This is a genomic window from Microbacterium sp. H1-D42 (genome assembly GCF_022637555.1).
In the GTDB taxonomy this organism is placed as follows: Bacteria; Actinomycetota; Actinomycetes; order Actinomycetales; family Microbacteriaceae; genus Microbacterium.
Genome location: NZ_CP093342.1, coordinates 902,499 through 959,240 on the forward strand (window position 1 = coordinate 902,499; position 56,742 = coordinate 959,240).

Genomic DNA, 56,742 nt, shown 5'->3' on the forward strand with positions numbered 1-56,742 from the left:
ACGGCCCCGCGCATCCGCGTGCCGCTGGCCGTCAACGCCGACTCGATGGCGACGTGGTTCCTCGAACCGATCGCCCGCGTCGCCCGCGAGCACGACATCGACGTCGACCTGCATCGTGACGATCAGAATTACACGGCCCGCCTGCTGGAATCAGGGCAGGTGATGGCGGCGGTGACAAGTGAGGCCGAGCCGGTCGGCGGCAGCGCGGTCACCCCGCTCGGCATATTCGAGTACCGGCCCATGGCGACGGCCGAGTACGTGCAGCGCTGGTTTCCCGACGGCGTCACGGTCGACGCTCTGCAGCTGGCGCCGTTCGTCGACTTCGACCGCCGCGACACCCTGCAGCACGACTGGCTGCGGGATCGGGGCGTCGACCCCTGGGCGGTGCCACGACACTACGTGCCGGCGTCCTACGACTTCGCGCAGGCCGTGCGGCTCGGGCTCGGCTGGGCGCTGATCCCGATCGTGCAGGGACTCGAGGGCCTCATCGACCTCGGCGGCCCGTCGACGAGGGTGCCGCTGTACTGGCAGCAGTGGAACCTGCGCTCGCCTCTGCTGGACGCGATCGCCGCTGAGGTGGCTGCGGAGGCGCGCGCGGTGCTCGCGCCCCAGTGAGTCCGACCGGCTGGGAACGCGGGATGCGCGACGGGGTGCGTCAGCGGCGCGCGGCGTCGCGGATGCGCACCCAGAGCGGGTCGGCCTCGGAGAGGCCGGCGACCAGGTGCATGACGCCGCCCAACTGGCCGACCGCCGTCGCGAGCAGCACGATGCCCATGCTGACAGCTGCCGGGATGAGGTTCAGGGCGCCTGGTGGCGTCGGAAAGCCGAGGGTGGACAGGCCGAAGATGCCGCACAGGCCGAGAATCGCCGACGTCGCGATCCGTGCGAACACTGGCGGCTCGAAGTTCACGGTGCGTGCGCCTACCCATCCGGAGAAGGTTCGCGCCGACGCGCCGGTTCGATACGGCTCGACGGTCCAGCTGGCGAGTGCCTTCAGCACCGCACGTCCGGACCGTTGCAGGCGCACCAGAATCCAGATTCCCCAGATTCCGAGTGCACCGCCGAGGACGGCGATCGCGATGTCAGAGGGCAGCAGGCGCACGCCGGAGAACGGGATGCCGATGGCTGTCAGCGCGCCGAACGCGGCCAACACCACGCCGCCGGCGCCGACCAGCAGTCGTGACCAGCGCCGGTAGTCGTCGCCGAGCTGTCGCACGGGATCGCCGGTCGGGCTCTGCGATCCCTCGGGACGCGGTGTTCCCGGCGTGCGCGGTGTTCCATCGGGGAGCGGTGTCGCGAGGAATGCCAGCGATCCCGGCTGGATGAAGTGAAACGCCATCTTGCTCCGGGGCGCTGGTCAGTCCGAGAGGGCGAGCGCGCGGAACATGTCACGCTCGCGCAGCGAATCGCGTCGGCTCGGCGGCAGCGCTGCGCGCTTCGGCGGGGCTTGTCCGGTGGTGCGTCGGTACAGCTCGTCGATCAAGCGCGTGGCGAGGCCGACGAGCTGATCGATCTCCTTGTCGTCGCGTTCGATCCAGACCGAGCGGGGCTCGTCGTGGATCGGCTGGAAGTCGTCGTGCTCCTCCCAGACGAAAAGCGTGCGCTCGGCGCCGAGCACGTGCTGCTGCCACCACACCTGGCGAAGGTAGGTGCGCGGGATCGTCCGCCAGGACTTGTTCGTGGTCTTGATCTCGGCCAGCAGCACCACGCCGCTTGGGTCTGTGCCGATGCCGTCCGGGGTGGCGAGGTGGCGCTGTTCGACCTCGGCGCGGAACAGGGCGGACGAGGGGAGGATGCCATGGGTCGCGGCGACCCATGCGGCGATCTCGGGCTCGCGGCGTCGCCCGTGATCCGTGTACGCATTGCCGCCGAAGCGGGGGCCTGCTCCGAGCTTCGCGTCCGCTGCTCGCCCGATCGAGGACTCCCCGGAGAGACCGGCGACGTCGGTCGCGGTGATCCCTCTTGCCCGCGCGCGGAGCCAGGCGACCCTGTCGCGGGAGTCCGCGACGATACGGGCTTCAAGTTCCGGGGTCACTCCACGAGGCTACCCCTGTCCCTGGCGCAGCGCCGACCTCCCACGCCGCCAGCCCCACCTGCCGGTGCGCTCCGACTTCGCTTGCGGGCACCTTGCGCGTTCCCGCCCCTGCTGGTCAGCCTCGCCCCTGCTCAATTGCGTGAATCAGCAGGGGCGGGGCAGCTCAGCAGGGGCAACGACGAAGTTGCGGCGGGGCCATAGGACGTGCTGTGACTTCTCCTGCACAATCGGGCCAGACTTCAGGGATCGCCACTTGGCTGTGGAGAACCGCGAACCGGCGCCGTCGATGCCACAGGCTCAGGTCATGCCGAAGTCCATAGACATCGCCGGAGCGCGTGCCTTGATCCTGACGCGAGCGCAGTTGCACGCGCGTGGTCACTCCGACCGTGAAATCGAGCGTCTGGTCTCTGACGGCGCATTCCGTCGTGTGCGAAACGACCGGTACGTCGCAGTCGCCGACTGGAAAGGACTGTGGAACGAGGGGCGTCATCTCGTCGAGGTCGTCGCGACGCATCTCAACTCCGCCGCGCCGGGCCCGGTCTTCTGGGGCCCGTCCGCAGCCGTGATTCATTCGCTGCCGTTGTACCGGCTCGCCCCGAAATACGTGCATGCCGCGATCCTGGGCGCACGCCACGGCAGGACGGTTGCAGGTGTCACTTGGCATCGCGTCCCCATCGACCCGGCAGACATTGTGGAGATCGACGGCATCCGGTGCACCTCCATCGACCGCACCGTTCTCGACCTCGCATGCACCTCCGTAGCGAGCGTGTCGGTGCCGGTGGCGGATGCTGCACAACGTCGCGAGACGGTGACGGGGCAGGCGCAGGACTTCGAGCGCGCGGCTGAGTGGGAAGCGCGGATGCTGGCGCGCGCTGCAAGCGCGCCACGACCTGGCGTCCGCCACGCACGCAGGGTCATCCGGTTCGCAGACGGGCGCGCGCAGTTGCCGGGGGAGAGCGTGAGCAGGCTGCATCTGAGGAACCTTGGATTCGCTCCGCCCGATCTGCAGGTGCACGTCCGCGGAGCGGCAGGTGACGACTATTGGCTGGATTTCGGTTTTCGTCGCTCCAGGTGCTTCGGCGAGTTCGATGGTCAGGGTAAGTACCTGGATCAGGGCATCCGCAAACACGGCAGCGCGGAGGACGCCGTCCTCGCCGAGAAGCGGCGCGAAGATGATGTCCGCGGCGTCACCGGATGGCGCATGGTGCGATGGGGATCCCCCGATATCGAGTCCGCAGCGATCTTCGGAGTCAAACTTGAGGCGTTCGGCATCCGCCCTCCGGGATGAGCGCACTGGCCACCATGCTCGCCGCCCCTGCTCAGCTGCGGCGCCCCCGCTCATTTACGCAACTGAGTAGGGGCAGCGACGACCAGCAGGGGCAACGACGACCAGAAGCGGCGATGGGCTTCGGGTCGTGCACGCAACGGGATATCCCGATTTGGGGCAGAACCCGAGATGCCGTAGCATTGAACTCAACCGAAGACCGCCGGTCGTCGTCGTGTGCGAAAGCACGTGAGGATCGAAGCACTGCATTGCAGGGGCCCGCGCAGGTGTGCGAATTCTTTCTGAAGCTCCGTGCGCTTGCGCCGGAGCTTTTCCTATGTCGTGGGGCAGTCGAGGTCGACGTCCCGCATCCGCGTGACGTCCGTACACGTAAGGAGTGACCATGGCGCAGAAGGATGCAACGGTTGCCGAGCTCACGAAGTCTTTCGAGAGCTCGAACGCCGTCCTGCTGACCGAGTACCGCGGTCTGACGGTTGCCCAGCTCAAGGAGCTGCGCAACAACATCCGTCAGGACGCGGAATACGCCGTGGTGAAGAACACGCTGACCAAGATCGCCGCGAACAACGCGGGGATCACGACGCTGGACGACGGCCTCAAGGGCCCGTCGGCTGTCGCGTTCGTGCACGGTGACTTCGTCGCCACCGCTAAGGCCATGCGTGACTTCGCCAAGGCCAACCCGCTTCTCGTGATCAAGGGCGGCGTCTTCGAGGGCAAGACCCTCGACGCCGACGAGGTCAACAAGTACGCCTCGCTGGAGAGCCGTGAGGTTCTGCTGGCAAAGGCAGCGGGCATGATGAAGGCGACGATGGGCAAGGCTGCTGCCACCATCGACGCGCTTCGCGAAAAGCTGGAGACCGCAGAGGCCGCGTAAGCGACCAGCGTTTTCCTCACCCAAACCCCATTTATTAGGAGATACATCATGGCGAAGCTCACCACTGAGGAGCTGCTGGAGCAGTTTGCTGGCCTTACCCTTGTCGAGCTCAGCGAGTTCGTGAAGGCGTTCGAGGAGAAGTTCGACGTCACCGCTGCCGCCCCCGTCGCCGTTGCCGGCGCTGCTGGTGGCGCAGGCGCTGCTGAGGCCGAAGAGGAGAAGGACTCGTTCGACGTCATCCTCGAGGCTGCTGGCGACAAGAAGATCCAGGTCATCAAGACCGTCCGCGAGCTCACCTCGCTGGGTCTCGGCGAGGCTAAGGCTGTCGTCGACGGTGCCCCGAAGGCTGTCCTCGAGGGCGCCAACAAGGAAGCCGCCGAGAAGGCGAAGGAGGCCCTCGAGGCCGCCGGCGCCACGGTCACCCTCAAGTAATCGTCTCGCACGATCACTTTCGAAAGGCCTCGGGGATCTCCCCGGGGCCTTTCCCTTTGCCCTAATGCGGAACCGTGGTCGATGAGCGCACGATCAGCTCGGAGGGCAGCACGCGCTGCACGGTTTCAGCGTGCGGGGCATCCATCCGTCCGCGCAGCAGCCGCACGGCAGCACGGCCCTGTTCCCGCGGCAGCTGGCGCACCGTGGTCAGGGAGAACATGTCGGCGTGAGCATGGTCGTCGATGCCGACGACGCTGAGCTCGGTCGGCAGCGAGAGTCCCATGCGGCGCGCAGCGATGATCCCGCCGATCGCGGCCTCGTCGCACACCGCCACGACCGCGGTCGGCCGGTAGCGACGATCCGCGAGCATCCGCACGCCGGCCTCGTAGCCGCCTGGCATCGTCGGCTCGCCGTCGGCATGTCGGATGCTGGATTCCAGGCCGGCCGCGACCATCGCGGTTCGGTAGCCCTCGAGGCGCAGCTCATCTCCGAAGGCGTGCGTGGCAGCATCCGATCGTCCGCCGAGGAAGGCGATGTCGCGGTGGCCGAGATCGATCAGATGCTCCGTCGCCATCCGTCCCGCGGCCTCGTCGTCGATGGAGACGGCGCTGGTGCCCTCGCTGTACGCGCCGACGCTGACCAGCGGCGAGTCGACGAGCATGAGTCGCTCCAGCTCACGTGCGCTGGGTTGGATGCCGACGGCGATGATCCCGTCGAGGCGGCGCCGCGGAAGCACCTCCTGGAAAAGGTGCGCGCGCTCTGCCGACCCCTCCTGAATGCCGTAGAGCAGAAGATCATGGCCGGAGGTGAGCAGTTCGTCCTGGATGCCGCTGAGCAGCTCGGCGAAGAACCACCGGTCCAGGGCGGGCATGATCACGCCGACCGACAAGGAGCGTCCGGTGGCCAGGCTCATAGCCGAGGAATGCGCCACGTAGGCCAGTTCCTCGGCGGCGGCGCGCACCCGTTCGCGCGTCTCGGCAGCCACGTAGCCGCCACCGCTGAGGGCGCGACTGGCCGTCGCTTTGGACACTCCGGCGCGCGCGGCGACGTCGGCGATCGTGCTCATCGCTCCTCCGGGATGTTGTGCGGCTCGGGCTGATCGAAGAATGTTCTTCTTGCGGAACCGTTTCCACACGCTATGCTGTGGGAGCGCTCCCACGCAATGCATCACGTCTGGACAACGGTTGATCGATTGTCCAGGCGGGGCATTGTGCCGGGGCGCCCGGGGCAAGTAGGTTGTTCTGGAATCGGTTCCTCAATGTACGCGGAATTCGCCGCTTTGGGGACCAGTGATCCACCCGAAGAGGAGAAAACACATGGCTCTGTCACAGCGATACCGCCTGCTTGCTCCCCTCGCTCTGGTCGGCGCGGCGGCAATCGCCCTGTCCGGCTGTGCGGAGGCAGCACCCGAAGGCGGAGGGGGAACCGAAGGCCAGACCGTCCGCATCTCCGGAGGCATCACCGGCAGCGAGGCCACGGACCTGAACAAGTCGTTCGACCAGTTCACCAAGGACACCGGCATCAAGGTCGAGTACACCGGAGACAAGGGCTTCGAGGGCAACATCGTCACGAAGGTGACCGGTGGTGACGCTCCCGACATCGCGGTCGTCCCGCAGCCGGGTCTGCTGAAGACCCTCGTCGAGACGGGTGAGGTCCAGGCGGCACCCGAGGGCGTCGAGAAGGCCGTCGATGAGAACTGGTCCGCGGACTGGAAGAACTACGGCACCTTCGACGACACCTTCTACGCCGCACCGATGCTGGCGAACCTGAAGGGCTACATCTGGTACCGGCCGGCCGACTTCAAGGAGTGGGGCGTCGAGGTTCCCAAGACGTGGGACGACATGATCGCCCTCACCGACACGATCCGCGAGAAGACCGGCGAGACCCCGTGGTGCGCCGGATTCGCGTCCGGTGACGCATCCGGATGGCCGGGCACGGACTGGATCGAGGACCTCGTTCTTCGTCAGTCGGGCCCAGAGGTCTACGACAAGTGGGTGTCCGGTGACGTGAAGTTCACCGACCCCGAGATCAAGGGCGCGTTCGACTCGGTCGGCTCGATCCTGCTGAACCCGGAGTACGTCAACGCCGGCTTCGGCGACGTGAAGAGCATCAACTCGACCGCGTTCGGCGACGTCGCCGCGAAGGTCGCCGATGGCACCTGCGCGCTGACGCACCAGGCATCGTTCCTGTCGGCGAACTTCCTCGATGTCAAGGATGAGAACGGCAAGACGCCCGAGGTCGCACCTGACGGCGATGTCTACGCGTTCATCATGCCCGGCATGGACGAGGGCGCGCTGCAGGTCGAGGGTGGCGGCGAGTTCGTCGCCGGCTTCAACGACAACGAGGCCACCGTCAAGGTGCTCGAGTTCATGGCATCCCCGGAGTTCGCGGATGCTCGTGTCGAGCTCGGCGGCGTGATCTCGGCCAACAAGAAGGCCGACCCGAGCCTCGCCTCGAGCGAGTTCCTTCAGGAGGCCATGGGAATCATGCAGGACGACGCGACGGTCTTCCGTTTCGACGCCTCTGACCTGATGCCTTCCACCGTCGGTTCGGGCTCGTTCTGGAAGGGAATGGTCGACTGGGTCGACGGCAAGTCCACCGATGAGGTGCTGTCGAACATCCAGGCAGGTTACGAGAACTAGCAGTCAGCGCTAGTCTGAGCGCTACCTGCTGACACATGCGGGGTCGGGCGAAAGCCCGACCCCGCATCCGCAACCCGACCCGGGCCGACTGCACTGTGGCAGCGAGCCTGGAGCTGTACTCAGAAGGGCGATCACATGTCGCAGACGACAGTTGACAATCCTGGGACCAGAGAGCAGACCGACCTGCCGGCCACAACGCACGGTGTCGATGAGAAGGGGCGCAGGACCACGCGCGTCATCGTCGTCATCGGCTTCGTGCTGGTGGCGGCGCTGTTCTTCCTGCTCATCTTCTCGGCACCGGTGGAGGACCCGGTGCGCACCACCATCGGCTTCTCGCTGAACAGCTTCTTCGTGTGGCTGGGCGGGCTGCATCCCCTGGTGCAGATCCCCATCGTGGTGGCCGTCTTCGCCGCGGTGGTCGCGGTTCTGCTCGTGCTCATCGAGTACGCGCCCCGTCCGGGGCGCGGCTACTTCATCATGCGCCTGGTGGCATGCCTGTTCATTCCGCTACTGGCCTTCATGCTGCTCAAGCCGTACCAGAACGTGCTCGTCTACGTCGTCGCCATCGCACTGCTCGTCGGCGGGCTGCTGTTCTTCGCCGACTACCGCTCGCGCCAGGGCGCCGGATACCTGTTCCAGCTGATGCTTTTCATGGCGCCCGCATCGATCATGCTGCTGATGGGGCTGATCTACCCCGCCATCGCCACCTTCGTGAAGTCGTTCTTCGACAAGACGGGCGAGGCGTTCGTCGGCCTGGAGAACTACGTCTGGGTCTTCACGAACCCGGTCGGCACGGCGTCGGTCGTCAACACGCTCATCTGGGCTCTTTTCGCACCCACCATCTCGGTCGGCATCGGCCTCGCGTACGCCGTGTTCATCGACCGCGCGCGGGGTGAGAAGGTGCTGAAGGTGCTCGTGTTCATGCCCGTCGCGATCTCGTTCGTCGGCGCCGGCATCATCTGGAAGTTCATGTACGACTACCGGCAGGGCGACCAGATCGGTCTGCTGAACGCGATCGTCACGTTCTTCGGAGGCGACCCGGTCAACTGGCTCGCCGTGCAGCCGCTGGTGAACACCTTCATGCTGCTGATCGTGTTCATCTGGACCCAGACCGGATTCGCGATGGTCATCCTGTCCGCTGCCATCAAGGGCGTCCCCATCGAGCAGATGGAGGCCGCCGAGCTCGACGGCACGAACGCGTGGCAGCGGTTCCGGAACGTCACGGTTCCCGGCATCCGATCCTCGCTCATCGTCGTCCTCACGACGATCACCATCGCTTCGCTCAAGGTCTACGACATCGTCGCGGTGATGACCGGCGGGCGCGATGAGACCACCGTGCTCGGCTTCGAGATGGTCAATCAGCAGCAGCGCTTCCAGAGCTACGGGCACTCGTCGGCGCTCGCCGTGGTGCTGTTCATCTTCGTGCTGCCGCTGATCATCTACAACGCGCAATCGCTGCGCAAGCAGAGGGAGATCCGCTGATGAGCGCCACCCAAGCCCTGGTCAACGACAACCGCACCAAGCGGCAGGTCGCGCGCGACACTCGACGCAATGAGGCGATCGCGCACAAGAAGCTCACCTCGAAGGGGGCGACGATCGCTGCGGTGATCATCGCGGTGTTCTGGACGATTCCGACCTTCGGTCTGTTCGTCACCTCGTTCCGCCCCGGCGCCGACACGCAGACCACAGGCTGGTGGACGGCGTTCGCGAACCCCGAGTTCACGCTCGAGAACTACGTCGAGGCGCTCACCTCGGGTGGCACCTCGACCACGCTGGCCGCCGCGTTCGTGAACTCGCTGGCGATCACGATCCCGGCGACGATCATCCCGATCACCCTGGCCTCGCTCGCCGCGTACGCGTTCGCGTGGATCGACTTCAAGGGGCGGAACATGCTGTTCGTGTTCGTCTTCGCCCTTCAGATCGTGCCGCTGCAGATGGCGCTCGTGCCGCTGCTGAGCCTGTTCTCGAACGGGCTGACGATCAACGACGTCGCGATCTTCCCCGGCTTCGGGCTGAACAACGTGGAGTACAGCTTCGCCAGGGTGTGGATCGCGCACGCGATCTTCGCGCTGCCGCTGGCGACGTTCATGCTGCACAACTTCATCTCGGAGCTGCCTGGCGACATCATCGAGGCGGCCCGCGTGGACGGCGCCGGGCACGGCCAGGTGTTCTTCCGCATCGTGCTGCCGCTGGCGATGCCCGCCATCGCCTCTTTCGGCATCTTCCAGTTCCTCTGGGTGTGGAACGACCTGCTGGTGGCGACCATCTTCGCCTCGCCAGGAGCGCTGCCGATCACGCAGGCGCTCAACTCGCTGTCCGGTACCTGGGGCAACAAGTGGTTCCTGCAGTCGGCGGGTACGTTCATCTCGATCATCGTGCCGCTGATCGTGTTCTTCGCACTGCAGCGGTTCTTCGTGCGCGGCCTGCTGGCCGGCGCGACGAAGGGCTGACGTCAGGACCGAAACGAGGAGGTGGATGCCGGATGCCATGCGCTCCGGCATCCGCCCCTCGCATCGGCTGAGCGAGATCAGCCCAGCAGGGTCAGCAGCACGTGTGCGGGGTCGACGGCTTCGAGTTCATGCAGGATGCCGGCCGGCACCTGTATCGCGCCACCCGCGGTGAGGTCGTATTCCGAATCGCCGACGCGGAACAGGACGCGTCCCGAGATCACCTGCACCAGGATCGGCACCGGTGCGCGGTGCTCCCGCATGACGGCGCCGGCATCCATCGTGAGGGTCCGGATCTTGAAGCCGTCGCCGTCGAGGATCTTGTGCGGACGCACGCGTCCCGCATCGATCGGATACGCGGTGGCGAACTCCGCGGCGGAGGCCGCGAGCAGCACTGACGGGTCGGCGTTCATGATCTGAGGATAGCCCGGGCCGCGCGGCGCCCTTGGGGCCAGCGGGCGATCGCGACAGAATGGGGGCCATGACACGACGATCGCTGCTGATCACCGGAACGGCCCTGCTCGCTGCGGCCATCGTCCTCGGCATCCTCATCGTGACGATCCCGGCGGGAGCCACGAACGCCTTCGACGAGGGCTGGAACGCGATGATGGCGCAGATCCGCGAACCGTGGATGCTGACGATCGCCTACTTCATGAACAGGGTCGGCGGCGGGTGGATCGCGATCCTCGTCGTGCCGCTGGCAACGGTCGGCGCGCTCCTGCTGTCGCGCCGCCCGCGCGAGGCGGTCTACGCGCTCGCGGCGTTCACCGCAAGCGCCCTGCTCACGCAGCTGATCAAGCAGATCTTCGGGCGAGCCCGCCCGGACGACATGCTCGTGGCATCCGACTTCGGTTCATTCCCGTCGGGGCATACGGCCAACGCGGCGACGATCGCCGTCGTGCTCTGGCTGATCTTCCCCCGGGTGTGGATGGCGATCATTGGTGCGCTCTGGGTGGTCCTGATGGCCCTGTCGCGCACGATTCTCTCGGTGCACTGGCTCACCGACACCGTCGGCGGCGCGCTGGTGGGCGCCTCGGCGGCGCTGCTGGTTGGCGGGATGCTGCTGGGCTTCGCCTCGCTAGGCTGGTCAGACCCGCCCGCCGCATCGCTGAGGAGTGAACGTGCCGAAGATCCGCCCCTACCGTGACGCCGACCGGGACGCCCTGTACGAGATCTGTGTGAAGACGGCGGATGCTGGAGCAGACGCGACCGGCATCTTCACCGACGACCGACTGTGGGGCGACATCTGGGCCGTGCCGTACGTGGTGCGCGACCCCGATCTGGCGTGGGTGGTCGAGTCGGATGACGGCCGCGCTATCGGGTACATCGTCGCCACCGACGACACGGACGCCTTCGAGCAGTGGTTCCGCGAGAAGTGGTGGCCGACCAAGGTGAGCGAGTACCCGGTGTCGGGTGCTGCGGAGCCCACCAGGCAGGACACCACGATCGGCTATGCCAGTCGCCGCGCGCCCGGCACCGAGAAGCACGCAGCCGAGTACCCGGCGCACCTGCACATCGACCTGCTGCCCGAGACCCAGGGGCTCGGGCTGGGGCGCCAGCTGATCGCGACGCTGTTCGCCGAGCTGCGCGCTCGTGGAGTGGCTGGTCTGCACCTCGGCATGAACCCGAGCAACACCGGGGCCGGCGCGTTCTACGAGCGCATCGGCATGCATCGCCTGGAGTCCGGACCGGACTCGACGATGTACGGCATGAAGTTCGACTGAACGACTGAAGGCCCTCACGCTGTGAGGGCCTTCAGACATTTGGCGGTGACGGAGGGATTCGAACCCTCGGTTGCTTGCACAACACACGCTTTCCAAGCGTGCTCCTTCGGCCGCTCGGACACGTCACCAGGAAACAACCTGTCCATCCTATCCGATGCCGGACGCCCAGACTGACGCTCGGGGTGCCACGTAGAATCTGCAGGTGCCCACCCCGAAGATCGTCTTGTTCTACGCGTTCGCGCCGCTGGCCGACCCCCACGCGATCCGGCTGTGGCAGCGAGACCTCGGCGAAGCGCTGAAGCTGCGCGGGCGCATCCTCATCTCGGAGCACGGCATCAACGGCACGCTCGGCGGTGACCTGCCTGCCGTGAAGAAATGGCTGCGCCGGTTCCGCGACTACCCGGCGTTCAAGAACGCCGACATCAAGTGGAGCGAGGGCACCGGCGTCGACGCCGACGGCTACAGCACCGACTTCCCCAAACTCAGCGTGAAGGTGCGCGACGAGATCGTGTCGTTCGGCGCTCCCGGTGAGCTCGAGGTCGACGAGCACGGCGTCATCGGCGGCGGAGCGAAGCTCAGCCCTGAGCAGCTGCACGAGCTGATGGCGCAGCGCGGCGACGAGGTCGTCTTCTTCGACGGCCGCAATGCGCTCGAAGCGGAGATCGGCCGGTTCAAGAACGCGATCGTTCCAGACACCGACACCACGCGCGACTTCGTCGGGCTGCTCGACGACGGCACCTTCGACCACCTCAAGGGCAAGCCCGTCGTGACCTACTGCACCGGCGGCATCCGCTGCGAGGTGCTGTCGAGCCTGATGGTCTCGCGCGGCTTCGGAGAGGTCTACCAGCTCGATGGCGGCATCGCCCGCTACGGCGAGCAGTACGGCGACGACGGGCTGTGGGAGGGATCGCTGTACGTCTTCGACAAGCGCGGCTCGATGGACTTCTCGGATCACGCCGCCGTCATCGGCGAGTGCGCCGGGTGCGGGGCCGCCACCAAGCGCACCGCGAACTGCCCCGATGCCTCATGCCGTCGACAGTTCGTGGTGTGCGAGACGTGCGACACCATCCCGTGCGAAGAGCACGCGGCGCCTGAGGCTACCGCCTCCTGAACTTCAGCCCCTGCAGCAGAGATGCCGGCAGCATCCGAGCCTTCGCTCGCTGTCGCCCGCTGACGCTGCTCTGCAGCTGCGTCAGCACGGTGTGCAGCGGGGCGGCCAGGTCGCCGGCCAGGGTCTTCGTCCTCGCGTAGCTGCGCTGCTCGACAGCATCCACGAGCACTCCCATGGCGGCAGGGTCTGCGCCGCGTGCGCTGATCAGCGCATCGGCGCGCGTACGCGCGGTGTCTGCGTCGTGCATCGGCAGTCCGAGGTCGAGCATGGTGTCGGCGAGCTCCTGCCACGCCGCCATGGCGTCACCGCCGCGGGCGCGACTCGTGCGCAGCATCCGACGCGTCAACCGCACCAGCCCCGGAAGAAGCACGATCAGCAGCACGGCAAGCGAGGTCAGCAGGATCGGGGTGGGATCGAGGGTCTGCAGCTCGGATCCGCCGATCGACTGCTCGTCGGCTCTGTCCGGTCCACCGGTGGGAGCATCTGACGGAGTCGCCCCTGGTGAGACGGTCGGAGTGGGGGCGTCGGGGCCCTCGCCGCTGCCGCCGCCGTCAGCCTCGGACGCGAAATCGGTCGGCACGCCGAGAGTCGCGGTCGGCTCGAACGGCACCCAGCCGAGCCCGGCGAAGTACACCTCGGGCCAGGAGTGCAGCTGATCGCTGCTGACCGAATAGATGATGTCATCGTCGCGCTTCTGGTCTGTCGCGGTGCCAGGAAGGTAGCCGATGACGATCCGCACCGGCATGCCGAGCGACTGCGCCATCAGCGCGAAGGCTCCGGCGAAGTGCACGCAGTATCCGGTGCGCTTCTCGAGGAAGGTCGCCACCGCGTCCGCTCCCGTGCCGTCGAAGCCCTCCTCGACCGGTGCGTCGAGCGAATAGCTGAACTCGCTGCGGAACCAGTCCTGCATCGCGATGAGCTTGTCGTAGTCGGTGTCAGCACCGGCCGTGACCTCGCGCGCGGTCTCGGCGATGATCGGCGGCAGACCCTCAGCGGGGGCAGCGGTGTCGCCCGATGCCGACGCGCGCCGGATCTGCTCGAGAGTGGGGTCGGCCGTCGCGGTGCGCACGGTGTAGTCGGCGCCTGCGGCATCCTCGGTGCGGCTGACGACAGTGCGGTTGAACGGCATCGACTGCCAGCCGCCATCCACGCCGGTGAGCTTCTCGGCGGCGTACGGCACCGGCAGGCGATCACTGGAGACGTTCAGCACCCGGATCGACACGCGGCGCTCGACGCTGTCGACCGATTCGGCCCATTCCCGCTCGCCGAAGCCCTGATCCAGCGGCTGCAGGTCGGCGCGATCGGGCCGCCAGACCTCACCGTCGAAGCGGGACAGCGTCGCAAGACGCAGGTACGGCGGCGTCGACCCAGAGGTGACGAGCGTCAGTGCCTGCACGCTCTCCGGGCGGCGCAGATCATCACCCAGCCGCAGGTCGGCGCGAACCGTGAGCATCGGGCCGGTGCCTGGAAGGGGCGATCCGAGCGGCAGAGCCGGCGTCGCAACAATCGTCAGCGCGATCACCGTGACTCCGGCGGCGCTGGCGATGAGGTACGACGACTGCCGAGGGGAGCGTCGGTCGTGGCGGGCGCCGAAGCGCAGGATCAGCAGGATCATGACAGCCTGCAGCAGGAACCAGACGATGTTGATCGCCCCGAACGACACCAGCATGGGCAGCACGCCCACCAGCGACGTGAACAGCACGGTGAGCACGATCAGTCGGTGCGAGACGAGCTGGTCGACGAGGATCGCCACGACCGCGAACAGCAGCCCCAGCGCGACCGCGAGGGGGATGGAAGCGGCGATCGGCGCGACCCCGCCTGCGATCTCGTCGATCGCCTGCTGAAGCCGCAGGCCGATCAGGCGCACCGAGGTGGTGGTGGGGAAGATGCCGAACAGGGCGGTCTCGCTGACCAGCATGGCTGTGCACGCGATCGTGGTGGCGGCGAGCTGCAGCAGCAGCGTGAGCAGATCTCGGATGCCATCGCGCAGCCGCCCGAACAGGACCCGCCCGATGATTCCGGACAGGGCAGCGACGATGATGACGGCGACCACGACGAACGTCCACATGCCTGGTGCGATCACACTGGTGTACGGCCACATCGCCACCAGGGTCGCAGCGGCGCCGAGGATGCTCGGGCCGACCGGTCCCGGGCGGCGGCTGGCGGTGGCAGCTGAGGTGACATCCGCGCGTGCGCCCGGCGCCGCTGCCGGCTTCGCCACCGAATCAAACATCTCGCACCTCACCCGACTTGCGCATCAGGCACCTGGCACCTTCGCCTGAGGCAGGGCATCCGTCCACGCGGCAACCAGATCTCCGGCGGGGTCGAGTGCCGCGGTGTTCCAGCCGTGTGCGGCAGCGGCCTCGAGCGCTCCGTCCTCGGCGCCGGCGGCGAACAGCATCGGAGCGGCCGCGCCCGCTGTGCTCAGCCGCGTGGCATCCGCCTCGTCCATCCGGCCGGTGATGACCACCAGCGGGCCAGGAGGGTTGCTGCCGACCACCGCGCGGATGTCGCGCGGTTCGCCGCGCGGCGTGACGGTGGCGAGGGCGACCATCAGGCCGTCCCTGTCGTCTTCGTGTCCCCGGAGCGCGCCGAGCAGGCCGCCCGCGCTGTCGACGACGTCGACGCTGTAGCCGTCCTGCACGAACCTCAGCGCGGCAGACGCGCACAGTGTGACAGCTGCCTCGAAGGCGGCATCGGGGGCTTCTCCGGGGCGGTCCCAGCGCGCGGCGGAGCGGTCGAGCACGACGACGGCGTCAGGGCTGGACTCCTCCTCTTCCTGGCGCACCATCAGATCTCCGCGGTGTGCCGTCGCCCTCCAGTGGATGCGACGTCGCGAGTCGCCAGAGGTGTATGGACGGGGGATCAGGTTGTCGGTGCCCTGACCGAGCCGGCTGGAGCGGGTCTGCGCCGCACCGCCTGCGGCACCCACCTTCGACGGCAGCGGAGGCAGAGTCAGCACCTGCGGCACCACCGTGATGGTGCGGGTGTCACCGAACTCCTGCTCGCGCTGGGCGAGGCCGAACGGGTCGACGGTGCGCAGCACGAGCGGACCCAGGGTCGAGATGCCGCGTCGCACGCCCTCGAGGTCGTAGCGCAGCAGCGCGGACTCGGCGGGATAGTCGCCGCTGGCGTCTCCGCGCACCGCATCGGGCAGGGTGTCGCGCCAGGTGCCGTACGGGATGCCGGGGGCGTAGAGGTCGAAACGCATGCTCACCCGTGACGTCTCGCCGACGGCGAGCAGGTCGGTGGAGATCACGCGCGACACGTCACCGCGTCGCCGCGGCAGGTAGGCGACCAGCATCGACACCAGTGGCAGCAGGATCAGCAGCACGCCGAGGTAGAGCAGCGGGCGCGCGCCGACGACGTTGGCGGCGACGGCGAGCAGGATGCCCACGAGCAGACATCCCCATCCCCGTGCGGTCAGTCGCCTGCGTCTCATGATCGGCTGCTCTTGATGATGGGCGTTCGGGTCACACGCGGGCGCCGGCGAACGGCACCGGAACGCGGGCGATGATCTGGTTGAGGGCAGCTTCCACGGGCTGTGCACCGGCGCGGTGCACGCCGCGGGCCGCGAGCATGCGGTGCGCGAACACCGGGATCACGAGCCCGGCGAGGTCGTCCGGCACGATGAAGTCGCGCCCGTCGAGGGAGGCGGCCACCTTCGCTGCGCGGACGAGCTGAAGAGTGGCCCTCGGGCTGGCACCGAGGTGCAGGCTCGGATCCATGCGGGTGGCCTGTGCGAGGCCGACGGCGTACTCCTCGAGCGACTCGGCGACGTGCACTCGGCGCGCCCAGGCGATCAGCTGCCGCACGGTGGCAGCATCGGTCACCGGGGTGATCGTGGAGAGCGGGTTCGACATCTCGCGCTGACGCAGCATGAGGGTCTCGGCAGCGGCGTCCGGGTACCCCATCGAGATGCGCATCATGAACCGGTCGCGCTGCGCCTCGGGCAGGGGATAGGTGCCCTCCATCTCGAGCGGGTTCTGCGTCGCGACGACCAGGAACGGCTCCGGCAGGCGGTGCGTGGCGCCGTCGACCGTGACCTGCTGCTCCTCCATCGCCTCCAGCAGCGAGGACTGGGTCTTCGGCGAGGCGCGGTTGATCTCATCGGCGATGACGATGTGCGCGAAGACGGCCCCGCGCTTGAACTCGAACTCGCGGGCCACCGGGTCGTACACGGCGACACCAGTGACATCGCCTGGCAGCAGATCGGGGGTGAACTGGATGCGCCGCACCGTGGCATCCACACTCGCCGCCAGCGCGCGGGCCAGCATCGTCTTGCCGACGCCTGGCACGTCCTCGATGAGCAGGTGCCCCTCGGCGAGCAGGCAGATCAGGGCGCTGCGCACGGCCTCGGGCTTGCCGTCGATCACGGACGACACCGACGAGATGATGCGTGCGGTGTGCTCGGCGAACTGCTCAGCGGTGATCGACGGGACGTTCTCGTGCATGCGGTGCCTCTCGTGCGCGACGGTGCGTGAGTCGATCGTAACCCTGTATCGGATGCTGGTGACCGCCGCGAGCCGTGCGCTCGCTCGGAGTTCCGCGCACCCTCGGACGAATGAGGCATCGGGCATCCGAGAATATGCCGATCTCCGACGTTGCGCCGGCACAGCGAACCGCTGCTCAGCCCCACAGGGTCGCGCGCGGAGCGCCGGCATCGAGCTGGCCGGGCTGGGCCCTGGCGAGGCGCAGCAGCTGCAGACCCTCTTCACCCTGCAGCTCGATCAGGGCGCCGCGCCCGACGTGCTCGTTCCACTGCGCGGCGAAGTGCTCGGCATCCGCACGCCGTCGCGCGATCAACTGCGGCACCGGCAGCAGCAGGGGAGTGCGCTTCGTGCGCCGAATCCGTCGGCCAGGCGGCACGGAAGGAGCCGCATCGATGGCGAGCAGAAAGCGCGGGGTGCGTGCCGCGCCGAACAGCTCCTCGACGGCATCCGCGATCAGACGACAGTCGTGTGACGGACCCCGCACCGTGACCCGGAAGCCCGACTTCCCCTCATCGGCTGTCTGCTGCACCTGGATCGCCTCGTCGGGCAGGGCGCGGATGCGACCGGCATCCTGCAGTGCGCGGCTGACGGCGCGGGCGGCGGCGCGGTATCCGGATGCCGGATCGCGGCGCCGCCGCAGGGCGCGGGACATGCCGCCACCCCACCGGATCAGCGTGGTGGCGGCCCCCGCGGCCAGAGCCGCGGCGGTCGTGACGCCCAGCGGGACGCCGAGTTCGAGCGCGGCGCCGACGGCGGACGCCGCCACGCCGACGCCGAGTGACACGGTCGTGAACGTGACCGCGGCGGGGGCGGCGACCCGTCGCCTCCCGGTGAGCACTGCGCTGCGGGCCGCAGCGCGCACCGACACGGTCTCGCGCTCCTGGGCGACGTAGGGCGCGCCGATGCGCCAGGCGGCGCGAGTGTCGGCGCGGTCGCGGAACTGCTGCAGCGCGGCCGCGTTGAGCATGTCGATGGCAGCTCCCTCAGCCTTGGCGAGCACACCGTCGAGGCGCTCCAGAGCCGCGCGGTCGAGAGCCGCCCCCAGGCCCGTGATCACACTCGTGCCGTCATCGGCGCTGAGCCCCCAGAGGTGACTGTGACGGCGGCGCAGGCGCGCGACCTCGGTGGTGTCGTCGAGGTCGACGGACGGCGGTATCAGGCAGGCCACCGACCAGTTGTGCGCGACCTTCTGCTCCCACGCGGGATCGAGCCGCAGAGTGCGTCCGCGCAACTGCTGAGAACCGGCGCTGGTCGCGACCGTGGTCAGATCGATCAGTGTGTTCACCGCGGGGCAGTCCCACCCCTCGCCGAGCAGACCGCGGGTGCCGACCAGCAGTCGCACCCGACCGTCAGCTATCAGGTGCGATACCGCCCCGACCAGACGCCCGCCGCCGATGCCGGCTGCGCGCAGCTCGCGGGTGGGGCCCACGCCGTCAGCGATCTCGAACGGTGCGCCCAGATGCCCTTCCAGAGCATGGGCGATCGCCGTGGCATCCGCCGCAGTGGTGCGCAGATGCGCACCGGTGAGCAGCACCGGCGACAGCGCCGCGGTGACCGGATCGTGAGCCAGCAGATCGAATACCCGCAGCGCGCCGGGTGCGGCCGAGCCGCGCAGACCCCGGTGGTTTCCCGATTCGACGGCATCGGTGACCACGACGGCTCGGACGTGCTCGGCGTCGGCGCCGCGCAGCTCGCGATGCAGGATGTCGACGGCGGCGTGATCCTTCGCGATCGACGTCGCCAGGGTCACCTCGATCGGATTGCGACCGCGACGGATGCCGCGGTCGGTCAGATGCAGGCCGAAATCAGCCAGCGCATGCTTCACGTACCGCCACTGCTCGTGCGCGGCCGGGTCGGGCAGCAGCCGGGTGAGCGAGAACCGGGCGAGCACTGTGAGCAGGTCATCGGTGGTGACGCGCCCGAACGTCTGCGGGTTCAGCAGAGCGCTGAGCGGATGCTGCGGAGCGACCGCACGCAGCACCACGCCGCACGCCCGAGCGAGGGCGAAATCGGCGCTCAGAGCTCTGTCGATCCCGAGCCGGTGCGCCTCGTCAGCATCCTCTGCGACGCCAGGATCGTCGTCCTCTGCGGGGCGAGGATCGTCGTCAGCGGGTTGCAGCTGGTCGCGCAGGTATCGCAGCCCATCGGGCGAGGCCAGCACCTGCAGCATCATGTCGTGCAGCTGGTCCTCGTGGCGGCGGATGAACTGCGCCTCCTGCAGCACCGGTTCGGTGAACCAGATGAGATCGCGGTACGGCGCGAGGTGTCCTTCTTTCACCACGGCGGGGGTGGGTACCTCATAGTCGACATCGCCGAGCAGTTGCGAGTAGTTCTCGAACTCGTCGCCGTCGTCGGGAGAGGGGAGGGTCGCGGTGAGGCCGATCAGCAGCGCGCGTCCGCCATGTTCGCGGATGCGCGCGGCGAGGTACGAGACCACGATCGCCCAGTGGTCGAGCAGGTGGTGGCATTCGTCGAGCACGATGGTGTCGACGCCGGATGCCACGAGACGATCGATCAGCGCCACGGCGTTCGGGTGCAGCACCCTGGCCAGCGCGTCCGGTCGCTCCTGCACGAAGCGGCGGCGGTAGGCCCTGCCGCGACGGAGGATGCCCTTGGCGAACTGCTTCGGATTGTCGACCGCCAGCTGCGCCAGCCAGGTGGCGGCCTCGGCCTCGCTGCGACCGGCCGCCGTCAGTTCGTCGACCCACTGGCCCCGGGCGAGCTCGTCGAAGGGAGAGCCATCGCCGGTGACGCTCAGCAGCTGATAGGTCAGCACAGTGAGATCGGCGAGATCGGTGGGATCATCCGACACGTCGGCGTCGGATGAGGCGAGGCGCCTGGCCGTCTGCACCCACTGCTGCCGGATGGTCGTCGTGGGTGCGAGCACCAGTGTCCGTCGCCCCTCGCGGGCCGCCAGCAGCAGACCGAGCAGCGTCTTGCCAGAGCCGGGTGGGGCGACGATGTGCATCGATCGGACATCCGATCCGGCCGGGATCTGCGCGAGCACCTCCTGCTGGTACCGGCGCAGGTCGCCGTCGAAGCGCCAACCGGTGAACGGGCGCGTGGCGAGCGGGTGCGTGTTGAGCAGGCGGGTGGCAGCCGGTCGGTCGGCGGGTGAGGACATCGTGTTCGAGAGTAGCCGTCGGAGGCTGTCCGTCGCCGCCGGCAGGTCCCGGCGCAGGCCGCCGGAAAGAAGCACCCGCGGGGTCAGGTAGACTGATCGACGGCTCTCCGCGTGACGACACCCAGGCCAATTCCCCCAGGACGGAAACGTAGCAAGGGTAACCGGGCTCTGTCGGGTGCGCGGAGGGTCTTTTCTTTTCGGCATCCTCCCCGAAACTCCTGACAGGATCGTGGATGTGACTGCACCCACTGCACCAGCGCGCACCTCGTCGTTCGCGCGCTTCCTCTCGCCGGTCGGGCTGCTCGCGCTGATGTGGGCGATCCAGCTGGCTGACGCCGTGCTGCCTGGTTCCTTCACCGGCTGGGGTCTGCGCTCGTGGGACCTCGGCAGTCTGCAGGGCATCGTCCTCGGACCGCTGCTGCACGCCGACTGGGCGCACCTGATCGCCAACTCCGTGCCGTTCCTCGTGCTCGGGTGTCTGGTCGCCGTCGAAGGCGCGAAGCGCTTCTGGACGGTCACGGCGGTCGTGGCGCTCGTCGGCGGCGTCGGCACATGGTTCGTGAACGCGCCGGGCACGCTGACCGTCGGGTCGTCGGTGCTGGTGTTCGGCTACTTCGGATACGTCGTCATGCGCGTCTTCGCGCCGGGGCGCCTCGCACACCGCGTCGCCTACGCCGCGATCGCCGTGATCGTGGTGGTGCTCTACGGCACGTCGATGTTCACCGGCATCTTCGGCGCCGGCACCGGCGTCTCGTGGCAGGCGCACCTGTTCGGCGCGATCGGCGGCGGACTGATGGCCTTCCGGCCCGCGAGGGCGGTCGGCACGCGTGAGTGAGCGGCGCACGCGCGCCGCGCAGATGCGCCGTCGCGCGGCGCGACGACGACAGAGACGTCGGATGCTGAGGATCGCCGCGATCACGGCATCCACCGCCGTAGTCGTGTCCGGCCTTCTCCTCGTCATCGGCCTCGCGACCGCGCCGCGGACCGACAGCTACTGCGTCGCCGAGCCGCAGACGTTCCCGGCATCCGGCGTCAGCGGATGGGAGGGGGAGCAGCTCGAGAACGCCGCCGTCATCATCCGCACCGCCGAGCAGCAGGGCTTCGCCCGCGACGGACAGATCATCGGCGTCATGGCCGCTATGGGCGAGAGCTCACTGCGCAACATCGACTACGGCGACTGGGAGACCTCCGGCATCACCAATCCTGACGGCACGCGCACCTCGAGCATCGGGCTGTTCCAGCAGCAGGCCTGGTGGGGGACTGCCGAGGAGCGGATGGACCCTGCGACCTCCGCGGGGAAGTTCTTTGCCCGTCTCGCACGCATCCACGGATGGCAGCAACTGGAGCCATCACACGCCATCAATCGGGTGCAGGTCAACGCCGACCGCGAGCACTACGCCCGCTTCGCGGACGATGCCGCGCTGGTCGTCGACGCGCTGTCGGGGGAGTGCAGGACGCCCACGCCCTGACCTGCCTTTTCCCCGACGCCTCACCCCGCTGATCGGATGCCCGATCACTAGGCTGTAGGCGTGGCTCGCAGCATCTACATCACCTCCGCCGAAGGGCACACCGGAAAGTCGACGATCGCGCTGGGCGTGCTCGACGCCCTGATGCGCGTGTCCGACCGGGTGGGGGTCTTCCGGCCCGTCGCTCGATCGACCGAGGAGCGTGATTTCGTGCTCGAACTGCTGCTCGCCCACGATGGCGTGCACCTCGACTACGACGACTGCATCGGCGTGAGCTACGACGACGTCCGCGCAGACCCCGACGCCGCGCTCGGCACCATCGTCGCGCGGTTCAAGGCCGTCGAGGCGCAGTGCGACGCCGTCGTCGTGCTCGGCAGCGACTACACCGATGTCGCGAGCCCCGCCGAACTCGGCTACAACGCGCGGATCGCCGCGAACCTCGGCGTTCCGGTGCTGTTGGTGCTCTCTGGGCGCGACCGACAGAATCAGGCAGAGCAGCTGGGCACCACCACTCCGCGCACGCCGGCGCAGATCGAGCAGATGGCGGCGCTCGCCCGCGTCGAGATCACCGCCGAGCGCGCCGAGCTGTTCGCCATCATCGTCAACCGCGCCGAGCCCGATGCCCTGGTCGACATCATCGAGCGAGTGGACGATCGGCGGACGCCGGTGTGGGCGATCCCCGAGGACCGCGCTCTGGTCGCACCGTCGATGCGCGGCATCCTCCGCGCCGTCGACGGCACGCTGCTGCGCGGCGGTGAGGAGCTGCTCGGTCGCGAGGCGTACAACATCGTCATCGCCGGAATGTCGATGGTCAACGTGCTGCCCCGGCTCACCGAGAACGCCGTCGTCGTCATCGCCGCCGACCGCACCGAGACGCTGCTGGCGACCGTGCTCGCGGCGGCCTCAGGCACGTTCCCCGCTCTCGCCGGCATCGTGCTGAACGGGCCGTTCCCGCTGCCGGATCCGGTGCTGCAGCTGATCGACGGCTTCGAGCTGAACGTGCCGATCATCGCCACCGACCTCGGCACCTACGACACCGCCGTGCGCATCATGAGCACCCGCGGCCGGATGTCGGCAGAGAACACGCAGCGCTACCAGAGTGCGATGGCACTGTTCCAGACGCACGTCGACATCTCTGAACTCACCATCGAGATGGGCCTGGCTCAGTCGACCGTCGTCACGCCGCTGATGTTCGAATACGGACTCATCGAACGGGCGCGCAGTCAGCGCAAGCGCATCGTGCTTCCCGAAGGCGGTGATGACCGCATCCTGCGCGCGGCCGCCATCCTGCTCGCCCGCGGGGTGGCCGACCTGACGATCCTCGGGGACGAGGCCGAGATCCGCGCCCGCGCGGCCTCGTTCGGTCTCGAGCTCGCCGAGGCGCAGGTGCTCAGCCCCACCGACCCCGAGCACGTCGAGCGCTTCGCCGCCGAGTACGCGCGACTGCGCGCGCACAAGGGCATCACCCTGCAGCAGGCCGCCGACACCGTCACCGACGTGTCGTACTTCGGCACCATGATGGTGCACCTGGGGCTGGCCGACGGCATGGTCTCCGGCGCTGCGCACACCACCGCGCACACCATCCGCCCGTCGTTCGAGATCATCAAGACCAAGCCAGGGGTGGAGGTCGTCTCGAGCGTGTTCCTGATGGCGCTCGCCGACCGGGTGCTCGTGTACGGCGACTGCGCCGTGATCCCCGACCCCACCAGCATCCAACTCGCCGACATCGCCATCTCATCCGCGGCCACCGCGCAGCAGTTCGGCATCGACCCTCGGGTCGCGATGCTGTCGTACTCCACCGGCGAGTCCGGCTCCGGGGCGGACGTCGACAAGGTGCGCGAGGCCACCGCGCTGGTGCGCCAGCGCGATCCGCAGCTGCCCGTCGAAGGGCCGATCCAGTACGACGCGGCGGCCGATGCCGCCGTCGCCAAGGCGAAGCTGCCCGACTCGGCCGTCGCAGGCCGGGCGACGGTGTTCATCTTCCCCGACCTGAACACCGGCAACAACACGTACAAGGCCGTGCAGCGCTCGGCCGGCGCCGTCGCCATCGGCCCGGTTCTGCAGGGACTGAACAAGCCGATCAACGACCTGAGTCGCGGTGCGCTCGTGGAAGACATCGTCAACACCGTGGCGATCACCGCCATTCAGGCGCAGGGCGCCCAGGCACAGACCATCCAGGCGCAGGGAGTCACGGCATGAGTCACGTGCTCGTCATCAACAGCGGTTCGTCGTCGTTGAAGTACAGCCTGCTCGACATGAACCGCGAGGTGGAACTCGCCAGCGGGCTCATCGAGCGCATCGGCCAGACGATGAGCGTCGTCGGACACAAGGTGCACACGGTCGCTGCGCCCGGTGAGCCGGCACCGACGATCGTCGAGGCGCGGTACGAGGATGAGCGCCCGATCGCCGACCACGATGAGGCCTTCGACGCCATGCTGGCGCAGTTCGCCCAGCACGGTCCGTCGCTGGCGGAGCATCCTCCGGTCGCAGTCGGGCACCGCGTCGTGCACGGCGGCGCGAGGTTCTTCGAACCGACGGTGATCACCCCGCTGGTCGAGATCAACATAGAAGACCTGATCGTGCTGGCGCCGCTGCACAACCCCGCCAATCTCGCCGGCATCCGGGCGGCCAAGGCGACGTTCCGCGATGTGCCGCACGTGGCCGTGTTCGACACCGCGTTCCACCAGACCCTCGAGCCCGCGGCGTACACCTATGCGCTCGACGCCGCGCTGGCACACGAGCATCGCATCCGCCGGTATGGCTTCCACGGCACCAGCCACAAGTACGTCTCCGAGGCGGCGGCCGCGTTCCTCGGGCGCGAACTCGGCGACCTGCGCCAGATCGTCCTCCACCTCGGCAACGGCGCCTCGATGACCGCTGTCGACGGCGGACGCTCGGTGGAGACCTCGATGGGGTTCACCCCGCTGGAGGGGCTGGTGATGGGCACCCGCACCGGTGACATCGATCCCGCAGCCCTGTTGCACCTGGAACGACGCGCAGGGCTCGGCGTCGACGAACTCGATGACCTGCTGAACAAGCGCAGCGGACTGCTGGGGCTTGCGGGGCGCAGCGACATGCGCGACATCCTGGTCGGCCGTGCCGCCGGCGAGCAGGCGGCGACCCTGGCATACGACGTGTACATCCACCGGCTTCGCGCCTACGTTGGCGCTTACATCGCCCAGCTCGGCGGCGCGGACGTCATCTCGTTCACCGCCGGCGTCGGCGAGAACTCCGCCGACGTGCGCGCGGACGCGCTGGCGACCCTCGGCTTCCTCGGTGTGCACATCGACCCAGACCGCAACACCGCCCGTGAGCGTGGCACGAGGCGCATCTCGACCGACGACTCGACCGTCGAAGTGCTGGTCGTTCCCACCGATGAGGAGTTGGAGATCGCCAGGCAGACCCTCAGCGTGATCTGAACCGCTCCCACCCCTCGGAACGCGCGCCGGACTTCACTACGCTTGATCGTGCACGCCCGAGTGAGGAGGTCTCGTGCCTGAAGACGTCAACATCCCCGACCTGCACCGCGCCACCGGTGTGCTGTTCGACCTCGACGGAGTCCTGACACCGACCGCCGAGGTCCACATGCGCGCCTGGCAGAAGGTGTTCGACGAGGTCTTCGCCCGCTGGGGCATCGCCGAGCCCTACACCGACGCCGACTACTACGCGTACGTCGACGGCAAGAAGCGCTACGACGGCGTGGCCAGTCTGCTGCGCAGCCGCAACGTCGAGATCCCGTGGGGCGAGGTCACCGATCCGCCCGAAGCCGAGACCGTGTGCGGCGTCGGCAACCGCAAGAACGACGCGTTCGCTGCGGCGCTGCGCAGCGAGGGCATCGCCCCGTACCCCGGCTCTCTCGCCCTGTTGGAGAGCCTGCGTGACGCGTCTGTCCCGATGGGCGTCGTGTCGAGCTCGAAGAACGCCGGTGAGGTGCTGGCCAGCGCGGGCATCCGCGACTTCTTCCGCATCGTCGTCGACGGCCTCGTCGCCGAACGCGACCACCTCGCCTCCAAGCCAGCGCCCGACATGTTCCTGGAGGGCGCTCGGATGCTGGGAGTCAATCCCGCGTCGGCTGTCGCCGTGGAGGATGCTGTCGCCGGCGTCGCGTCAGCAGCGTCCGCCGGGTATTCCATCGTCATCGGCGTCGATCGCGGCGCCGGAGCCGACATCCTGCGCGCCGCCGGCGCCACCCTCATCGTCGATGACCTTTCCCGTCTGCTGGAGATTGCATGATTGATCGCGAACGCTACCCCGTCGACCCCTGGCGGCTCGTCGAGAAGAAGTACGACGAGGACGGGGTTTCCGAGACCATCTTCACGGTCGCGAACGGATACCTCGGACTGCGCGGAAACCACATCGAGGGCCGTGCCGCGCACGAGCACGGCACGTTCATCAACGGGCTGCACGAGACCTGGCCGATCCGCCATGCCGAGCAGGCGTTCGGGTTCGCCGAGGTGGGGCAGACGATCGTCAACGCCCCCGATGCCAAGGTGATGCGCGTCTACATCGATGACGAGCCGCTGTCGTTCGACGAGACCGAGATGCACGACTACTCGCGCGTGCTCGACATGCGCACCGGTGTGCTCACGCGGGACGTGACCTGGGTGACGCCGTCCGGCAAACGGGTGCGCATGATCGACGAGCGCATGGTGAGCTTCGACGAACGGCACCTGACGGTGCTGAGCCTCGAGGTGACGGTTGAGAACGCCGACGCGCCGGTGACCATCAGCTGCCAGCTGCTGAACCGTCAGGACGGTGCCGGCATCTACGCCGGCGACCCGATGGCGGCGGAGTCGGAGCGCGCGGCCGGCCCTGGCAAGGCGAAGTTCGACCCGCGCCGGGCCGAGAAGATCACCGAGCGCGTGCTGCAGCCGGTGGAGTACTGGCAGGACGGACTGCGATCGGCGCTGTCGTACCAGGTGACCGATTCGGGCATGACCGTCGCAGTCGTCGCCGACCACGTCGTCGAGACCGAGAACGACTACAGCGCTCGGTCGCTGATCGAGCCCGACATCGCCAAGAACGTCTTCCGCGTGCAGGCGAAGGCCGGTGTGCCGATCCGGATCAGCAAGGTCGTCAGCTATCACAGCTCGCGCGGGGTGCCGGCGCGGGAACTCGTCGATCGCTGTCGCCGTTCGCTCGACCGGGTCGGCGTGGAGGGCGTGCACACGCTGTTCCAGGCTCAGAAGGAGTGGCTGGCCGAGTTCTGGGCGCGCTCCGATGTGCGCATCGCCGGCCATGACGATCTGCAGCAGGCGACCCGCTGGGGGCTGTTCCAGCTCGCACAGGCCGCTTCGCGCGCCGACGGCACCGGCGTGCCGGCGAAGGGGCTGACCGGGTCGGGGTACAGCGGGCACTACTTCTGGGACACCGAGATCTACGTGATGCCGTTCCTCACGTACACCTCGCCCCAGTGGGCGAAGAATGCGCTGCGCGCCCGGGTGCTGATGCTGCCCGCCGCACGCCGCAGGGCCGCACAGCTGAACGAGGCAGGAGCGCTGTTCCCGTGGCGCACGATCAACGGCGAAGAGGCGTCGGCGTACTACGCCGCCGGCACCGCGCAGTACCACATCAACGCCGACGTCAGCTTCGCGCTCGGCAAGTACGTGCGCGCCACGGGCGACCTCGACTTCCTGATCCGCGAGGGCGCTGACATCGCCGTCGAGACCGCGCGGCTGTGGGCGACGCTGGGCTTCTGGCGTGGCACGAACGGCGAGAGCTCGTTCCACATCCACGGCGTCACCGGGCCGGACGAGTACACCACCGTCGTCAACGACAACCTGTTCACGAACGTGATGGCGCGGTACAACCTGCGCTTCGCGGCGCGAGTCGTGCGCGAGATGGCTGAGGCCGACCCCGAGGCGTACGCGGCGCTCGTCGAGCGCACCGGGTTGGATGCCGGAGAAGCGGATGCCTGGGATCGCGCCGCCGAGGCGATCCACATCCCGTACAGCGAGAGTCTGGGCATCCACCCGCAGGACGCGTTCTTCCTGGAGCGCGAGGTGTGGGACCTGGAGGGCACGCCGGCCGAGATGCGGCCGCTGCTGCTGCACTACCACCCGCTGGTGATCTACCGCTTCCAGGTGCTCAAGCAGGCGGATGTCGTGCTGGCGCTGTTCCTGCAGGGCAACCACTTCACGGCCGAGGAGAAACTGGCCGACTTCGACTACTACGATCCGCTGACCACCGGCGACTCCACGCTGTCCGCGGTCGTGCAGTCGATCATGGCGGCCGAGGTCGGGTATCAGGATCTCGCCCGCGAGTACTTCGAGCATGCGCTGTTCGTCGACCTCGGCGACCTGCACCACAACGCCTCGGATGGCGTGCACGTGGCATCCGCCGGCGGTGTCTGGACCGCTCTCGTCAGCGGCTTCGGCGGCATGCGCGACCACGGAGGGGAGCTGAGCTTCGATCCGCGGCTGCCGTCGGACTGGCCCGAGTTGTCGTTCCCCCTGCAGTGGTGGGGATCGGATCTGCTGGTCACGGTCACGCGCGATTCGCTGCGGGTGGATGTGCGCTCCGGCGATCCGGTGGAGTTCACCGTCCGGGGGCGCGCTGCTCGCGCTGCTGTGGGGGAGCCCACGGTGGTCGCGCTCGCGGGCCAGGGTCCGGTTCGGCCGGGACGGCCGACGCTGCGCCAGATCGAGGACGCCCGCCGCGATGACGGCACCCGCCTGTCGGCGTCGGTGCCGGTGACCACCACGTCGATCCCGATCCTGGCGGAGTACGAGGACTGATCCCCACGCCCACTCCGGACAGCGCTGGCGCGCTGTCCGGAGCCTCGGGGCGCGGGGCCCCGAGCATGGGCATCCACGCGCGTGGTGTGGAGGGCATGTGGGCTGTAGGGACCGCGCAAGGAGAATGTCTGCGCCACGCCGTAGGCTGGTCTGGTGACGACAGCCCTCTACCGCCGCTACCGGCCCGAGTCCTTCGCGGAGATGATCGGGCAGTCGCAGGTGACCGATCCGCTCATGACCGCCCTGCGCGGTGACCGCGTCGGCCATGCCTACCTGTTCTCCGGTCCTCGCGGATGTGGAAAGACCACGTCAGCACGTATTCTCGCGCGCTGCCTGAACTGCGCAGAGGGACCGACCGACACCCCGTGCGGCGTCTGCCCGAGCTGCGTCGAGCTGTCGCGAGCCGGCGGCGGATCGCTGGACGTCGTCGAGATCGACGCAGCCAGCCACAACGGCGTCGACGACGCCCGTGACCTGCGCGAGCGGGCGACGTACGCGCCGATCCGCGACCGGTTCAAGATCTTCATCCTCGATGAGGCGCACATGGTCACCCCGCAGGGCTTCAACGCCCTGCTGAAGCTCGTGGAAGAACCGCCGGCGCACGTGAAGTTCATCTTCGCGACCACCGAGCCCGAGAAGGTGCTCGGCACGATCCGCTCGCGAACGCATCACTATCCGTTCCGCCTGGTGCCGCCGGCGGCGATGCTCGAATACGTCGAGAAGCTCTGCACCGAAGAGGGTGTGCAGGTCGCAGAGGGTGTGCTGCCACTCGTGGTGCGCGCCGGCGGAGGCTCGCCCCGCGACACCCTGTCGCTGCTGGACCAGCTGATCGCCGGCTCAGACGAGGGCAACGTGACCTACGAGCGCGCGGTCGCACTGCTCGGCTACACGCACGCCGCCCTGCTGGACGACATCGTCGACGCACTCGCCGCTGGCGACGCCGCAGCGGCTTTCCCCGCCGTCGACCGCGTGGTGCAGACCGGCCAGGATCCCCGCCGCTTCGTCGACGACCTGCTCGAACGCCTGCGCGACCTGATCGTGATCGACGCCGTCGGCGACGGCGCGTCGGCCGTGCTCCGCGGCATTCCCGCGGACGAGATGCAGCGTATGCAGACGCAGGCGCGCGCCTTCGGCTCCGCGCGCCTCTCCCGCACGGCAGACCTCGTCAGCCAGGCGCTCGATGACATGAGCGGTGCGACCTCGCCCCGTCTGCACCTCGAGCTGATGGTCGCGCGCGTGCTTGCGGGTGCGCCGTCGGATGCTGGCGCGCCGCACGATTCGGTCGGCATGGGGCAGCGGGCGGTGGCACCAGTGGCCTCCGCTCCGACGACCCCGGCTGCTTCTTCCGCTGCGGCTCCGGTCACGGCTCCCGTGTCTTCCGCGGCTCCGCCGGCTGCCCCTTCGCCTGCCCCTGCCGCCCAGGTTGCTTCGGCTGACACGGACGCGTCGCCCACGTCGGCGGGCGGTTCGAGTGCTGCCTCGGCTGGTGGCGAAGCCGGCAGTGGCACCGAGCCGGTCGACTCGGACGCGACAGCATCTGACTCTTCCGGCTCCGCTGCTGCACCGGCTGCACCTGCCGCGCCGGTGACGAAGGCGAGCGATCCTGTCGTGCCCGCCGCTCCCGAGAGTGCGCCGGCACCATCGGGTCCGGTCACGTTCGAACGGGTCACGGCAGCGTGGTCTGCCGTGCTGAAGCGACTCGAAGGCATGAGTCGCACGTCCTGGCTGATGGTCACTGGCATCCAGCCGCTCGCTTTCGACGGCGACACCGAGGTGCTCACGCTCGGCTTCTCCAGTCCGAGCGATGTCTCGCGGTTCAAGGGCACGACCCCGGGCAGCGGCCCGTCCGACCACCTGCGGGCGGCGCTCGAGCAGGAGCTCGGCGTCACCGTGAAGTACCTGCCAGCGCCCCTGCCGCCGAGCGGCGGAACCGGCGGCTCGTCAGCGCCCACAGGTTCAGCGCCCACGGGCTCAGCCCCAAGCGGTTCGGCGGCAAGCCGCTCGGACGCAGTACCCTCGGCCGCTGCCTCTTCGGCTGCGGGCGCGTCTGGCAAGACCGCGCCCCGTCCGGCCGCGGGCGGCGATGACGCGCCGGCTGCGGGTTGGGCCAATCCGATGAGCGACCCTGAGCCGATGAGTGACCCTGGGCCGATCGGGGGAGCGCAGCAGCGGCAGTCGCGGACCGGATCAGCAGCGGCGCCGGCCGCATCCGACGCATCGCGTGGTACCTCGCGTCCCGCATCCGCCACAGTCACGGAGTGGGCTGTCGCGCCGATCCCCACTGCCGCACCTATTCCCACTGGCGCGCCGGACGCCGCGCCGCAGCCGCAGTTCCCCGTGGACGAGGAGCCGGCAGAGGTCGAGGCTGCCGCCTCCGCACCGGTGCCGCCGGTCGACGGCGCAGTCGACTCTGTCGCCACTCCACCGCTGCCGGACGACGAGCAGCCGCCATACGACGACTACCCGCCGTTCGACGATGAGCCGCCATACGATCCGATGTACGACGGGCCGCCGGCCGGCGAAGCGCGCCGGCCGCAGGCGTCCACCGTCGGTTCGGTCGCGCCGTCGGCGCCGGCGCCATCGGCCTCGGCATCGTCCGCACCAGCGACTTCGGCTCCGTCTGTCGCTCACAACACGGCACCGGCATCCGTGCCCGCACGCCCCACCGCGGGCGCTGCCGCCGCACGCCGTCGTGGACCCGACGGCGTCGAACGCCGTGGCGAGGCCGTGATCCGCCAGGTGCTCGGGGCGAAGTTCCTTCGCGAAGAGCCCTACGAGCCCCCGACGAAGTTCAGCTGATGTACGACGGCATCGTCCAAGAGCTGATCGACGAGTTCGGCCGGCTCCCCGGCATCGGACCGAAGTCCGCCCAGCGCATTACCTTCCACATTCTGCAGACGCCGTCGTTCGACGTGTCGCGGCTGGCCGAGCTGCTCACCGAGGTGCGTGCGCGGGTGCGATTCTGCGAGATCTGCGGCAACGTGTCCGAGCAGGACCGCTGCGCGATCTGTCGCGATCCGCGCCGCAACCCCGAGCTCATCTGCGTCGTCGAGGACGCCAAGGACGTCGCAGCCATCGAGCGCACCCGCGAGTTCCGCGGGCTCTATCACGTGCTCGGCGGCGCGATCAGCCCGATCGCCGGCGTCGGCCCCGACGACCTGCGCATCACGCAGCTGATGGGCAGGCTCGCCGACGGCACCGTGCAGGAGGTCATCCTCGCCACCAACCCCAACCTCGAGGGCGAGGCCACCGCCAGCTACCTCAGCCGCCTGCTCACCAGCATGGAGATCACGGTGTCGCGACTCGCCTCGGGCCTGCCAGTCGGCGGCGACCTGGAGTACGCCGACGAGGTCACCCTGGGGCGCGCCTTCGAAGGTCGTCGCCGCCTGTGAACGCGGAGCATCCTGGCTTCACCCGGAAGGGCTGGATCCTGTTCGCCATCATGGCGTTCGTGTGGGGCATCACGTACCTGTTCATCAAAGAGGCCGTCGCGTCCTACACGCCGCCGGCGGTCGTCTCGGGGCGCACGCTGCTGGGCGCTCTCGTGCTGCTGCCGTTCGCGATCCGCTCCGGCGCGCTGAAGGCGGCGTGGAAGCACTGGCCGTGGGTGCTGGCATTCGGGCTCATCGAGATGGCGGGACCTTTCCTGCTGCTCAGCCACGCCGAGACGCAGCTGCCCTCAGGGCTGACCGGACTGCTCGTCGCGACCGTGCCGCTGTTCGCCGTGCTCATCGCCCTGCTGCGAGGTGACCGCTCGGCCCTCGCGCCCGTGCGCCTCGGCGGCCTGCTGCTGGGCTTCGCCGGCGTGGCCGTCGTCGTCGCCGGCCCGGGGCTGTTCCCACGCGACGGAGCCAGCGCGCTCGCGATCGGCGAGATCCTGCTCACGGCCCTGATGTACGCGATCGCGCCTTTCGTGATCGCCTACAAGCTCGCCGACGTCCCCTCGATCGGCACGATCACGCTGGCCTTGATGGCGATCGGCCTCGGGTACCTGCCGGCTGCGCTGCTGACGCAGCACGAGGTGCCGACGGTGCGTTCGACCGTCTCGCTGGTGCTGCTCGGCGTGATCTGCACGGCCATCGCGTTCGTGGCGTTCTTCGCGCTCATTCGCGAGGTGGGACCGGTGCGCGCACCGCTGTTCACCTACGTGAACCCGATCGTCGCCCTGGTCCTCGGCACCGTGTTCCTCGCCGAGCCGGTGACGCCCGGTCTCGTGATCGGGCTGCCGATCGTCCTGATCGGATGCTGGTTCGCCGCCACCGGCGGCCGGCTGAAGCCGCGGGCGCCGAGCCCGCCGCCTGCGGCGGTTCCGTAGCGCCGGCGCGCAGCATCCGACACCGCGCGATCGCGCACTCGTCCCCGTCACATGCGCGAAGCGGTATGGATGCCCTCCGTAGAATGTTCGATGGGTGAATCCGCCCGCAGTCCCTGGGAGTGAACGTGGCCCTGATCGTGCAGAAGTACGGCGGCTCGTCCGTCGCCGACGCAGAGAGCATCAAGCGCGTCGCCAAGCGCGTCGTCGACACCCGTCGTGCCGGGCACGATGTGGTCGTCGCCGTGAGCGCGATGGGCGACACGACCGACGAGCTGCTCGAACTCGCCCACGAGGTCGCGCCGCTTCCTGCTCCGCGTGAGCTCGACATGCTGCTCTCCAGCGGTGAGCGCATCTCGATGGCGCTGCTGGCGATGGCGATCCACTCGATGGGATTCGAGGCTCGCTCGTTCACCGGCAGCCAGGCCGGAATGATCACCGACTCGCACCATGGCAAGGCGCGCATCGTCGACGTCACACCGGTGCGTCTGCGTGAGGCGCTCGATGAGGGCGCGATCGTGATCGTCGCCGGCTTCCAGGGTTTCAACCGCGACACCCGCGACATCACCACGCTCGGCCGCGGCGGGTCCGACACGACCGCCGTCGCTCTTGCGGCGGCTCTCAAGGCCGATGTCTGCGAGATCTACAGCGACGTCGACGGCATCTACACCGCCGACCCGCGGGTGATCCCGCGCGCGCGGAAGCTCGACCAGATCTCCAGCGAGGAGATGCTCGAGCTGGCGGCCAACGGGGCGAAGGTGCTCTACATCCGCGCCGTCGAGTACGCACGCCGCCACGGCGTGCTGATCCACGCCCGGTCGACGTTCTCGTCGGCTGAGGGCACCTACGTTCTGGGCGAGGGCATGACCGCCCCGCGTGCATCTGAGGGAGAAGCCATGGAAGAACCCATCGTCGCCGGTGTCGCCACCGACCTCACCCAGGCGAAGATCACCGTCGCCGGTGTGCCCGACGTGCCAGGCAAGGCCGCTGAGATCTTCAAGATCGTCTCCAAGTCCGGCGCCAACGTCGACATGATCGTGCAGAACGTGTCGGCAGCATCCACCGGACGCACCGACATCTCCTTCACACTGCCCAAGGCCGACGCACCCGCTGCCCTGAAGGCGCTGGCCGCCGAGCAGAGCGAGGTCGGGTTCGAGAACCTGCTGCACGACGACCAGATCGGCAAGCTCTCGGTCGTCGGCGCCGGCATGCGCACGCATTCCGGCGTCTCGGCGATCCTCTTCGAGGCGCTCAGCGAGGGCGGCATCAACATCGAGATGATCTCCACGTCCGAGATCCGCATCTCGGTGGTGCTGCGCGGGGCCGACCTGGCCGAGGCCGCACGCACCGTGCACGCCGCCTACGGACTCGACAGCGAGATCGAAGCAGTCGTCCACGCCGGCACCGGTCGCTGACCCCGCATCCACCGTTTGGTGGATGATCGAGTCCACCCTGGTGCAGGTGCGGCGGTCGATGTGGTGACGAGGGGTGCGCCCGTAGCTTCGCAGTATGACCGCATTGGAAGTACGGAATCTGCACAAGCGCTACGGCGATCACGTCGCCGTGGACGATGTCTCCTTCACTGTCGACGAGGGATAGATCTTCGGCATCATCGGACCCAACGGCGCTGGCAAGACGACAACCGTCGAGAGCATCGCGGGCCTGCGCACCCCGGATTCGGGCTCGATCTCGGTACTGGGGTTCGACCCGATCAAGGACAGGTCCGAGGTGCGCGAGCGCCTCGGCGTGCAGCTGCAGGAGAGCAGCTTCCCCGACGCGATCAAGGTCGCCGAAGCGCTTGATCTGTACAGCTCGTTCTACCGGAATCCCGCCGACTGGCGTGAGCTCATGGACCTGCTCAGCCTCACCGAGAAGCGCAACACGCAGTACAAGGCGCTCTCCGGAGGTCAGAAGCAGCGGCTTTCGATCGCCCTCGCGCTGGTCGGCAACCCGCAGGTCGCGATTCTCGACGAGCTCACCACTGGACTCGACCCGCAGGCGCGGCGCGACACGTGGAGCCTCATCGAGCGCGTGCGCGACACGGGCGTCACGATTCTGCTCGTCACGCATTTCATGGACGAGGCCGAACGGCTCAGCGACCGGATCGCCGTGATCAACGGCGGCCGGGTCGCCGCAGTGGACACGCCTGCCGGGCTGATCGCGCGGTCGAGCGCCGCGCAGCAGGTGCGGTTCAGATTGAGTGAGCCGCTGGAGCCGAGCACCCTCACCCAGCTCGCCGACGTCACAGGGGTCGAGGTCACAGCCGGTCGGTGGGTCGTCACCGGACGCGGGCAGCTGCTGAGCAGCGTCGCCGGCGCTCTCGCCAGGGCGCAGGTCGTCGCAGAGGATCTGCGGGTCGATCAGCGCAGCCTCGACGACGCCTTCGTGGCGTTCACCGGGCGCGCGCCTGAGTCCGATTCCTCCGAAGGGAAGGCAGACTGATGCGCGCGCTCGCGAAGATGGTCAAGATCGAGACCAGGCTCTTCCTGCGTGATTCCGCCACCGTCATCTTCGGTGTGCTGTTCCCCGCGGGGCTCCTGCTCGTGCTGGGCACGATTCCGGCGCTGCGGGAATCGACGCCGGAGAGCGGCAGTCTGCGATCCATCGACATCTGGGCGCCGACCGCCCTGGTGTTCGGCATGGTGATGATCGCCGTGCAGCACGTGCCGTCGGTGATCGCGACGTATCGTGCACGCGGGATCCTGCGCAGACTGTCGACCACTCCCGCGCACCCGAGGACCGTTCTGCTCGCGCAGATGATCGTCGCCTTCGCGTCGGTGGTCATGTCTGCGGCACTCATGATCCTGCTCGGCTGGGCTGTGCTGGACATCGCGCCACCAGAGCAGCCGCTGCAGTTCATCGTCGCCTTCATCGTCGGCTACGCCGCCCTGCTCGGGATCGGTCTGATCTCTGCGGCCGTGGTGCGCACCACAAGCGCCGCGAATCAGATCGGCACTCTGCTGTTCGTCGCGCTGATGTTCTTCGGCGGAGCCTTCCTGCCGCGGGTCATCATGCCGGATGTGCTGCGAGTGGTCGGCGAGTTCATTCCGCCAGGGCTGCAGGCCCTGACGACCGCGTGGTCCGCCGAGGCGGGTGAGCTCACTGCGACCGCCGACGGGCTGTCGTTCTGGATGCAGATCGCCGTGATGGCGGTGATAGCCGTAACCACCAGCACGATCGCCGCTAAGCTCTTCCGCTGGGAGTAGGTGTCGAAGATGCGGGAAGCCGGGATCGGTGAGCGTCCGTTCTTCGGGGCGTCCGAATCGGACATCGCGGAAGAGACCGCGATCGCGAACCGCTCCCGGCTGGCCTGGCGGAACGAACAACTGCGGGTCTGGGATGTACTGCAGCTGGTCACGCCGTGGCTGCTGCTGACCACGGCGACCGTGATGTACTTCGTCTCGGCGCTTCCGGCCGAAGGTGAGGGCTTGTGGCCCGACGGCGCCGCCGTCCTGGGGCTGGTCGTCGTCTCGGCCCTGTGGGTGCTGTTCGGACACACGCTGCCGATGCGCAGAAGGACGCTCCGCCCGGTGCCGGCCGGCGTCTTCTTCGTCGGTCTGATGGCGCTGTGCGTCACCCTGATGACCTACTCCGACGTGTTCCTGGTCTTCACCGTGGCCGGGTTCTTCCACGCCTACCTGCTCAGGCCGTGGCTCCTGGGGATCCTCGGCGTCCTGACCACCTCGGTGGTCCTGAACGGCTCGGTGATGCACGTCTGGGGTGCGCCGACGCCGGACGTGCTTGCGGAGTTCCTGCTGATCGTCACCGTGCAGACGGCGGCGATCGGGGTGGGCATCGTCCTGACGGCGCGCACTGAACCCGAGGAGCGTCGGCGCGAGGAGCTCGTGGACAGGCTGGAGGCGGCACTGCATGAGAACGCAGGGCTCCATGCGCAGCTGGTCGCTCAGGCCCGTGAGTCGGGCGCGCAGGACGAGCGGCAGCGTCTCGCCGGCGAGATTCACGACACGCTGGCGCAGGGTCTGGCCGGGATCATCACGCAGCTCCAGGCTGCGGAGCGCTCCTCGAGCGTCGCGGGTCAGACCGAGGAGCACGTCGCCAGAGCGCTCCGCCTGGCGCGCAGCAGCCTGACCGAGGCGAGGCGAGGCGATCCGTGCAGGCGCTCGCTCCAGGGGAGCTCGGGCGAACGAACCTTCCCGACGCGCTGCGCACGCTGACCGAGAAGTGGTCGGAGGAGCACGGGATCCGCGCGCAGGTCGAGATCACCGGCAGTCGAGAGCCGTTGAGTCCGGCCATCGAGGTCTCGCTCTTCCGCGTGACTCAGGAGTCGCTGACGAACGTCGCGAAGCACGCAGCGGCGACACGCGTCGGTGTCACGCTGTCGTACGCCGGCAACGAGGTGCTGCTGGACGTGCGGGATGACGGACGTGGATTCGTCACCGGTGTCGGCACCGGCTTCGGGCTGACGAGCATGCGCCAGCGGATCAGAGGCATCGGCGGTCACATCGAGGTGCAGAGCGCACCGGGCGAGGGGACATCCGTCAGCGCGCGGGTTCCGGCCATCACCGCGGGCGGCGGACGAGCACAGGGAGACTTCGACTGATGATTCGACTGGTGATCGTCGACGACCATCCGATCGTGCGAGGCGGTCTTCGCGACACGTTCGCGAACGCGGACGACATCGTCGTCGTCGGAGAAGCCGCCGACGGTGCCGAAGGCGGGGAGCGTGCCGAGCAGATGGCGGCGGATGTCGTGCTCATGGACCTCCGGATGCCTGGCACGGACGGAGTAGCAGCGACCGCCACCCTGCGCGAGCGGTGCCCGGATGCCAGGGTGCTGGTGCTGACCACCTTCGACAGCGAGAGCGACGTGCTTCCGGCGATAGAGGCGGGGGCGATCGGATACCTCTTGAAGGATGCGCTGCCCGACGAGCTGATGCGCGCCGTCCGTGCGGCTGCGCGCGGCGAATCCGTGCTCGCGCCCTCGGTGACGCAGCATCTGATGGGGCAGATCCGCAGGCCAGGGGCGGGCACACTGACCGATCGGGAGAAGCAGGTGCTGCAGCTGGTGGCGAACGGCAGCTCGAACCGAGAGGCGGCGACCGCCCTGTTCATCGGCGAGGCGAGCATCAAGACGCATCTGCAGCACATCTACGACAAGCTGGGCGTCCGCGATCGAGCGTCGGCTGTGGCCGAGGGGTATCGACGTCGTCTACTGACCTGATCGCGGTCTTCGCGCACGGTGACACGGCGGGGCCGCACCGTGGCGCGAGCGGGTAGACTCGCCGCAACCCTGACATCGGCGCCAGGCACAGCATCCGCACCCTGAGGCTGAGCCTGGCGCATCGCATTTCACGCCAAGGACTCATCCCATGACCCGTATCTCCGACTCCGGATTCTCCATCGCCATCGTCGGCGCGACCGGCCAGGTCGGCACCGTGATGCGCGACATCCTCGCCGAGCGGGCCTTCCCGATCCGCGAACTGCGCCTGTTCTCGTCGTCCCGGTCCGCCGGCACCGCGATCGAGTACGGCGGAGAGACGGTCATCGTCGAAGACGTCGAGAAGGCGGATGCAGCCGGCATCGACATCGCGCTGTTCTCGGCCGGTGCGACCGCGAGCCGCGCGTATGCGCCGAAGTTCGCCGCCGCCGGCGCCGTCGTCGTCGACAACTCCAGCGCGTGGCGGATGGACCCCGAGGTGCCGCTGGTGGTCAGCGAGGTGAACCCGGATGCCATGGATGAGCGTCCCAAGGGCATCATCGCCAACCCGAACTGCACCACGATGGCTGCGATGCCGGTGCTCAAGGCGCTGCACGCCGAGGCCGGCCTCGAGCGCCTCATCGTCTCCACCTACCAGGCCGTCTCCGGCTCTGGTCTTGCCGGCGCACAGGAGCTGCTCGGACAGGTCGAGGGCGTGCTCGCTCAGGGCGACACCCTGCGACTCGTCCACGACGGCTCGTCGGTCGACTTCCCGCAGCCGAACAACTACATCGCGCCCATCGCGTTCGACGTCATCCCGCTGGCGGGCTCGGTCGTCGACGACGGCGACAACGAGACCGATGAGGAGAAGAAGCTCCGCAACGAGAGCCGCAAGATCCTGGGGCTGCCCGACCTGCGGGTCGCCGGAACCTGCGTGCGCGTGCCGGTCTTCACCGGTCACTCCCTTTCGATCAACGTCGAGTTCGCCGAGGACATCACGCCGGCCAGGGCGTACGAGGTACTGGCATCCGCTCCGGGCGTCGTCGTCGATGAGGTGCCGACGCCGCTGCAGGCGGCAGGCAAGGACCCGAGCTTCGTCGGACGCATCCGCGCCGACCAGTCCGCCCCCGAGGGCAAGGGTCTCGTGCTGTTCATCAGCAACGACAACCTTCGCAAGGGCGCAGCGCTGAACGCCGTGCAGATCGCCGAGGAGCTCACCCGTCGCCTCACGCCGGCCGCCGTCTGACGCTGTCAGCGGGCGGCCGACGCACGGCGAAGAGGGCGGATGCTGACGGCTAGACTGGTCTGGTGACTGAAACCGTCGATGTCGTTCTGATCGGTGGGGGCATCATGTCCGCCACACTGGGTACTCTGCTGCACGAACTGCAGCCGGACTGGAAGATCGTCGCCTATGAGCGACTGAGCGACGTCGGGCAGGAGAGCTCGAACCCGTGGAACAACGCGGGCACCGGCCACGCCGCGCTGTGCGAACTGAACTACACGCCGCAGGCCGCCGATGGCACGCTCGACCCCGCCAAGGCGATCTCGATCAACGAGCAGTTCCAGCAGAGCCGTCAGCTCTGGTCGACGCTCATCGAGCGCGGTGTCCTCGACGGGCCGTCGACCTTCATCAACTCCACCCCGCACATGACCTTCGTGCGCGGTGAGAAGGACGTGGCCTTCCTCAAGGCCCGCTACGAGATGCTCAAGCAGCAGCCGCTCTTCGAGGGCATCGAGTACAGCGAGGACTCCCGCGTCATCAATAAGTGGGCGCCGCTGCTGATGCAGAAGCGCCGCAAGGGCGAGCCGTTCGCCGCGACCCGCGTGCCCTCCGGCACCGACGTCGACTTCGGCGCACTCACCCACCAGCTCTTCGATCACCTCGAGGGATCAGGCGTCGATGTGCGCACCGATCACGAGGTGCGCAGTCTCAAGCGTCAGTCGGACGGCACCTGGCAGGTCAAGTACCGCCACACGATCGGTCGCACCCCTGGACAGGTCAACGCGCGCTTCGTCTTCGTCGGCGCCGGTGGCTGGGCGCTCAAGCTGCTGCAGAACAGCGGCATCCCCGAGATCAAGGGCTATGGCGTCTTCCCGATCGGCGGTCAGTTCCTGAAGACCTCGAACCCCGCTGTGGTCGCCCAGCACAAGGCGAAGGTGTACTCGCAGGCATCCGTCGGCGCTCCGCCGATGTCGGTGCCGCACCTCGACACCCGTGTCGTCGACGGCGAGGCATCGCTGATGTTCGGCCCGTTCGCGACGTTCAGCCCGAAGTTCTTGAAGAACGGCTCGCTGTTCGACATCGTCGGCCAGGTGCGCACGCACAACCTGTGGCCGATGCTGCGCGTCGCATTCGCGAACCCCGACCTGATCACCTACCTGGTGAGCGAGCTGGTGAAGAACCACGGCAAGAAGGTCGACAGCCTGCGCACGTTCATGCCCACCGCGAAGGACGACGACTGGACGCTGATCCAGGCCGGCCAGCGGGCGCAGGTGATGAAGAAGGACCCTGAGAAGGGTGGCATCCTGCAGTTCGGCACCGAGGTCATCGCCTCTGAGGACGGCACGATCGCAGGACTCCTCGGCGCTTCGCCCGGCGCCTCGACGGCCGTGCCGATCATGCTCGGTCTGCTGGCACGGTGCTTCCCGGAGCAGTACGCCGGCTGGGAGCCCACGCTGCGCGAGCTCATCCCGACGATGGGGCAGAAGCTCAACGCCGATGCCGATCTGGCTGAGCGGTCGATGAGCGCGACCGCAGCCACCCTGGCACTCACGGCCTGACGGGACGACCGTGGCGAAGCTCTACTTCCGCTACGGCGCGATGAACTCCGGCAAGTCGACGTCACTGCTGCAGGCAGCGTACAACTACGAGGAGCGCGGGCAGCGCGTGCTGCTGGCGAAGCCCGAGATCGACACCAAGGGCGCCTCGCAGATCGAGAGTCGGCTCGGCGTCACACGCGAGGTGGACTTCCTGATCGGGGCGGACGACGGCGCCCGCGCGCTGTTCCACGCCGAGCGCGAGCGGGTGCGCAACGAGGGCGACGACGAGCTGCTGCCCTCAGAGCCCGAGGACGTCGCGTGCCTGCTGATCGACGAGGCGCAGTTCCTCTCGGCCGATCAGATCGATGACCTGTTCCGGATCGCGGTGCTCGACGGCATCCCGGTGATGGCCTATGGCATCCGCAACGACTTCCGCACACACGCCTTCCCCGGGTCGGCGCGACTGCTCGCGATCGCGCACGCGCTGGAAGAGCTGAAGACGATCTGCCGCTGCGGTCGCAAGGCGGTCTTCAACGGCCGAAAGGTCGGCGGCCGGTTCATCTTCGACGGCGACCAGGTGGCGATCGACGGCGCTTCGGTGACCTACGAGTCCCTGTGCGGCAACTGCTACCTGGAGGAGTCCGGCGGCATCCTTGGTTGAGGGTTTGCGTGGTCTGACCACACCGGATACGCTGTGGTCTGACCACAGGAGGACGGATGCCGCAGACGACCGCGACCCAGCGCGCGTGGCGCACGGTGCTCGAGCGCATCGAGAGCGACCTTCTGCTCGGCACGCTCGGGCCTGGTGACCGACTGCCGTCCGAGCGCGATCTGGCGGCAGACCTCGGTGTCGGTCGCTCCAGTGTCCGCGAGGCGCTGCGCGTGCTCGAGGTGATGGGGCTGATCCGCACCGCCACCGGCTCCGGCCCGCAGGCGGGCGCGATCGTCATCGCCACGCCCTCCGGGGGCATGTCGGCGCTGCTGCGCCTGCAGGTCGCGGCACAGGGCTTCCCACTGGCGGATGTCGTGCAGACCAGACTCGTGCTCGAAGATGCCGTGACCGCCGCCCTCGCCGCCGACGGGCAGCGCGATCTGGGCGGTGCCTACGCGCTGCTCGACGCCATGGACGACGACCAGCTCACCGCTCCCGAGTTTCTGGCGCTCGATGCCGAGCTGCACTACGCGCTCGCCGAGGCCTCTGGCAACACCGTGATCACCGCGATGATGGCGGGGCTGCGCACCTCCATCGAGTCGTACGTACTCGAGGGCTCGGCCCGCATCGAGGACTGGACCAGCATGGCGGCACACCTGCGTGCCGAGCATCGCGAGCTGGTCGCGGCGATCGCCGCGGGGGAGTCGGATGCCGCTCGCAACCTCGTCCACGCGCACATCACCGGCTACTACACCGCCGCAGGCCTCGTGCCCGATCGCCGTGCGGTCCTCACCGACCAGAACTGACAGACCCCCACCCGAAAGGAACGCCCATGGTCAAGCGCCAGGTGCCCAACCCCGTCGAGCTGCTCGAGCTCATGCAGTTCAAGAAGCCCGAGTTCAACGGCAAGAAGCGCCGCCTCGACTCCGCGCTCACGATCAGCGACCTGCGCACGATCGCCAAGCGCCGCACCCCGAAGGCCGCCTTCGACTACACCGACGGCGCAGCCGAGGGCGAACTTTCGCTGTCGCGCGCACGCCAGGCCTTCGAGGACGTCGAGTTCCACCCCGGCATCCTCAAGCCCGCGCCCACCGTCGACACGTCCGTCGACATCCTCGGCGGTCCGTCCGCACTTCCGTTCGGCATCGCGCCGACCGGCTTCACGCGCCTCATGCAGACCGAGGGCGAGACCGCCGGTGCGGGCGCGGCTGCCGCCGCAGGCATCCCCTTCACGCTCTCGACGCTCGGCACCACCTCGATCGAGGGCGTCAAGGCAGCCAACCCGAACGGCCGCAACTGGTTCCAGCTGTACGTGATGCGCGACCGCGAGATCTCGTACGAACTCACCCGACGCGCCGCCGCCGCCGGCTTCGACACCCTGCAGTTCACGGTCGACACCCCGGTGGCCGGCGCTCGCCTGCGCGACAAGCGCAACGGCTTCAGCATCCCGCCGCAGCTGACGCTCGGCACGATCATCAACGCCATCCCCCGTCCGTGGTGGTGGTACGACTTCCTCACCACCCCGAAGCTCGAGTTCGCCTCGCTGAGCACCACCGGCGGCACCGTCGGCGAGCTGCTGGACGCGGCGATGGACCCGACCATCAGCTACGACGACCTGGCCGTCATCCGCGATATCTGGCCGGGCAAGATCGTCATCAAGGGCGTGCAGAACGTCGAGGACTCGGTGCGCCTGCGCGACGCCGGTGTCGACGGCATCGTGCTGTCCAACCACGGCGGCCGTCAGCTCGACCGTGCGCCGATCCCGTTCCGCCTCCTGCCGCACGTGCGCAAGGAGGTCGGCGAGGACTTCACCGTCATGGTCGACACCGGCATCATGAACGGCGCCGACATCGTGGCATCCGTCGCCCTCGGCGCCGACTTCACCCTCATCGGCCGCGCGTACCTCTACGGCCTGATGGCCGGTGGACGCGAGGGCGTCGACCGCACGATCGAGATCCTGCGCGTCGAGATCGAGCGCACCATGCGTCTGCTCGGCGTCTCGTCGCTTGCCGAACTCGAGCCCAAGCACGTGACTCAGCTTGCGCGTCTTGTGCCCGTCGGCGGGACCGTCGCAGGGGCAGCTGCAGAGGCCGTCGCCGGCTGAGGCCGGTTGGTTCGTCGTTCCAGAAAAGGCGATCCGTCGAGCGCAGGCCGATTTCTCAGAGATCGACCTGTTGCCGGCGGATCGCCTTTTCTCGACTTGGGTGGATGCTGCGCGGCGGCGTTCGGATGCTAGCGCGCAGCCGGCACCGGGAGCGTGGCCAGCAGCTCGTCGAGCTTGTCGGCGGTATCCTCCCAGCCGTCGACAGCGATCGACGGCACGCCGATCGCGAGCACGGGGTAGTCGTTGCCGCCCTCATCCAGACGGTCGCCGTAGAAGAGCATGTCGCTGAGGGGGATGCTCGTGTGCTCGGCGAGCTTCTGCATGCCGTACGCCTTGTCGATGCCGGCGCGGGTGATGTCGATCGAGGTCGACCCGCCCGAGCGCACCTCGAGTCCTGGCAGGCGCGGTGCCACAGCGTCCCGCAGTGCGGCGCGCTTGGCGCCCGTGGGGTCCCACGCGTGCTTCGCGTCGCGAGGAGCCTGCTGGCCCAGCGCTGAGAACGTGATCTGCGAACCGCGGTCCTCGAGGATCTCGCCCCAAGTCTCGCTCTCCCACACGCCCAGCCGTTCGGCCTCTTCGCGCAGCGCGGTCAGGGCCGAGGACTTCTCGTCTGCGGTGAGGTCGTGGGCGTACACCGCGGAGTAGCCCGCACCGTCGTGGCGCAGGTAGCGCGTTCCGCAGGTCGGCAGCAGGTGCAGACGCGCGTGCTCCGCTGGCGTGACAGCGGTGAGGCGGGCGATCACCTGGGTGCGGAACTGGTCCTCGTTGCCGCCCGAGATGATGGCCACGTCGACGCGGCGCAGCAGCTCTTGCAGCTGGTCGGCGATCCGGTCGTCGATCTGGCCCTTGGAGGGCGCGAGCGTGTCGTCGAGGTCGAAGGCGACCAGGCGAGGGGTGTTCATGATGGCTCCAGTCTAGAAGAGGTGCCTGTGAGGGCTCGCGGCCTCGCCGCTTCGAGGGGGCTGGGGCGGCTCGGCGCTGGCGCGCCTTGCCTGGTGGACAAGTTGCGGCGGGGTGCTTCCCCACGGCGCACTCCACACGCCGCTCGTTGGCGGAGGATGTTGGCGTTGGAAGGAGGGGCGGCGTGCGGAGCCTCCTGCGCCGCGGGGCCCCTCTGGCGTCCCAGACGAAAATGCCGCGAGACCCCGCCCTCCGGGCGGGGTCTCGCGGCATTGAGTCGGGGTGACAGGATTTGAACCTGCGGCCTCTTCGTCCCGAACGAAGCGCGCTACCAAGCTGCGCCACACCCCGTGATTGCAACCGTTCAAGTCTACATGCCCAGCGGACAGGCGACGAATCCGCAGATCCGCCCGGGCGCGCCCGCGGTCAGGCGGTGCGTGCCGTCAGAGTCAGCAGGGTCGCCTCTGGACGGCACGCGAAGCGCACCGGCGCATAGATCGAATGTCCGCAGCCCGCGCTGACGTTCAGAGGCACGGTGCGACCGTCGCGCGACCAGGTGCTCAGTCCCTTCGCCTGCTTCAGCGGGATGTCGCAGTTCGCCACGATCGTGCCGTAGCCAGGCAGGCAGACCTGACCGCCGTGCGTGTGACCGCCGAAGATGGCATCAGCGCCCAGATCGACGAACGAGTTCAGCACGCGCTGGTACGGCGCATGCGTGACCGCGATGCGCGATCCGCCCGCACGGGCAGGACCCAGCGACTTCAGCGCTGCGGGCAGGGCATCCAGCTCATCCCACTCGCGATGGGCGTCGTTCACCCCGAAGAAGTCGACGCTGTTCCCGGCGACGTCCAGGCGCGCGGCGGCGTTGTTCAGCCCGTGCCAGCCCAGCTCATCCGTGAAGAACCGATCCATGGCATCCGTGTCGAGCAGCTCGGGCTCGCTGTGCGTCTTCGATGGTCCCGTGAAGTACTTGAGCGGGTTGCGCGGCGATGGCGCCTGCACGTCGTTCGACCCGTGCACGAAGACGCCGGGAATGCCGGCGAGAGGCGCGAAGGCGCGTCGGATGCCCGCGAGACCGTCCCGATGACCCAGGTTGTCCCCGGTGTTCACCACGAGGTCTGGTTCGAGCGCTGCCAGTGATGCCAGCCAGTCCTGCTTGCGGTGCTGCCACGGGGCCATGTGCGCGTCCGAGACGTGCAGCACCCGGATCGGCGCGCTGCCGGGCGCGAGCGCTGCTGCGGTCACCTCGCGGACGGTGAACAGGTAGCGCTCGATGCCGATGCCCCATACCGCGGCGCCGACGCCGACGGCCCCCACCGCGCTGAGCGCGATGAGGGCCGGGTGCGGCGCGGAACGAGAGGTCATTCCTGCCCGTCCGCGCACTTCAGCGCGACAGTCGATCCGGCAGGGGCTGGTGTGCCCGCCGCCGGGTTCTGCTCGGTGACATCCGAGCCGCCGCGGCAGCCCTCGTCATCGACGCCGTAGCCCATGGCTTCCAGCATCGTCTTCGCGAGCGCGTATTTCGCTCCGACCACGTTCGGCACCGCGCCGCCGGTCTCGGCCTCAGGCGCCTTGCCGCTGCTCGGTCGCAGGGTCACCGTCGTGCCGCCGGCCACGCGGCCGGCACCGGGATCCTGCTCGGCGACGGTGCCCTTGGGGTGCGTGCTGTCGACCTCATCGCCGACCTGCACCGAGAAGCCGGCCTTCTCGAGGATCTGCTCGGCCTCTTCGATCGACTTGCCGGTCACATCCGGAAGATCCTTCAGCACGCGACGTGTGAGGTTCGGATCGGGATCCGGGAACCGGTCGCCGCCGTAGAAGTTGTTCGCTGCGCGCTGCAAGTCCCTGGCGAGCGGGTAGCGGATGTCGTTGAGACGCGTCCCGTGCGCCGAGAAGGCCTTCAGGTCCTTGTCGCCCGTGATGTTTCCCACCCAGACCGCTGTCGCGACCTTCGTGCTCGACTCGACGAGCATGGTGTGCTCCTTCTCAGCGGTACCGGTCTTGCCGATCACCTGGATGCCGTCGTACGGGTTCGCCCCGCTACCGGTGCCGCCTTCCATCACGCCGCGCAGGGCGTACGCCGCAGTTGCGGCGACCTCGGGCGAGATGGCCTGCGTGCAGGTGGTCTTCGGCACGGGCATCTCCTTGCCGTCCTGGCCGACGATCTTGTCGATCACCCGGGGCTCGCAGAAGATGCCCTTGTTGGCGACGGTGGCGTAGGCGCCGGCCATCTGGATCGGTGCGATGGACTTCGAGCCGAGCACGGTCGGGAACGGGTCGTTCGCGTCGGTGCGGACACCGTCCTTCGCAGAGTCGGCCAGCTTGCCTTCGGGGCCGACGCCATAGGTCGTCACGTCCCCACCGTCACCCCAGTGCACGCCGAGCCGCTTGGCCATCTTGTTGATGTCGCAGAGGTTCAGCTGCTGCGCCATCGCGAGGAAACCGGTGTTCAGAGATGCCGAGGTGAAGCGTCGCACGCTGCTGACCGAGCCGCGGCCCTGTCCGAAGTTCCCGACCACTTCGGTCTGGGTATAGGTGCCTTCGCACTGCGGGAACTTGCCGAAGTTCCGCACGCGACCATCCAGCACCTCATTGACGGAGTGGCCCTTCTCGAGCCAGTCCAGCAGGGTGAACAGCTTGTACGTCGATCCAGGACCGAAACCGACGCCGCCGCCGTGTGCGCGGTCTGCGGCGAAGACCTGCGCCGAGATTCCGGGCTTGCCTTCCTGTGACGCGGCTTCGCTGAATGACGTGTTCTGTGCGATCGCGAGGATTCGTCCGGTGCTCGCCTCGATCGAGACGCCGGCGCCGCCGAGCTTGATGCCTTCCATCGACGCGGGGACGCGGTCGTGCACGGCCTGCACGGCCGGTGCCTGCACGCGCAGGTCGAGGGAGGTGTAGATCTTCAGACCGCCGCGGAGTCGGTTCTCCAGGCGCTCTGCAGCAGTCGCACCGAATGCCTCGTCCTTCTCCATGACCGACTTCGCGTACTGGCAGAAGTACGCGTTGTCGCCCGCGGCCGCGCAGCCCTGGGTGGTCTGCTTGAGGTTCGGCTCCACCGGAGTCTCGACTGCTGCGGCGTGCTCTTCCTTGGTGATCTGGCCGTTCTCGAGCATCTCGCCCAGCACGTAGTCGCGACGGTTCTTGGTCGTCGCGTAGCCGTCTTCCTTGGTGTTGTGCTTCACCAGCGACTCGCCTTCGCCCTCCGACCAGGTGCCGTCCTCTGGTCGGTCGATGCGCAGCAGGTTGGGCTCCTGCACCATGCCGGCCAGCGTCGCAGCCTGCACCAGCGTGAGCTTGGCAGCGGTCGTGCCGAAGTAGCGGTTCGCGGCGGCCTCGATGCCGTACGTCGTGCCGCCGAAGTTCGACACGTTCAGGTATCCGAGCAGGATCTCGTTCTTCGAGTAGTCCTTCTCGACCTGTACTGCGAAGCGCATCTCCTGCAGCTTGCGCTCGATGCCGTCCGCGCCCTTGGCCTGCGCGGCCTCCTCGAAGCACTGCCGCATCTTCGCTTCGTAGTCCGGATCGTTGGGCGGAACGCCCTGCTCACACTGCTGGATCAGCGCGTTCTTGACGTACTGCTGGGTGATCGTGGAGGCACCGCGCGAAGACGCACCGGTGAAGTTCTCGATGGCTGCCTTCGCGGTCTGAAGCAGGTTCACTCCGCCGTGCGAGTAGAAGTTCTTGTCCTCGCTCGAGAGCACGGCGTCGTACAGCACCGGCGAGACCTGATCGAACTTCACCGGCACGCGGTTCTGCTCGTAGAAGGTCGCCAGCACGAAGGGCTTGCCGTTGCCGTCGTTGCCGTAGATCGTCGTCGGCGCCATCGGCGCGTTCGGCTTCAGGTAGCTCGGCAGGTTGTCGAACAGCGTCAGCGCCTGGGATCCGGTGACGCCGGCGACGGCGATGGCGGGGGTGACCGCGGCGGTCGCCAGGATTCCGGCGACGACGCTCAGGCCGACCAGACCCAGCATTCCGCTGAGCACACCCTTCACCGTACGTTTCGTTTGAGGCATAGGCTCGATGGTAAGGGAATTCCCTGAATAGAAGCCTCGACGCCGGCATCCGATGCCGGAGGTCGCCGACGCACAGGAGTGCCATGACCACGTGGGAGTATCTGACCACACCGCTGCTGATCCACAACACGGCGGCGATCCTGAACAACTGGGGCAAGCAGGGCTGGGAGCTCGTGCAGGTCATTCAGGGCCCCGAGGGCGGCCTGGTCGCCTACTTCAAGCGCCCCGTGACGCAGAACGGCACCGAGAACGTCGGCCTCGCCGCCGCCGCCGAGGCATCGCGTCAGTTCGAGGGAGCCGGCCAGTGAGCATCGCAGCGCGTCTGGACGAGCTCGGCATCGAGCTGCCCGCTGTCTCGGCCCCGGTGGCTGCGTACGTCCCCGCCGTCGTGCACGGCGGCCTGGTCTACACCTCAGGGCAGCTGCCGTTCGTCGGCGGCGTGCTTCCTGCGACCGGCAAGGTCGGCGCAGAGGTGGATGCTGAGGATGCCAAGGTCTACGCCCGCACCTGCGCGCTGAACGCCCTCGCTGCCGCTGCCGCCGCTGCCGGCGGCGTCGACCGGATCGCCGGTGTGCTGCGGGTCGGCGGATTCGTGGCATCCGCCCCCGCCTTCACCGGCCAGCCCGGTGTCGTCAACGGATCCAGCGAAGTGCTCGGCGAGATCTTCGGCGATGCAGGCAAGCACGCGCGCGCCGCCGTCGGCGTCGCGGTGCTGCCGCTGGACACGCCGGTCGAGGTCGAGGTGACCTTCATCCTCGCCTGACGTCGGATGCTGCGAAGCGGCCCTCTGGAACGCAGGTTCCGGAGGGCCGCTTCGTGTGTGGTGCTTACTTGACCTGGCTCGAGATCGTGCTCATCACCAGCGTGTCGGCGAGCGTCGTGACATCTCCGACCTCGCGGCCCTCTGCGACATCGCGCAGCAGGCGGCGCATGATCTTGCCGGAGCGAGTCTTGGGCAGCTCCGGCACGATGTACACGTCACGCGGACGCGCGATCGGGCCGATCTGCTCGCCGACCCAGGCACGTAGCAGGGCGGTGAGACCCTCGGGGGAGTGCGCGTCGAGGTAGCTCTGCTTGATGATGACGAACGCGACCACGGCCTGCCCGGTGGTCTCATCGGCGGCGCCGACCACTGCCGCCTCTGCGGTGGCCTCATGGGCGACCAGCGACGACTCGATCTCGGTGGTCGACAGGCGGTGCCCCGACACGTTCATCACGTCGTCGACGCGGCCGAGCAGCCACAGGTCGCCGTCCTCGTCGAGGCGCGCACCGTCGCCGGCGAAGTAGTAGCCCTTGTCCTCGAACTTCTCCCAGTAGGTCTCCTTGTAGCGCTCGGGGTCTCCCCAGATGCCGCGCAGCATGCTCGGCCACGGTTCGGTGATCACGAGCAGACCGCCGTTGCCGTTGCCGACCTCGTTGCCGTCGTCGTCGGTCACGTCGATCGAGATCCCGGGGATCGGCACCTGGGCGGAGCCGGGCTTGGTCGCCGTGATGCCGGGCAGCGCCGAGACCATGATGGCGCCGGTCTCGGTCTGCCACCAGGTGTCGACGATGGGCGTCTTGTCGGCGCCGATCACCTCGCGGTACCACATCCATGCCTCGGGGTTGATGGGCTCGCCCACCGAACCGAGCAGGCGAAGGCTCGACAGGTCGAACTCCTGCGGGATCTGCCGGCCGAGCTTCATGAACGAGCGGATCGCCGTCGGCGCGGTGTAGAGGATGCTGACGCCGTACTTCTGGATGATCTCCCACCAGCGCCCTGCGTGCGGGGCGTCAGGCGTGCCCTCGAACAGCACCTGGGTGGCGCCGTTGGCCAGCGGGCCGTAGGCGACGTAGCTGTGTCCGGTGACCCAGCCGATGTCGGCCGTGCACCAGAACACATCGGTTTCGGGGTGCAGGTCGAACACGTACTTGTGCGTGTACGCGGCCTGCACGAGGTAGCCGCCAGAGGTGTGCAGAATGCCCTTCGGCTTTCCGGTGGTACCAGACGTGTACAGGATGAACAGCGGGTTCTCGGCAGGGAAGGCCTGCGCCTCGTGCTCGGCGGAAGCCGCCGGGACGACGTCGTGCCACCAGAGGTCGCGCTCATGCCAGTCGACCTCGTTGCCGCCGCGCTTGACGACGAGCACGTGCTCGACGGTCTGCTGCTCGCCTTCGCCGTTGCGGTCGCTGAGCGCCTGGTCGACAGCGGGCTTCAGAGCCGAGACCTTGCCCTTGCGGTAGCCGCCGTCTGCGGTGATGACGACCTTCGCACCGGCATCGTCGATGCGCGAGCGCAGGCTGTCGGCACTGAACCCGCCGAACACGACGGAGTGGATGGCGCCGAGCCGCGCGACGGCCAGCATCGAGACGATCGCCTCAGGGATCATCGGCAGGTAGATGGCGACACGGTCGCCGTGACCGATGCCGAGCCCGGCCAGCACGTTGGCGGTGCGCTTGACCTCGTCGGTCAGCTCGGCGTACGTGATGCGACGCTCATCGCCCGGTTCGCCCTCCCACAGGATGGCCACCCGGTCGCCGAGACCGGCCTCGACGTGACGGTCGAGGCAGTTGTAGGCGACGTTGAGCTCGCCGTCGTCGAACCACTTCGCGAACGGCGGGTTCGACCAGTCCAGCACCTGCGTGAACGGCTTGTGCCAGGTCACGCTCTCGCGGGCCTGGTCTCCCCAGAACGCCTCGCGATCGGCTGCAGCCCGCTCGTACAGTGCGGGATCGTCGATGGTCTGGGCAGCGAACTCGTCCGAGGGCGGGAACCTCCGCGACTCATCGAGGAGGTGATCGATCTGACTGCTCATGGATTCGCTCCTTTGCGCGGATAAGAGATCGTGTCGGGGCACGACCGTGACACGGCGAATCTACTCGCGCCCCCGGCGGAAGCCTACTGTCGAAAGTTGGTACTGCGTGTCGCTTGGCAAGGGCCCTTGCAAATGCATACACTGGCGACAGCCGATTTCGATATCCGGCTTCAGCGCGCCCGATACCCCCCGATGCGGGCATGCGCGTGGGCGGCACCTCATTCCCCCCGTGAGGTGCCGCCTTGCGCATTCCCGGGTGGTTCTCCTGCACAGATGACGGATCTCGCCGGTTGTGCACAGCACATGGGTTCTCGGGGAATCGGCGTCCGTCCGCCGACTTAGCGTCGTCGGCATGGCTGATCCCTTCGTGCTCCGACCTCGCGGTGTGCCGTCCCCGACGGCGACGGCCGAGGCCCCGTCTGCGCCGACCTTGTCGGTCGACCCCGCCTTCGGTGCACTGGCCGAGCATGTGCAGGATGCCGGGGTCACCGACATCTTCGTCAACGGCGCTCACGGACTCTTCATCGATCGTGGGGATGGTGCAGAGCAGGTCGCCGACTGGCGGGCATCCGAGCGCGAAGTGCGCGACCTCGCCGTCGCCCTGGTGGCCGCCGGTGGCCGACACCTCGACGATCAGTCGCCGTGCGTCGACGTGCGACTGGATTCGGGCATCCGCGTGCACGCCGTGCTGGCGCCGGTCTCGACATCCGGCACCGCGCTGTCGATCCGCGTGCCGCGCGTGCTCGGGGCCGACCTCGATGCGCTGGCCGCCTCCGGTACCTTCTCGGCAGCACAGCGCGCGTGGCTGGGCGCGCTGGTCGCACAGCGGGCGAACGTGCTGATCACCGGTGGCACCGGCACCGGAAAGACCACGCTGCTCTCGGCGCTGCTGTCGGAGGTCGGCGGCAGCGAGAGGATCGTCACGATCGAGGATGTCGCCGAGCTGCGCCCGCGGCATCCGCATCACGTCTCGCTGGAGGCTCGGCAGGCGAACCTCGAGGGGGCGGGCCGGATCACCCTGGCGGTGCTGGTGCGCGAGTCCCTGCGAATGCGTCCGGATCGGCTCGTGGTGGGGGAGTGCCGCGGAGAAGAGGTGCGCGAGCTGCTCACCGCGTTGAACACGGGGCACGACGGCGGCGCCGGAACGCTGCATGCCAGCAGCCTCGCCGACGTCCCCGCACGCATGGAGGCACTCGGGGCGCTCGCCGGGATGGATGCCGTCGCTCTCGCCCGGCAGGTGGTCAGCGCGTTCACCGTGGTGCTGCACCTGCAGCGCGACACCGACGGTCGGCGGCATATCGCTCGCGCCGGGCGGTTCGTGCTCTCCGCAGACCGGCTGGACATCGAGGAGGTGTCGCCGTGGTGACCGTGGCGCGGCGCACAGGCGGGCTGTTCCGGCGCAGGGGAGCGGATGCTGTCGCTTCGCGCCCAGGTGATGCGGCCGCCGCGGTGCGCACACTTGCCGTCCTGTTGCAGGCCGGCGCGCGTCCGATGACGGCGTGGCAGCACCTTGCCGAGAGTGGTGATCCAGTCGCAGGGCGCGTGGTCGACCGCTGCGCCTCTGGTGCCGAGCTCGTCGGCGCGATCGATGCCGAGGGCGGTGCGTGGTCTGACGTCGCGGCGGCCTGGGAGATCGCGACCACAGTGGGCGCGCCCCTGGCCGATGTGCTGCGCGCGCTGGCCGAATCGCTGCAGGACGCAGCCTCCGCTGCCGACGATGTGCGCATCGCACTGGCCGAACCCACCGGCACAGCGCGGCTGCTGCTGTGGCTGCCGTTCGCAGGACTCCTGCTCGGACTCGCCCTCGGCTTCGACACCGTCGGGGTGCTGTTCACCAATCCGTTCGGCGCCGTGTGCGTGGGGTTGGGCATCCTGTTGGTGCTCGTGGCCCGATGGTGGACCGCGCGGATGGTGCGCGCCGCACAGCCGGCGCCGGGCACCCCTGGGATGCACGCCGAACTCGTCGCCGTCGCGCTCGCCGGCGGCGTGGGCATCCCGCGTGCGCTGCGGCTCGTCGAGCACAGCCCAGCCGATCTGCTCGCCGACCGTTCGAGCACGGACGCCGTGCTCGAGCTGTCCCGCTCGGCAGGGGTTCCGGCCGGCGAACTGCTGCGCGCCTCGGCATCCCAGCAGCGACACGACGCCAGGGTGCAGGGCCGTGTGCGCGCCGCGCGGCTCTCTTCGAAGCTGCTGCTGCCGCTCGGCGCGTGCACGCTGCCCGCCTTCCTGCTGCTCGGTGTCGCCCCGCTGATGCTCAGCGTGCTCAGCTCCACGCCGTTGCCGATCTGAAGACGACCACAGGGCGAGCCACGCCCGCGGAAGAGAAGAAGAGAGAAGAAGAGAGAAGGAAAGAGATGAACGACGAGACACAGCCTGTCGAGTCCCCGCCTGCGCGGGCGCGGACGGCGTCGACCCTGCCCACGCTGACCCGCCGCCGTGCGGCAGCCCTGTTCGCCGACGAGTCGGGAGCCGCGACTGCGGAGTACGCGATCACGACGATCGTCCCTCCCCGCGCGCCTACTGGACTCTGAGTCAAGCCGGGTCCCCGCGCTCCCGCCCTTCCGATTCAGTACAAACGCCGAACGGAAGGCCGCATGAGCGCCCCAGTCAGAGGAGAGGACGGCATGAATCCGAACAACGACGAGGCTCGCAAGGGTGATCCCGAGTACCGCCAAGCGCTCGACGAGCGCCGCGAGCTCCGTGCCGCCGCGAAGCGTGACGGGACCCCCGAGCCGCCCCAGATCAAACGCCACCGTAAGACCGGGGAGATCGTCTACAGCAAGACGACCACCACCGAGGTTCGCCTCCGGGCGGCTCAGCGTGCGTCGGCGGCGGCGGAGATGAAGGCTCAGCGGTTCTCGTGGGACACCATCGCGCAGGTGCTCGGGTACAAGAACGGCCCCACCGCACGCAAGTCGGTCGAGCGGTACATCGAGCGCTTGCCGATGGAGTCGGTAAACCTCCTGCGCCGGATGGAGTTGGAGGACTTGGATCGCGCCGAGACGGCACTCGCCGACCGGATCGAGCAGGGCGACACCCAGGCCATCGACACGATGCTCAAGATCAAGCACCAGCGCGCCCGCCTGATAGGCCTCTATGACCAGGCGACGAGCGCGGCGAACTTCGACATCGAATTGACGCTGGTGCAGACCACCACCGAGGTCGTGCGGCTGGTGCGGACGCACCCGGACATGACCATCGAGCAGATACTCGCGGCCATCACCACGGGCTCGGCCACCGACTAGATCACCGTGCCGGGGCGGTTTCTCCTCGGCAAACCAACCCTTACGAAAGGACGCCATCATGGCAAAGGCAACACCCGCAAGCATCGAGCGCGATCTCAAGTCGTCGCTGGAGAACTTCAAGGCACGCGCGGCCTCGATCAAAGACGCGTACCGCGCGACCCGTCAGAGCATCGTCGACGACGTGATGGCGTCGGACTTCGCGAAGCAGGGTCGCCTGGAGAGCCTCGCCAACGAGACGCGGGGCAAGCTCGATTCGCTCCGGGGCGAGCAGGATTCGTACATCAAGACCGTGCGCTCCAAGGTGGAGCAGGACCTGATCGGCTACCAGGCTTCCGACGCGAACAGCGTGCTCCTGCGCCGGGATGCGGCGGACCGCGCCCGCAAGATCGCCGACGAGTCGGAGGCTCTGGCAATGCTCGGCGACGCGATCCGTGGTGGTGATGACACCCTCGCGGATGCGGTCGGTTACCGTGCCCGCCAGACGGGCTGGATCAACACCCTGGATGCTTACAAGGAGGCCCGCCCGGAGTCGGCGGACTCGGCGGCGGCGCTCGCGTTCGTGGAGGGGTTGGATTCGGACCCGGGCCACAACCTCGCGAACCAGATCACCTACTCCGCGCCCTCGGAGTGACGCGCCTCTCCCGCGCGTTGAGAGCCCCGGCCCCCTCGGGGGCGTCGGGGCTCTCTCATGCTTAGGAGTCCTCCGCCGGGGCCCGGGGGCGAGACCCGAGCGAACCGCTACGCTCATGTGTCATGAAGGTGTTCATTAGCTGGTCAGGGCCGCGAAGTCAGAAACTCGCCGATGCGTTGCGTGAATGGTTGCACGACGTTATCCAAAGCGTTGAATGCTTCTGCTCAACCGAAGATATCCGCGCAGGCCAACGTTGGAACAACGAAGTGAACTCCTGGCTAGGGGAAACCGACTTTGGAGTGCTTTGTGTGACGTCCGAGAACGTCAAGGCTCCGTGGCTTAATTTTGAAGCCGGAGCTTTGGCCAAGCGCATCAACGACGATGCGCGTGTCGTGCCCGTAACGCTCGGGTTCGCCCCGTCTGCGCTTGACGAACCGCTAAAGCAGTTCAACGGAGTGCCAGCCAAAAAAGACGGCATCCTGCGCCTTGTAAAGTCGATAGCCGAAGTCGCGGGATCGAAAGTGGACATCGACCGTGCTTTTGCACTTTGGTGGCCCGACCTGGAAAAGAGAATCTCCGCGATCCCAGATTCGGATGAGAAGGTCTCACAACCGGAGCCTCCGGACGTGAACGAAATGTTCACCGACATCATGTCGTCGATTCGGGGGTTGTCGACCGATGTTCGTCACAACTACCCCGGCGACCGAGTCCCGCTGGCGGAATATACGGCCATGGCGGTGATCCTTGCCGAGAACGACAAACTGCGCGCGGATGTCGCGAGCGGGGTGTCGGGTGCGGTCCGGTATCTGCGCGAACATGCTCGCGACGAGATGCGTCACCGCAACCACACGGCGAGGCAGAATCGTCAGGATCGCGCACGGAGAGAATTCAAGCTTGAAGAGTTGGCTGCTGAGGCTGAGCTGGACGCGGCCATGGCCGCACAGGATGAAACCGAAGACACAGAGCGCTAAGTGATTCTGCATGGACGATCTCGAACGTCAGCGGCGGCTACGACTGGAGCGTGACGCACTGCTCGATACGCCGAACTGCCTGGCCTGCCTGCACCGGATGGAGCCCACCGATGTCGACGGCGTGCCCGTGTGGCAGTGCCCGGAATGCGGGACCACACAACCGGCGTAGCGCCCATGTGATCGGGTGTCCGGCCCCGCACTTATGCTGATGCTATGTCGGCCTCGCCCTCGTGGATCAGCAGGCGGTGGAAGTCCCGCCGCTCAGCTGAAGAGCGCGCGAAACGCATTCGCATGCTCAACGCTGAACTCGACGTCCGACGGGTGGCTTCTTCCGACCGCACCAAGACCATCGAGACCAAGGCGACCTTCGTTGTCGCCGTCGCGGCGCTCCTGGCGTCCGTCACGGGGTTGTCGCTCGTCACTTTGGAGACATTTCTTGTCGGACTAATCCCATTGGGGCTGATGGTGGCCGCCGTGGCCTCGGCGATGATGGCGCTGTGGCCACGCAAACTCGACGTGCCGTCGGCACGCTCATTGGTCGATACCCAGGTCGAGTCGCCCAAGACAGCCGACGAGCTCGACGATTTCATTCTCGAAGTCAAGGCCAAGGAAATCACCAAACGCGACGACCAGACGGAGGAGCGCGCGAAGCACACAGCACGCGCCTTCAAGTTCGTGTTCGCCGGACTGGTTTTCACGCTGTTAGTAGTAGCCCTCAACGCCCTCAGCCCTATCTGGAGTAGCAATGACGAAGCCGAACCCACCCAAACCCCAGTCAGCACCCAAGCCCCAACCACGCCCTGACGTGTCGATGGTGATGAATACGCTGACA

At 68.1% G+C, this 56,742-nt stretch carries 52 protein-coding genes, 2 tRNA genes and 1 other RNA gene (1 of these 55 cut by a window edge); 41 read left to right on the plus strand and 14 right to left on the minus strand.

The genetic code is table 11. From position 1 onward, the window contains the following. Positions 1 to 615 carry the 3' portion of a LysR family transcriptional regulator ArgP gene (locus MNR00_RS04255; protein ID WP_241928756.1) on the plus strand. Its footprint begins 270 nt before the window's first position, so the window shows 615 of its 885 coding nt (coding positions 271–885); the start codon falls outside the window, past its left edge; it ends in the stop codon at positions 613 to 615. Between the two features lie 40 nt (positions 616 to 655). Here the strand turns inward: MNR00_RS04255 and MNR00_RS04260 are convergent, their stop codons facing one another. Continuing rightward, entirely contained in the window at positions 656 to 1,339 is a 684-nt protein-coding gene (locus MNR00_RS04260) for a hypothetical protein (RefSeq protein WP_241927934.1), read from the minus strand. A gap of 18 nt (positions 1,340 to 1,357) precedes the next feature. Further along, the gene (locus tag MNR00_RS04265; protein ID WP_241927935.1) at positions 1,358 to 2,035 is read right to left on the minus strand and encodes a YqaJ viral recombinase family protein; all 678 of its coding nucleotides are present in this window, start codon (positions 2,033 to 2,035) and stop codon (positions 1,358 to 1,360) included. 259 nt (positions 2,036 to 2,294) lie between these two features. On the opposite strand from MNR00_RS04265, the gene MNR00_RS04270 reads away from it, so the two are divergent. From MNR00_RS04270 to rplL, 3 genes are all read left to right on the plus strand, one after another. Beyond that, the gene (locus MNR00_RS04270) at positions 2,295 to 3,323 is read left to right on the plus strand and encodes a hypothetical protein (RefSeq protein ID WP_241927936.1); all 1,029 of its coding nucleotides are present in this window, start codon (positions 2,295 to 2,297) and stop codon (positions 3,321 to 3,323) included. A gap of 379 nt (positions 3,324 to 3,702) precedes the next feature. Further along, a complete protein-coding gene (gene rplJ, locus MNR00_RS04275) occupies positions 3,703 to 4,191 on the plus strand; it encodes a 50S ribosomal protein L10 (protein WP_241927937.1) in 489 nt (162 codons plus the stop codon). 48 nt (positions 4,192 to 4,239) lie between these two features. Further along, entirely contained in the window at positions 4,240 to 4,623 is a 384-nt protein-coding gene (gene rplL, locus MNR00_RS04280) for a 50S ribosomal protein L7/L12 (RefSeq protein ID WP_241927938.1), read from the plus strand. A 61-nt stretch (positions 4,624 to 4,684) separates the two neighbouring features. Here rplL and MNR00_RS04285 read toward each other — a convergent pair whose 3' ends face one another. Then, a complete protein-coding gene (locus MNR00_RS04285; protein ID WP_241927939.1) occupies positions 4,685 to 5,689 on the minus strand; it encodes a LacI family DNA-binding transcriptional regulator in 1,005 nt (334 codons plus the stop codon). Positions 5,690 to 5,939: 250 nt separating this feature from the next. On the opposite strand from MNR00_RS04285, the gene MNR00_RS04290 reads away from it, so the two are divergent. From MNR00_RS04290 to MNR00_RS04300, 3 genes are all read left to right on the plus strand, one after another. Next, positions 5,940 to 7,265 (plus strand): extracellular solute-binding protein, encoded by a 1,326-nt coding sequence (locus tag MNR00_RS04290; protein WP_241927940.1) that lies wholly within the window; start codon positions 5,940 to 5,942, stop codon positions 7,263 to 7,265. A gap of 135 nt (positions 7,266 to 7,400) precedes the next feature. Next, positions 7,401 to 8,747, plus strand: coding sequence for a sugar ABC transporter permease (locus MNR00_RS04295; protein WP_241927941.1), 1,347 nt, complete (start codon positions 7,401 to 7,403; stop codon positions 8,745 to 8,747). Continuing rightward, entirely contained in the window at positions 8,747 to 9,715 is a 969-nt protein-coding gene (locus tag MNR00_RS04300) for a carbohydrate ABC transporter permease (protein ID WP_241927942.1), read from the plus strand. The genes MNR00_RS04295 and MNR00_RS04300 overlap by 1 nt, the downstream gene beginning before the upstream one ends. Before the next feature lie 77 nt (positions 9,716 to 9,792). On the opposite strand, the gene MNR00_RS04305 is transcribed toward MNR00_RS04300, so the two are convergent. Beyond that, the gene (locus tag MNR00_RS04305) at positions 9,793 to 10,125 is read right to left on the minus strand and encodes a cupin domain-containing protein (RefSeq protein ID WP_241927943.1); all 333 of its coding nucleotides are present in this window, start codon (positions 10,123 to 10,125) and stop codon (positions 9,793 to 9,795) included. A 68-nt stretch (positions 10,126 to 10,193) separates the two neighbouring features. Between MNR00_RS04305 and MNR00_RS04310 the strand changes: the two genes are divergently transcribed. After that, the gene (locus MNR00_RS04310; protein WP_241927944.1) at positions 10,194 to 10,859 is read left to right on the plus strand and encodes a phosphatase PAP2 family protein; all 666 of its coding nucleotides are present in this window, start codon (positions 10,194 to 10,196) and stop codon (positions 10,857 to 10,859) included. Continuing rightward, positions 10,834 to 11,436: a GNAT family N-acetyltransferase gene (locus MNR00_RS04315; RefSeq protein WP_241927945.1), complete on the plus strand. Its 603-nt coding sequence runs from the start codon at positions 10,834 to 10,836 to the stop codon at positions 11,434 to 11,436. Before MNR00_RS04310 ends, MNR00_RS04315 begins: the two co-directional genes overlap by 26 nt. Before the next feature lie 40 nt (positions 11,437 to 11,476). Here MNR00_RS04315 and MNR00_RS04320 read toward each other — a convergent pair. Then, positions 11,477 to 11,564, minus strand: a tRNA-Ser gene (locus MNR00_RS04320). 74 nt (positions 11,565 to 11,638) lie between these two features. Between MNR00_RS04320 and MNR00_RS04325 the strand changes: the two genes are divergently transcribed. Next, positions 11,639 to 12,547, plus strand: coding sequence for a rhodanese-related sulfurtransferase (locus MNR00_RS04325; protein ID WP_241927946.1), 909 nt, complete (start codon positions 11,639 to 11,641; stop codon positions 12,545 to 12,547). Here MNR00_RS04325 and MNR00_RS04330 read toward each other — a convergent pair. The 4 genes from MNR00_RS04330 to MNR00_RS04345 form a co-directional block, all read right to left on the minus strand. Beyond that, positions 12,534 to 14,780 carry a DUF3488 and transglutaminase-like domain-containing protein gene (locus MNR00_RS04330; RefSeq protein ID WP_241927947.1) on the minus strand — a complete coding sequence of 749 codons (2,247 nt, stop codon included), beginning with the start codon at positions 14,778 to 14,780 and terminating at the stop codon, positions 12,534 to 12,536. The genes MNR00_RS04325 and MNR00_RS04330 overlap by 14 nt on opposite strands. A 24-nt stretch (positions 14,781 to 14,804) precedes the next feature. Further along, complete coding sequence (locus MNR00_RS04335) at positions 14,805 to 15,989, minus strand: DUF58 domain-containing protein (protein WP_241927948.1); 1,185 nt, start codon at positions 15,987 to 15,989, stop codon at positions 14,805 to 14,807. Between the two features lie 31 nt (positions 15,990 to 16,020). Next, a complete protein-coding gene (locus MNR00_RS04340) occupies positions 16,021 to 17,001 on the minus strand; it encodes a MoxR family ATPase (RefSeq protein WP_241927949.1) in 981 nt (326 codons plus the stop codon). 175 nt (positions 17,002 to 17,176) lie between these two features. Further along, positions 17,177 to 20,164 carry a DEAD/DEAH box helicase family protein gene (locus MNR00_RS04345; protein WP_241927950.1) on the minus strand — a complete coding sequence of 996 codons (2,988 nt, stop codon included), beginning with the start codon at positions 20,162 to 20,164 and terminating at the stop codon, positions 17,177 to 17,179. 98 nt (positions 20,165 to 20,262) lie between these two features. Here MNR00_RS04345 and ffs point away from each other — a divergent pair. The 21 genes from ffs (at position 20,263) to MNR00_RS04450 (ending at position 43,352) form a co-directional block, all read left to right on the plus strand. After that, an RNA gene (gene ffs / locus MNR00_RS04350) (signal recognition particle sRNA small type) lies at positions 20,263 to 20,359 on the plus strand. Positions 20,360 to 20,399: 40 nt separating this feature from the next. Beyond that, complete coding sequence (locus tag MNR00_RS04355; RefSeq protein WP_241927951.1) at positions 20,400 to 20,999, plus strand: rhomboid family intramembrane serine protease; 600 nt, start codon at positions 20,400 to 20,402, stop codon at positions 20,997 to 20,999. 61 nt (positions 21,000 to 21,060) lie between these two features. Then, entirely contained in the window at positions 21,061 to 21,633 is a 573-nt protein-coding gene (locus MNR00_RS04360) for a hypothetical protein (RefSeq protein ID WP_241927952.1), read from the plus strand. A gap of 60 nt (positions 21,634 to 21,693) precedes the next feature. After that, entirely contained in the window at positions 21,694 to 23,829 is a 2,136-nt protein-coding gene (gene pta / locus MNR00_RS04365) for a phosphate acetyltransferase (protein WP_241927953.1), read from the plus strand. Then, positions 23,826 to 25,049 carry an acetate kinase gene (locus tag MNR00_RS04370; protein WP_241927954.1) on the plus strand — a complete coding sequence of 408 codons (1,224 nt, stop codon included), beginning with the start codon at positions 23,826 to 23,828 and terminating at the stop codon, positions 25,047 to 25,049. The genes pta and MNR00_RS04370 overlap by 4 nt, the downstream gene beginning before the upstream one ends. 73 nt (positions 25,050 to 25,122) lie before the next feature. Beyond that, a complete protein-coding gene (locus MNR00_RS04375; RefSeq protein WP_241927955.1) occupies positions 25,123 to 25,863 on the plus strand; it encodes a beta-phosphoglucomutase family hydrolase in 741 nt (246 codons plus the stop codon). Further along, the gene (locus tag MNR00_RS04380; protein ID WP_241927956.1) at positions 25,860 to 28,367 is read left to right on the plus strand and encodes a glycosyl hydrolase family 65 protein; all 2,508 of its coding nucleotides are present in this window, start codon (positions 25,860 to 25,862) and stop codon (positions 28,365 to 28,367) included. The genes MNR00_RS04375 and MNR00_RS04380 overlap by 4 nt, the downstream gene beginning before the upstream one ends. A gap of 153 nt (positions 28,368 to 28,520) precedes the next feature. Beyond that, entirely contained in the window at positions 28,521 to 31,166 is a 2,646-nt protein-coding gene (locus tag MNR00_RS04385) for a DNA polymerase III subunit gamma and tau (protein ID WP_241927957.1), read from the plus strand. Then, entirely contained in the window at positions 31,166 to 31,759 is a 594-nt protein-coding gene (gene recR, locus MNR00_RS04390) for a recombination mediator RecR (RefSeq protein ID WP_241927958.1), read from the plus strand. Before MNR00_RS04385 ends, recR begins: the two co-directional genes overlap by 1 nt. After that, positions 31,756 to 32,682 carry a DMT family transporter gene (locus MNR00_RS04395; RefSeq protein ID WP_241927959.1) on the plus strand — a complete coding sequence of 309 codons (927 nt, stop codon included), beginning with the start codon at positions 31,756 to 31,758 and terminating at the stop codon, positions 32,680 to 32,682. The genes recR and MNR00_RS04395 overlap by 4 nt, the downstream gene beginning before the upstream one ends. Positions 32,683 to 32,807: 125 nt before the next feature. After that, complete coding sequence (locus tag MNR00_RS04400; protein WP_241927960.1) at positions 32,808 to 34,094, plus strand: aspartate kinase; 1,287 nt, start codon at positions 32,808 to 32,810, stop codon at positions 34,092 to 34,094. Positions 34,095 to 34,341: 247 nt separating this feature from the next. After that, complete coding sequence (locus MNR00_RS04405) at positions 34,342 to 35,121, plus strand: ABC transporter ATP-binding protein (protein WP_241928757.1); 780 nt, start codon at positions 34,342 to 34,344, stop codon at positions 35,119 to 35,121. After that, positions 35,121 to 35,885, plus strand: a complete 765-nt coding sequence (locus MNR00_RS04410) for an ABC transporter permease (protein WP_241927961.1) — start codon at positions 35,121 to 35,123, stop codon at positions 35,883 to 35,885. Before MNR00_RS04405 ends, MNR00_RS04410 begins: the two co-directional genes overlap by 1 nt. 9 nt (positions 35,886 to 35,894) lie before the next feature. Further along, positions 35,895 to 36,854, plus strand: coding sequence for a histidine kinase (locus MNR00_RS04415; RefSeq protein ID WP_241927962.1), 960 nt, complete (start codon positions 35,895 to 35,897; stop codon positions 36,852 to 36,854). Continuing rightward, positions 36,791 to 37,240, plus strand: coding sequence for an ATP-binding protein (locus MNR00_RS04420; RefSeq protein WP_241927963.1), 450 nt, complete (start codon positions 36,791 to 36,793; stop codon positions 37,238 to 37,240). Before MNR00_RS04415 ends, MNR00_RS04420 begins: the two co-directional genes overlap by 64 nt. Then, complete coding sequence (locus tag MNR00_RS04425; protein WP_241927964.1) at positions 37,240 to 37,860, plus strand: response regulator transcription factor; 621 nt, start codon at positions 37,240 to 37,242, stop codon at positions 37,858 to 37,860. Before MNR00_RS04420 ends, MNR00_RS04425 begins: the two co-directional genes overlap by 1 nt. Before the next feature lie 148 nt (positions 37,861 to 38,008). Beyond that, complete coding sequence (locus MNR00_RS04430; RefSeq protein ID WP_241927965.1) at positions 38,009 to 39,082, plus strand: aspartate-semialdehyde dehydrogenase; 1,074 nt, start codon at positions 38,009 to 38,011, stop codon at positions 39,080 to 39,082. A 104-nt stretch (positions 39,083 to 39,186) separates the two neighbouring features. Further along, positions 39,187 to 40,617: a malate dehydrogenase (quinone) gene (gene mqo, locus MNR00_RS04435; protein ID WP_241928758.1), complete on the plus strand. Its 1,431-nt coding sequence runs from the start codon at positions 39,187 to 39,189 to the stop codon at positions 40,615 to 40,617. Positions 40,618 to 40,627: 10 nt separating this feature from the next. Next, on the plus strand, positions 40,628 to 41,257 hold the full coding sequence (locus MNR00_RS04440) for a thymidine kinase (protein ID WP_241927966.1): 630 nt from the start codon (positions 40,628 to 40,630) through the stop codon (positions 41,255 to 41,257). A gap of 56 nt (positions 41,258 to 41,313) precedes the next feature. Beyond that, complete coding sequence (locus MNR00_RS04445; RefSeq protein WP_241927967.1) at positions 41,314 to 42,054, plus strand: GntR family transcriptional regulator; 741 nt, start codon at positions 41,314 to 41,316, stop codon at positions 42,052 to 42,054. Between the two features lie 26 nt (positions 42,055 to 42,080). After that, a complete protein-coding gene (locus tag MNR00_RS04450; protein ID WP_241927968.1) occupies positions 42,081 to 43,352 on the plus strand; it encodes an alpha-hydroxy acid oxidase in 1,272 nt (423 codons plus the stop codon). Positions 43,353 to 43,480: 128 nt separating this feature from the next. On the opposite strand, the gene MNR00_RS04455 is transcribed toward MNR00_RS04450, so the two are convergent. The 4 genes from MNR00_RS04455 to MNR00_RS04470 form a co-directional block, all read right to left on the minus strand. Beyond that, positions 43,481 to 44,254 (minus strand): HAD hydrolase family protein, encoded by a 774-nt coding sequence (locus MNR00_RS04455; protein WP_241927969.1) that lies wholly within the window; start codon positions 44,252 to 44,254, stop codon positions 43,481 to 43,483. A gap of 275 nt (positions 44,255 to 44,529) precedes the next feature. After that, a tRNA-Pro gene (locus MNR00_RS04460) sits at positions 44,530 to 44,603 on the minus strand. A gap of 75 nt (positions 44,604 to 44,678) precedes the next feature. After that, positions 44,679 to 45,617 (minus strand): metallophosphoesterase, encoded by a 939-nt coding sequence (locus tag MNR00_RS04465; protein ID WP_241927970.1) that lies wholly within the window; start codon positions 45,615 to 45,617, stop codon positions 44,679 to 44,681. After that, positions 45,614 to 48,268, minus strand: a complete 2,655-nt coding sequence (locus MNR00_RS04470; RefSeq protein WP_241927971.1) for a transglycosylase domain-containing protein — start codon at positions 48,266 to 48,268, stop codon at positions 45,614 to 45,616. The genes MNR00_RS04465 and MNR00_RS04470 overlap by 4 nt, the downstream gene beginning before the upstream one ends. A gap of 83 nt (positions 48,269 to 48,351) precedes the next feature. Between MNR00_RS04470 and MNR00_RS04475 the strand changes: the two genes are divergently transcribed. Together MNR00_RS04475 and MNR00_RS04480 are read left to right on the plus strand one after the other, a co-directional pair. Further along, entirely contained in the window at positions 48,352 to 48,576 is a 225-nt protein-coding gene (locus MNR00_RS04475; protein WP_241927972.1) for a DUF4177 domain-containing protein, read from the plus strand. Further along, positions 48,573 to 49,031 carry a RidA family protein gene (locus MNR00_RS04480; RefSeq protein WP_241927973.1) on the plus strand — a complete coding sequence of 153 codons (459 nt, stop codon included), beginning with the start codon at positions 48,573 to 48,575 and terminating at the stop codon, positions 49,029 to 49,031. The genes MNR00_RS04475 and MNR00_RS04480 overlap by 4 nt, the downstream gene beginning before the upstream one ends. A gap of 64 nt (positions 49,032 to 49,095) precedes the next feature. Here the strand turns inward: MNR00_RS04480 and acs are convergent, their stop codons facing one another. Then, positions 49,096 to 51,063 carry an acetate--CoA ligase gene (gene acs / locus MNR00_RS04485; protein WP_241927974.1) on the minus strand — a complete coding sequence of 656 codons (1,968 nt, stop codon included), beginning with the start codon at positions 51,061 to 51,063 and terminating at the stop codon, positions 49,096 to 49,098. Positions 51,064 to 51,415: 352 nt separating this feature from the next. Between acs and MNR00_RS04490 the strand changes: the two genes are divergently transcribed. The 8 genes from MNR00_RS04490 to MNR00_RS04525 all read left to right on the plus strand — a co-directional run bounded on the left by MNR00_RS04490 (position 51,416) and on the right by MNR00_RS04525 (position 56,714). Continuing rightward, complete coding sequence (locus MNR00_RS04490) at positions 51,416 to 52,429, plus strand: TadA family conjugal transfer-associated ATPase (RefSeq protein ID WP_241927975.1); 1,014 nt, start codon at positions 51,416 to 51,418, stop codon at positions 52,427 to 52,429. Then, on the plus strand, positions 52,423 to 53,352 hold the full coding sequence (locus MNR00_RS04495) for a type II secretion system F family protein (RefSeq protein ID WP_241927976.1): 930 nt from the start codon (positions 52,423 to 52,425) through the stop codon (positions 53,350 to 53,352). The genes MNR00_RS04490 and MNR00_RS04495 overlap by 7 nt, the downstream gene beginning before the upstream one ends. 65 nt (positions 53,353 to 53,417) lie before the next feature. Then, positions 53,418 to 53,594, plus strand: a complete 177-nt coding sequence (locus MNR00_RS04500; protein WP_241927977.1) for a hypothetical protein — start codon at positions 53,418 to 53,420, stop codon at positions 53,592 to 53,594. 63 nt (positions 53,595 to 53,657) lie between these two features. Further along, positions 53,658 to 54,308 (plus strand): hypothetical protein, encoded by a 651-nt coding sequence (locus MNR00_RS04505; protein WP_241927978.1) that lies wholly within the window; start codon positions 53,658 to 53,660, stop codon positions 54,306 to 54,308. A gap of 58 nt (positions 54,309 to 54,366) precedes the next feature. Next, complete coding sequence (locus tag MNR00_RS04510; protein WP_241927979.1) at positions 54,367 to 54,939, plus strand: hypothetical protein; 573 nt, start codon at positions 54,367 to 54,369, stop codon at positions 54,937 to 54,939. 122 nt (positions 54,940 to 55,061) lie between these two features. After that, positions 55,062 to 55,910 carry a toll/interleukin-1 receptor domain-containing protein gene (locus tag MNR00_RS04515; RefSeq protein ID WP_241927980.1) on the plus strand — a complete coding sequence of 283 codons (849 nt, stop codon included), beginning with the start codon at positions 55,062 to 55,064 and terminating at the stop codon, positions 55,908 to 55,910. A 10-nt stretch (positions 55,911 to 55,920) separates the two neighbouring features. Continuing rightward, entirely contained in the window at positions 55,921 to 56,079 is a 159-nt protein-coding gene (locus MNR00_RS04520; RefSeq protein WP_241927981.1) for a zf-TFIIB domain-containing protein, read from the plus strand. Positions 56,080 to 56,123: 44 nt separating this feature from the next. Then, positions 56,124 to 56,714 (plus strand): hypothetical protein, encoded by a 591-nt coding sequence (locus tag MNR00_RS04525; protein ID WP_241927982.1) that lies wholly within the window; start codon positions 56,124 to 56,126, stop codon positions 56,712 to 56,714. Positions 56,715 to 56,742 lie beyond the last annotated feature (28 nt).

What these genes read in the sequence shown, in the direction of transcription:
- MNR00_RS04260 (WP_241927934.1), bottom strand. Translation starts at nt 1,339, where the DNA reads ATGGCGTTTCACTTCATCCAGCCGGGATCGCTGGCATTCCTCGCGACA.
- rplJ (WP_241927937.1), top strand. Translation starts at nt 3,703, where the DNA reads ATGGCGCAGAAGGATGCAACGGTTGCCGAGCTCACGAAGTCTTTCGAG.
- rplL (WP_241927938.1), top strand. Translation starts at nt 4,240, where the DNA reads ATGGCGAAGCTCACCACTGAGGAGCTGCTGGAGCAGTTTGCTGGCCTT.
- MNR00_RS04285 (WP_241927939.1), bottom strand. Translation starts at nt 5,689, where the DNA reads ATGAGCACGATCGCCGACGTCGCCGCGCGCGCCGGAGTGTCCAAAGCG.
- MNR00_RS04290 (WP_241927940.1), top strand. Translation starts at nt 5,940, where the DNA reads ATGGCTCTGTCACAGCGATACCGCCTGCTTGCTCCCCTCGCTCTGGTC.
- MNR00_RS04295 (WP_241927941.1), top strand. Translation starts at nt 7,401, where the DNA reads ATGTCGCAGACGACAGTTGACAATCCTGGGACCAGAGAGCAGACCGAC.
- MNR00_RS04300 (WP_241927942.1), top strand. Translation starts at nt 8,747, where the DNA reads ATGAGCGCCACCCAAGCCCTGGTCAACGACAACCGCACCAAGCGGCAG.
- MNR00_RS04305 (WP_241927943.1), bottom strand. Translation starts at nt 10,125, where the DNA reads ATGAACGCCGACCCGTCAGTGCTGCTCGCGGCCTCCGCCGCGGAGTTC.
- MNR00_RS04310 (WP_241927944.1), top strand. Translation starts at nt 10,194, where the DNA reads ATGACACGACGATCGCTGCTGATCACCGGAACGGCCCTGCTCGCTGCG.
- MNR00_RS04330 (WP_241927947.1), bottom strand. Translation starts at nt 14,780, where the DNA reads ATGTTTGATTCGGTGGCGAAGCCGGCAGCGGCGCCGGGCGCACGCGCG.
- MNR00_RS04335 (WP_241927948.1), bottom strand. Translation starts at nt 15,989, where the DNA reads ATGAGACGCAGGCGACTGACCGCACGGGGATGGGGATGTCTGCTCGTG.
- MNR00_RS04340 (WP_241927949.1), bottom strand. Translation starts at nt 17,001, where the DNA reads ATGCACGAGAACGTCCCGTCGATCACCGCTGAGCAGTTCGCCGAGCAC.
- MNR00_RS04345 (WP_241927950.1), bottom strand. Translation starts at nt 20,164, where the DNA reads ATGTCCTCACCCGCCGACCGACCGGCTGCCACCCGCCTGCTCAACACG.
- MNR00_RS04360 (WP_241927952.1), top strand. Translation starts at nt 21,061, where the DNA reads ATGCTGAGGATCGCCGCGATCACGGCATCCACCGCCGTAGTCGTGTCC.
- MNR00_RS04370 (WP_241927954.1), top strand. Translation starts at nt 23,826, where the DNA reads ATGAGTCACGTGCTCGTCATCAACAGCGGTTCGTCGTCGTTGAAGTAC.
- MNR00_RS04380 (WP_241927956.1), top strand. Translation starts at nt 25,860, where the DNA reads ATGATTGATCGCGAACGCTACCCCGTCGACCCCTGGCGGCTCGTCGAG.
- recR (WP_241927958.1), top strand. Translation starts at nt 31,166, where the DNA reads ATGTACGACGGCATCGTCCAAGAGCTGATCGACGAGTTCGGCCGGCTC.
- MNR00_RS04410 (WP_241927961.1), top strand. Translation starts at nt 35,121, where the DNA reads ATGCGCGCGCTCGCGAAGATGGTCAAGATCGAGACCAGGCTCTTCCTG.
- MNR00_RS04415 (WP_241927962.1), top strand. Translation starts at nt 35,895, where the DNA reads ATGCGGGAAGCCGGGATCGGTGAGCGTCCGTTCTTCGGGGCGTCCGAA.
- MNR00_RS04425 (WP_241927964.1), top strand. Translation starts at nt 37,240, where the DNA reads ATGATTCGACTGGTGATCGTCGACGACCATCCGATCGTGCGAGGCGGT.
- MNR00_RS04430 (WP_241927965.1), top strand. Translation starts at nt 38,009, where the DNA reads ATGACCCGTATCTCCGACTCCGGATTCTCCATCGCCATCGTCGGCGCG.
- mqo (WP_241928758.1), top strand. Translation starts at nt 39,187, where the DNA reads ATGTCCGCCACACTGGGTACTCTGCTGCACGAACTGCAGCCGGACTGG.
- MNR00_RS04445 (WP_241927967.1), top strand. Translation starts at nt 41,314, where the DNA reads ATGCCGCAGACGACCGCGACCCAGCGCGCGTGGCGCACGGTGCTCGAG.
- MNR00_RS04450 (WP_241927968.1), top strand. Translation starts at nt 42,081, where the DNA reads ATGGTCAAGCGCCAGGTGCCCAACCCCGTCGAGCTGCTCGAGCTCATG.
- MNR00_RS04455 (WP_241927969.1), bottom strand. Translation starts at nt 44,254, where the DNA reads ATGAACACCCCTCGCCTGGTCGCCTTCGACCTCGACGACACGCTCGCG.
- MNR00_RS04465 (WP_241927970.1), bottom strand. Translation starts at nt 45,617, where the DNA reads ATGACCTCTCGTTCCGCGCCGCACCCGGCCCTCATCGCGCTCAGCGCG.
- MNR00_RS04470 (WP_241927971.1), bottom strand. Translation starts at nt 48,268, where the DNA reads ATGCCTCAAACGAAACGTACGGTGAAGGGTGTGCTCAGCGGAATGCTG.
- MNR00_RS04475 (WP_241927972.1), top strand. Translation starts at nt 48,352, where the DNA reads ATGACCACGTGGGAGTATCTGACCACACCGCTGCTGATCCACAACACG.
- acs (WP_241927974.1), bottom strand. Translation starts at nt 51,063, where the DNA reads ATGAGCAGTCAGATCGATCACCTCCTCGATGAGTCGCGGAGGTTCCCG.
- MNR00_RS04490 (WP_241927975.1), top strand. Translation starts at nt 51,416, where the DNA reads ATGGCTGATCCCTTCGTGCTCCGACCTCGCGGTGTGCCGTCCCCGACG.
- MNR00_RS04500 (WP_241927977.1), top strand. Translation starts at nt 53,418, where the DNA reads ATGAACGACGAGACACAGCCTGTCGAGTCCCCGCCTGCGCGGGCGCGG.
- MNR00_RS04505 (WP_241927978.1), top strand. Translation starts at nt 53,658, where the DNA reads ATGAGCGCCCCAGTCAGAGGAGAGGACGGCATGAATCCGAACAACGAC.
- MNR00_RS04510 (WP_241927979.1), top strand. Translation starts at nt 54,367, where the DNA reads ATGGCAAAGGCAACACCCGCAAGCATCGAGCGCGATCTCAAGTCGTCG.
- MNR00_RS04515 (WP_241927980.1), top strand. Translation starts at nt 55,062, where the DNA reads ATGAAGGTGTTCATTAGCTGGTCAGGGCCGCGAAGTCAGAAACTCGCC.
- MNR00_RS04520 (WP_241927981.1), top strand. Translation starts at nt 55,921, where the DNA reads ATGGACGATCTCGAACGTCAGCGGCGGCTACGACTGGAGCGTGACGCA.
- MNR00_RS04525 (WP_241927982.1), top strand. Translation starts at nt 56,124, where the DNA reads ATGTCGGCCTCGCCCTCGTGGATCAGCAGGCGGTGGAAGTCCCGCCGC.